The 47394-nt window shown below is 67.1% G+C and carries 40 protein-coding genes; 34 read left to right on the top strand and 6 right to left on the bottom strand.

The window, feature by feature from the left end; genetic code table 11:
• Nucleotides 1-244: 244 nt before the first annotated feature.
• Nucleotides 245-691: an NUDIX hydrolase gene (locus tag CXY79_RS02295; RefSeq protein ID WP_104099545.1), complete on the top strand. Its 447-nt coding sequence runs from the start codon at nucleotides 245-247 to the stop codon at nucleotides 689-691.
• 13 nt (nucleotides 692-704) lie between these two features.
• On the opposite strand, the gene CXY79_RS02290 is transcribed toward CXY79_RS02295, so the two are convergent.
• Nucleotides 705-3203: an ATP-dependent DNA ligase gene (locus CXY79_RS02290; RefSeq protein WP_104099544.1), complete on the bottom strand. Its 2499-nt coding sequence runs from the start codon at nucleotides 3201-3203 to the stop codon at nucleotides 705-707.
• A 68-nt stretch (nucleotides 3204-3271) separates the two neighbouring features.
• Between CXY79_RS02290 and CXY79_RS02285 the strand changes: the two genes are divergently transcribed.
• The 5 genes from CXY79_RS02285 to CXY79_RS02265 all read left to right on the top strand — a co-directional run bounded on the left by CXY79_RS02285 (nucleotide 3272) and on the right by CXY79_RS02265 (nucleotide 6664).
• Nucleotides 3272-4135, top strand: a complete 864-nt coding sequence (locus tag CXY79_RS02285) for a Ku protein (protein WP_104099543.1) — start codon at nucleotides 3272-3274, stop codon at nucleotides 4133-4135.
• A 47-nt stretch (nucleotides 4136-4182) separates the two neighbouring features.
• Nucleotides 4183-4836: a CDP-alcohol phosphatidyltransferase family protein gene (locus CXY79_RS02280; protein ID WP_255409007.1), complete on the top strand. Its 654-nt coding sequence runs from the start codon at nucleotides 4183-4185 to the stop codon at nucleotides 4834-4836.
• A gap of 49 nt (nucleotides 4837-4885) precedes the next feature.
• Nucleotides 4886-5299 carry an FHA domain-containing protein gene (locus tag CXY79_RS02275; protein WP_104099541.1) on the top strand — a complete coding sequence of 138 codons (414 nt, stop codon included), beginning with the start codon at nucleotides 4886-4888 and terminating at the stop codon, nucleotides 5297-5299.
• Nucleotides 5299-5997: a MerR family transcriptional regulator gene (locus tag CXY79_RS02270; protein WP_104099540.1), complete on the top strand. Its 699-nt coding sequence runs from the start codon at nucleotides 5299-5301 to the stop codon at nucleotides 5995-5997. Before CXY79_RS02275 ends, CXY79_RS02270 begins: the two co-directional genes overlap by 1 nt.
• A 115-nt stretch (nucleotides 5998-6112) precedes the next feature.
• Nucleotides 6113-6664 (top strand): MerR family transcriptional regulator, encoded by a 552-nt coding sequence (locus tag CXY79_RS02265; RefSeq protein ID WP_104099539.1) that lies wholly within the window; start codon nucleotides 6113-6115, stop codon nucleotides 6662-6664.
• A gap of 100 nt (nucleotides 6665-6764) precedes the next feature.
• On the opposite strand, the gene CXY79_RS02260 is transcribed toward CXY79_RS02265, so the two are convergent.
• Complete coding sequence (locus CXY79_RS02260) at nucleotides 6765-7571, bottom strand: ParA family protein (protein ID WP_104099538.1); 807 nt, start codon at nucleotides 7569-7571, stop codon at nucleotides 6765-6767.
• A 77-nt stretch (nucleotides 7572-7648) separates the two neighbouring features.
• Between CXY79_RS02260 and CXY79_RS02255 the strand changes: the two genes are divergently transcribed.
• Genes CXY79_RS02255 through def form a run of 3 tightly spaced genes read left to right on the top strand, consistent with a single transcriptional unit; the run spans nucleotide 7649 to nucleotide 12883 of the window.
• Nucleotides 7649-11053, top strand: a complete 3405-nt coding sequence (locus CXY79_RS02255) for a pyruvate carboxylase (protein ID WP_104099537.1) — start codon at nucleotides 7649-7651, stop codon at nucleotides 11051-11053.
• A 36-nt stretch (nucleotides 11054-11089) separates the two neighbouring features.
• Nucleotides 11090-12343 carry an AAA family ATPase gene (locus tag CXY79_RS02250; protein WP_233191152.1) on the top strand — a complete coding sequence of 418 codons (1254 nt, stop codon included), beginning with the start codon at nucleotides 11090-11092 and terminating at the stop codon, nucleotides 12341-12343.
• Between the two features lie 48 nt (nucleotides 12344-12391).
• Nucleotides 12392-12883 (top strand): peptide deformylase, encoded by a 492-nt coding sequence (gene def, locus CXY79_RS02245; protein ID WP_104099536.1) that lies wholly within the window; start codon nucleotides 12392-12394, stop codon nucleotides 12881-12883.
• 253 nt (nucleotides 12884-13136) lie between these two features.
• Here def and CXY79_RS02240 read toward each other — a convergent pair whose 3' ends face one another.
• Nucleotides 13137-14969 carry a long-chain fatty acid--CoA ligase gene (locus tag CXY79_RS02240; protein WP_104099535.1) on the bottom strand — a complete coding sequence of 611 codons (1833 nt, stop codon included), beginning with the start codon at nucleotides 14967-14969 and terminating at the stop codon, nucleotides 13137-13139.
• 175 nt (nucleotides 14970-15144) lie between these two features.
• Between CXY79_RS02240 and CXY79_RS02235 the strand changes: the two genes are divergently transcribed.
• From CXY79_RS02235 to CXY79_RS02225, 3 genes are all read left to right on the top strand, one after another.
• On the top strand, nucleotides 15145-16092 hold the full coding sequence (locus tag CXY79_RS02235; RefSeq protein WP_104099534.1) for an ROK family glucokinase: 948 nt from the start codon (nucleotides 15145-15147) through the stop codon (nucleotides 16090-16092).
• A 27-nt stretch (nucleotides 16093-16119) separates the two neighbouring features.
• Nucleotides 16120-16809: a 1-acyl-sn-glycerol-3-phosphate acyltransferase gene (locus CXY79_RS02230; protein ID WP_104099533.1), complete on the top strand. Its 690-nt coding sequence runs from the start codon at nucleotides 16120-16122 to the stop codon at nucleotides 16807-16809.
• A 94-nt stretch (nucleotides 16810-16903) separates the two neighbouring features.
• Nucleotides 16904-18274 carry a class II 3-deoxy-7-phosphoheptulonate synthase gene (locus CXY79_RS02225; RefSeq protein ID WP_369827920.1) on the top strand — a complete coding sequence of 457 codons (1371 nt, stop codon included), beginning with the start codon at nucleotides 16904-16906 and terminating at the stop codon, nucleotides 18272-18274.
• Nucleotides 18275-18341: 67 nt separating this feature from the next.
• Here CXY79_RS02225 and pknB read toward each other — a convergent pair whose 3' ends face one another.
• The gene (gene pknB, locus CXY79_RS02220; RefSeq protein ID WP_104099532.1) at nucleotides 18342-20291 is read right to left on the bottom strand and encodes a Stk1 family PASTA domain-containing Ser/Thr kinase; all 1950 of its coding nucleotides are present in this window, start codon (nucleotides 20289-20291) and stop codon (nucleotides 18342-18344) included.
• An 89-nt stretch (nucleotides 20292-20380) separates the two neighbouring features.
• Nucleotides 20381-21697: a LysM peptidoglycan-binding domain-containing protein gene (locus tag CXY79_RS02215; RefSeq protein ID WP_104099548.1), complete on the bottom strand. Its 1317-nt coding sequence runs from the start codon at nucleotides 21695-21697 to the stop codon at nucleotides 20381-20383.
• Nucleotides 21698-21839: 142 nt separating this feature from the next.
• Between CXY79_RS02215 and CXY79_RS02210 the strand changes: the two genes are divergently transcribed.
• Nucleotides 21840-22184 (top strand): Rv2175c family DNA-binding protein, encoded by a 345-nt coding sequence (locus tag CXY79_RS02210; RefSeq protein WP_104099531.1) that lies wholly within the window; start codon nucleotides 21840-21842, stop codon nucleotides 22182-22184.
• A gap of 13 nt (nucleotides 22185-22197) precedes the next feature.
• Here the strand turns inward: CXY79_RS02210 and CXY79_RS02205 are convergent, their stop codons facing one another.
• Nucleotides 22198-23319, bottom strand: coding sequence for a polyprenyl synthetase family protein (locus tag CXY79_RS02205; protein WP_104099530.1), 1122 nt, complete (start codon nucleotides 23317-23319; stop codon nucleotides 22198-22200).
• Here CXY79_RS02205 and CXY79_RS02200 point away from each other — a divergent pair.
• The 21 genes from CXY79_RS02200 to dnaE all read left to right on the top strand — a co-directional run bounded on the left by CXY79_RS02200 (nucleotide 23284) and on the right by dnaE (nucleotide 47205).
• On the top strand, nucleotides 23284-23775 hold the full coding sequence (locus CXY79_RS02200; RefSeq protein WP_338145468.1) for a DUF3040 domain-containing protein: 492 nt from the start codon (nucleotides 23284-23286) through the stop codon (nucleotides 23773-23775). The two genes, CXY79_RS02205 and CXY79_RS02200, sit on opposite strands and share 36 nt — an antisense overlap.
• Nucleotides 23776-24037: 262 nt before the next feature.
• Entirely contained in the window at nucleotides 24038-24469 is a 432-nt protein-coding gene (gene mraZ, locus CXY79_RS02195) for a division/cell wall cluster transcriptional repressor MraZ (RefSeq protein ID WP_104099528.1), read from the top strand.
• 96 nt (nucleotides 24470-24565) lie between these two features.
• Nucleotides 24566-25519 carry a 16S rRNA (cytosine(1402)-N(4))-methyltransferase RsmH gene (gene rsmH, locus CXY79_RS02190; RefSeq protein ID WP_104099527.1) on the top strand — a complete coding sequence of 318 codons (954 nt, stop codon included), beginning with the start codon at nucleotides 24566-24568 and terminating at the stop codon, nucleotides 25517-25519.
• Nucleotides 25516-26118 carry a hypothetical protein gene (locus CXY79_RS02185; RefSeq protein ID WP_104099526.1) on the top strand — a complete coding sequence of 201 codons (603 nt, stop codon included), beginning with the start codon at nucleotides 25516-25518 and terminating at the stop codon, nucleotides 26116-26118. The genes rsmH and CXY79_RS02185 overlap by 4 nt, the downstream gene beginning before the upstream one ends.
• A gap of 107 nt (nucleotides 26119-26225) precedes the next feature.
• Nucleotides 26226-28004 carry a penicillin-binding protein 2 gene (locus CXY79_RS02180; RefSeq protein ID WP_233191150.1) on the top strand — a complete coding sequence of 593 codons (1779 nt, stop codon included), beginning with the start codon at nucleotides 26226-26228 and terminating at the stop codon, nucleotides 28002-28004.
• A 13-nt stretch (nucleotides 28005-28017) separates the two neighbouring features.
• On the top strand, nucleotides 28018-29562 hold the full coding sequence (locus tag CXY79_RS02175; RefSeq protein ID WP_104099525.1) for a Mur ligase family protein: 1545 nt from the start codon (nucleotides 28018-28020) through the stop codon (nucleotides 29560-29562).
• Nucleotides 29563-30975 (top strand): UDP-N-acetylmuramoyl-tripeptide--D-alanyl-D-alanine ligase, encoded by a 1413-nt coding sequence (murF, locus tag CXY79_RS02170; protein WP_104099524.1) that lies wholly within the window; start codon nucleotides 29563-29565, stop codon nucleotides 30973-30975.
• Nucleotides 30972-32066, top strand: coding sequence for a phospho-N-acetylmuramoyl-pentapeptide-transferase (gene mraY, locus CXY79_RS02165; RefSeq protein ID WP_104099523.1), 1095 nt, complete (start codon nucleotides 30972-30974; stop codon nucleotides 32064-32066). The genes murF and mraY overlap by 4 nt, the downstream gene beginning before the upstream one ends.
• Nucleotides 32048-33619: a UDP-N-acetylmuramoyl-L-alanine--D-glutamate ligase gene (murD, locus tag CXY79_RS02160; protein ID WP_104099522.1), complete on the top strand. Its 1572-nt coding sequence runs from the start codon at nucleotides 32048-32050 to the stop codon at nucleotides 33617-33619. Before mraY ends, murD begins: the two co-directional genes overlap by 19 nt.
• Nucleotides 33588-34829, top strand: a complete 1242-nt coding sequence (gene ftsW / locus CXY79_RS02155; RefSeq protein ID WP_104099521.1) for a putative lipid II flippase FtsW — start codon at nucleotides 33588-33590, stop codon at nucleotides 34827-34829. Before murD ends, ftsW begins: the two co-directional genes overlap by 32 nt.
• Nucleotides 34826-35896, top strand: coding sequence for a glycosyltransferase (locus CXY79_RS02150; RefSeq protein WP_104099520.1), 1071 nt, complete (start codon nucleotides 34826-34828; stop codon nucleotides 35894-35896). The genes ftsW and CXY79_RS02150 overlap by 4 nt, the downstream gene beginning before the upstream one ends.
• A gap of 87 nt (nucleotides 35897-35983) precedes the next feature.
• The gene (gene murC / locus CXY79_RS02145) at nucleotides 35984-37381 is read left to right on the top strand and encodes a UDP-N-acetylmuramate--L-alanine ligase (RefSeq protein WP_104099519.1); all 1398 of its coding nucleotides are present in this window, start codon (nucleotides 35984-35986) and stop codon (nucleotides 37379-37381) included.
• Nucleotides 37382-37394: 13 nt separating this feature from the next.
• Nucleotides 37395-38444, top strand: coding sequence for an FtsQ-type POTRA domain-containing protein (locus CXY79_RS02140; RefSeq protein ID WP_104099518.1), 1050 nt, complete (start codon nucleotides 37395-37397; stop codon nucleotides 38442-38444).
• A gap of 141 nt (nucleotides 38445-38585) precedes the next feature.
• On the top strand, nucleotides 38586-39770 hold the full coding sequence (gene ftsZ, locus CXY79_RS02135) for a cell division protein FtsZ (RefSeq protein ID WP_104099517.1): 1185 nt from the start codon (nucleotides 38586-38588) through the stop codon (nucleotides 39768-39770).
• A 34-nt stretch (nucleotides 39771-39804) separates the two neighbouring features.
• The gene (locus CXY79_RS02130; protein WP_104099516.1) at nucleotides 39805-40500 is read left to right on the top strand and encodes a YggS family pyridoxal phosphate-dependent enzyme; all 696 of its coding nucleotides are present in this window, start codon (nucleotides 39805-39807) and stop codon (nucleotides 40498-40500) included.
• A gap of 35 nt (nucleotides 40501-40535) precedes the next feature.
• A complete protein-coding gene (locus CXY79_RS02125) occupies nucleotides 40536-41102 on the top strand; it encodes a cell division protein SepF (protein WP_104099515.1) in 567 nt (188 codons plus the stop codon).
• A gap of 8 nt (nucleotides 41103-41110) precedes the next feature.
• On the top strand, nucleotides 41111-41407 hold the full coding sequence (locus CXY79_RS02120; RefSeq protein WP_104099514.1) for a YggT family protein: 297 nt from the start codon (nucleotides 41111-41113) through the stop codon (nucleotides 41405-41407).
• Nucleotides 41408-41551: 144 nt separating this feature from the next.
• Complete coding sequence (locus CXY79_RS02115; RefSeq protein WP_104099513.1) at nucleotides 41552-42154, top strand: DivIVA domain-containing protein; 603 nt, start codon at nucleotides 41552-41554, stop codon at nucleotides 42152-42154.
• On the top strand, nucleotides 42144-42701 hold the full coding sequence (lspA, locus tag CXY79_RS02110; protein ID WP_233191149.1) for a signal peptidase II: 558 nt from the start codon (nucleotides 42144-42146) through the stop codon (nucleotides 42699-42701). Before CXY79_RS02115 ends, lspA begins: the two co-directional genes overlap by 11 nt.
• Before the next feature lie 8 nt (nucleotides 42702-42709).
• Nucleotides 42710-43630 carry an RluA family pseudouridine synthase gene (locus tag CXY79_RS02105; protein ID WP_104099511.1) on the top strand — a complete coding sequence of 307 codons (921 nt, stop codon included), beginning with the start codon at nucleotides 42710-42712 and terminating at the stop codon, nucleotides 43628-43630.
• 107 nt (nucleotides 43631-43737) lie between these two features.
• On the top strand, nucleotides 43738-47205 hold the full coding sequence (gene dnaE, locus CXY79_RS02100) for a DNA polymerase III subunit alpha (protein WP_104099546.1): 3468 nt from the start codon (nucleotides 43738-43740) through the stop codon (nucleotides 47203-47205).
• Nucleotides 47206-47394: the final 189 nt, after the last annotated feature.

Raw genomic sequence — 47394 nt, 5'->3', positions numbered from 1 at the left:
GCTACAATCACCACAGACCCCATACCGGCATCGGCGGCAAATCACCCATCAACCGTGCTCACAACGTCAGTGGGAACAACAGCTAGCCCGCCCAGGTACCCACCCGGCGCGGCTCGCTCGTCGTGGCGCACCCTTCGAAAGCCGGCACACGTCCTACCGTGCGCCACCATCCAAAGCCTGCGCCGCGAGTCGAATGCAACTCAACACGGTGCGTATTCACGGGACCGTGGCGCATGCTTGAGCCATGAGCACAAACGGTGACGGGTGGGTGTACGGGCCCGACGGCCGCAAGTTTTGGGGTCTTTTCGGGGCGGCCGGCCTGCTCGTGCACCACGAGGAGCTGGGGGTGCTGCTGCAGCACCGCGCGCTTTGGAGCCACCAGGGTGACACCTGGGGGCTGCCCGGCGGGGCGCGCCACGAACACGAGAGTGCGCTCGAAGCGGCTCTGCGGGAGGCCCGCGAAGAGGCCGGCGTGCCCCCGGAGCTGGTCTCCGTGCAGTTCAGCTCCGTGCTCGACCTCGGTTTCTGGTCGTACACGACGGTCGTGGTGCGCGCCACGAAGCGCTTCGAACCCGTGATCAGCGACCAGGAGAGCATCGCGTTGCGCTGGGTACCGCGCCACGAGGTCGACGCGCTGCCGCTGCATCCGGGCTTCGCCACCAGCTGGCCGGCCCTACTCGCCCGCCTCTGAACCCGCACCGCCATTAAACCCGCACCACCTCGCCCGGTGACTTGTCCGGCCGCCAACCGCGCCAGACCGGGTGGCGCGCTCGCCCCGTGCTGGTCCATTCGGAGAATTCCACCTCGCCCACCAACACCGGGCGCACCCACCGCGCATCGCGGGCGCCGGCGGGCGGGATGCCGGTGAAGGGGTTGTCCACCGCAGCGATGGCATCCAGTCGCGCCCGCAGGTCCTCGAGGTCTGCGTCCCGGAACCCGGTGCCGACCCGGCCGATATAGGTCAGCGTGTCTCCGTTCGGAATCCCCAGGAGGAGGGAGCCCACGGTGTCGGCTCGGCGCCCGTTGCCCGGTCGCCACCCGCCGATCACCGCCTCCTGGGTGCGATGGTGCTTGATCTTGATCCACGATCGGGACCGCCGACCGGCCTCGTAGCGCCCGTCCCGGGTCTTGGCGACGATCCCCTCGAAGCCGAGCTCGCTGCTGGTCGCCACGGCCTGGGTGGAGTCGCCCGTGAAGACCGGCGGCACCTGCACCGCACCGGACCCGGTGACAATCTCCTCGAGCACGCGGCGCCGGGCCGTGTACGTCAGGTCGAGCAGCGGCTCCCCGTCACGTTCGAGCACGTCGAAAGCCAGAAACCGCACCGGGGTGGATGCCTCGGCCGCTTCGATCTGTCGGCGACCGGTCAGGCCCAGCCGCGTCTGCAGCAGCCCGAAGTTCGGCCGCCCGCCCGCGTCCATCGCGACGATCTCCCCGTCGAGCACCGCAAAGTCGGCCGAAACCGCTCCCGGCAACGCGCGCACCAGCTCGGGATACGCGTGCGTGATGTCGCTGCCGTTCCGGGTGAACAAGCGCACGTCCGGGCCTAGGCCGGCGGCTCCGAGATAGGCGAGCGCGCGGATGCCGTCCCACTTCATTTCGTAGGTCCACTCGTCGTCTTCGGACAGGTCGGCGATGGAACCGGGCGTGGCAAGCATGGGCCCGTATTGTGTGCGGCGTGCGGACCGGCCGCCCGTTTTGGCCGTCGCGCCCGCCTCGGTGCCCACGTCCCCGGCCCGCCGGGCCGGCCGTGTCTTCATCAGGTGGATCAGCCAGTTCCGGTCGGCCACGTCCGTGCCCTTCGTGCGGATCAGGGCAAAGCGCCGCGTGCCACCGAGCCTGCCGCCCGGTTCGCCGTGCAGCACGGCGATAACCTCGTCATCCCGCCACTTCTCCAGCTCGTAGCTGCCGTGGTCCCAGATGCTCATGGTGCCGGCCCCGTATTCGCCGGCCGGGATATCACCCTCGAACGTGGCGTATTCGAGCGGATGGTCCTCGGTGCGCACGGCGAGCCGATTCTTCGCCGGATCGGTCGGCACCCCGCGCGGCAACACCCACGACGTCAGCACCCCGTCGTGCTCGAGCCGAAAGTCGTAGTGCAGGTTGCGGGCGTGGTGCTCTTGAATGACGAATGACCGACCCCCGGATGCGTCCGGCGCACCGGTCGGCATCGGCTCCGAGGTGCGGGAAGCGTCTCGTTTGCCGAGGTAGACGGCCAGCGCACCGGCTCCCGCCCCGGCGCCTTTACCGGTCTCGTCACCGGCACCACCGGCATCCGTGGTGCCCCGGCCGGAATGTGCCTCGAGCAGCGCGGCCAGCGGGTCCCCGCTACGCTGCACCCGGTGCATCGCCTGCTTGTAGTCGATCTGTGCGAGCCCGGGGGAGGCCAGTTCCCGCCAGGTGCGCGGCATGGCCACCATCGGATGCAGCGTTCCGCGCAACGAATACGGGGTGATGGTCGTCTTGTGGGCGCTGTTCTGGCTCCAGTCCACGAACACCCGCCCCGGTCGATGAGCCTTCTTCATATCGCTGACGATGAGGTCCGGATGGTCGGCTTCGAGCGCGCGGGCCAGCTCGTGTGCGACCTGGGAGACCTGGTCCGAGGTGTGCGTGAGGTCCAGCGGTGCGTAGAGGTGGATGCCCTTCGACCCGCTGGTGACCGGCAGCGGGTCCAGGCCCATGTCCCGCAGGATGGCCCGGGCCAGACGGGCGACCTCCGCGCACTCGTCGAGGGTGACCCCGTCGCCGGGGTCCAGGTCGATCACCAGTCGGTCCGGGTTGCGCGGGCGTCCACCCCGGCCGAACTGCCACTGTGGAACGTGGATCTCCAGCGCCGAGATCTGGGCGAGCCAGGTCAGCGTCGCGAGGTCGTTGACCAGCGGGTACTCGCTCACGTGGTTCGAATGCTGGATCGGCCGGCGTTTCACCCAGCTCGGCGTCGCCTGGTCCAGGTTCTTCTGGAAGAACACGTGTCCGGGTGCGTCCCGGGTGCCCACACCGTGTACCCACCTCTTCCGGGTCGCCGGGCGGTTCGCGGTGTGCGGGATCATCACGTCGGCGATGAACGCGTAGTAGCCGAGAACGTCGGCCTTCGTGGTCCCCGACTCCGAGTAGAGCACCTTGTCGAGATGCGTGAGTGTGATCCGGTGTCCGCCGACGGTGACGACCTGGCGGGAGTCAGGGGAGGGCGGCCGCTCGTTCATAGCTCCAGCATGCTCTCGCGGCCACAGCGTGCCTAGCCCTCTCGGCGCACCGGGTGTGTACTGAAGTGATGAGATCGATCTGGAAGGGCGCGATCACCTTCGGGCTGGTCGGTGTGCCCGTCAAGGTCTACAGCGCCACCGAAGACCACGACGTCGCCCTGCACCAGGTGCACGACGCCGATGGCGGGCGCATCCGTTACCAGCGCCGGTGCGAGCGCTGCGGACGGGTCGTCGACTATGCGCACATCGACAAGGCCTGGGACAGCGGCGACAAGACGGTTGTCATCACCGACGAGGATCTGCGCACGCTGCCGGCCGGGAGAAGCCGCGAGATCGAGGTCGTCGAGTTCGTGCCGAGCGACCAGCTCGACCCGATCATGTTCGAGCGCAGCTATTTTCTCGAACCCTCCGGCTCACCCAAGGCCTACGTTCTACTGCGGCGTGCGCTCGACGCCACCGACCGCACCGCGATCGTGCGGTTCGCGCTGCGGCAGAAGACCCGACTCGGTGCCCTCCGGGTGCGCGGGGACGTGCTGCTGCTGCAGTCGCTGCTGTGGGGCGACGAGGTGCGGGCCGTTGAATTCCCGATGCTCCAGGAGTCGGTGCGCATCTCCGCCCAGGAGCTCGAGCTTTCGGCCGCACTGGTCGACTCCTTCGCCGCCGAGTTCTCGCCGCAGGATTTTCGGGACGACTACCAGGACCAGCTCCGCGAACTGCTCGAGGCGAAGCTCGCCGCGGGCGAAGCCCTCGACACCGAGCTCACCTTCGGCCGCGAACCCCGGGAAGGCGAGGAAGGCGGGGGAGAGGTGCTCGACCTGATGGAGGCCCTCCGCCGCAGCGTGGAGCGCAGCCGCGGCCAGGCGAAGCCGGGCGCGTCGGATAAATCCGAGAAACGCGCCGACAAGGGGCATAAACGGGTGTCGGGAAACTGACGAGGCCGCATTCCGGTTCGGCCGCCGCGTCGGTAGACTCGATGATTGTGACAGGGGCAGAGGGAACCGGCGTCAGCTCAAAGGTGATCACCCTGCCCAATCTGCTCAGCATGCTGCGCCTTGCGCTGGTGCCGGTCTTTCTGGTCGTGTTGGTGCGGGGAGAGGATGCCTGGGCGCTCCTGGTGCTGATGGTCGCCAGCCTCACCGATTTCCTCGACGGCTACCTGGCCCGGAGGTTCGGCCAGATCACGCGGCTCGGCCAGCTGCTCGACCCGGCCGCCGACCGGCTGTACATCTTCGCCGCCCTCCTCGGACTGGCCTGGCGCGACCTAATGCCCTGGTGGATCGTCCTGGTCATCGTGGGGCGGGACGTGTTCCTGCTCGGACTCGGCGTCATCCTCGCGAATTACGGATTCGGGCCTCTGCCCGTTCACCAGCTCGGCAAGGTCGCGACCTTCTGCCTCTTCTACGCCCTGCCGATGATCATGCTGGGAGAGGCCTTCCCCACGGTGTCCTGGTGGTCGCTCCCGGTGGGCTGGGCCTTTGGCATCTGGGGAGCGTTTCTTTACTGGTGGGCAGGCATAATCTACGCCGTCGAGACCGTCCGGGTGATTCGCATTCCGCGGGCAATTCAGCCCGTTCCATCCGATACGCTGGAGGACCAGGAGGTGTACGGTGAACGATTCCAAAAAGACGAATGAACCCCAGCGCAAGGCCGCGCCCGATAACTATTCCAATACCGACACGACGATGACGTTCGGGCAGGAATTCGCGGCCCAGCTGGCATCACTCGACGGTGACGTCACGGCCGAAGAACAGGAAGCCATCGCGGCTCTGCCCTCCGGCTCGGCGCTGCTCGTTGTCCGGCGCGGCCCGAACGCCGGCGCTCGTTTCCTGTTGGATGCGGACGTGACCACTGTGGGCCGTCACCCCAATGCGGACATCTTCCTCGACGACGTCACGGTATCTCGTCGGCACGCGGAGTTCCTGCGCCACGAATCCAAGTTCGAGGTGAAAGACCTGGTGTCCCTCAACGGCACGTATTTCGACGGGGTCCGCATCGACACCGCGCTGTTGCACGACGGCGCCGAAGTCCAGGTCGGTAAGTTCCGGCTGACGTTCTACGCCTCGCGGCACGACCTCAAGCTTCAGGCGAGCGAGTAGTGCCCGCGTCCGCAGCCCAGGCCAGAGCGCCGGGCGCGACGTCACTGCTCAGCATCGGACAGGTGCTTGCCCGGCTCACGCCGGAATTTCCGGAACTGACCCCGTCCAAACTTCGGTTTCTGGAGGAACAGAGACTGGTCGCGCCGGCGCGCACGGAGTCTGGCTACCGCAAATTCTGCGCCGGTGACCTGGACCGGCTGCGCCTGGTCCTCTCCATGCAGCGCGATCACTACCTCCCCCTCAAGGTCATCCGGGGCTACCTGGCCGACCTTGACGCGGGCCTCTCGCCGACCCTGCCCGGCGGGGTGACGCCGGGACCGTCGATGCTGTCGATCGCCCGCCGGCTGGACCGCGACGAACTGCTGCGCGAAGCAGGGGCCTCCGCGATGCTGCTGCACGACGCCGTTTCCGCATCGATCATCCTGCCAGCCGACTTCTACGGCGACGACGCGCTCAGCGTGCTGCGGGCCCTGGTCGAACTGCAGCGCAGCGGAATCGAGCCCCGCCACCTGCGCGGATTCCGTGGCGCGGCCGAACGCGAGCTCGGCCTGATCGAGAGTGCCCTCGTGCCGCTCTCCCGCCGTAAAGACGCATCGAGCCGGGCTAAGGCCGCCGAAATGGCGGTCGAGATCGCCGGCCAGCTCGAAGTGATCCGCGGCAGTCTGATCCGTTCTGCCCTGGGGCGCCTGACCAAGTAGTCGAGCCCGACACGCCAATTTACTCGACCGGATGTCGTTGATCAGGACGGTCCGCCTCGGTAGCGTAGATGCAGCGATCATCCGTATCGCAGACCTACCTCCGAGAGGCCATCGTATGAGCGAGCTGAATCAGCGTGACGATGCCTCGCGCTACGGACTCGGCCTTCTCTTCACCGACGGAATGCCCGAGCTCGACGACAACCTCGGCTACCGTGGCGCCGTGGCGGCCCGGGCCGCCGGAATCAGCTACCGTCAGCTCGACTACTGGGCCCGCACCGACCTGGTCCAGCCCACCGTGCGCGGTGCTGCCGGCTCGGGTTCCCAGCGTCTCTACGGCTTCCGGGACATCCTGGTTCTCAAACTGGTCAAGCGGCTCCTCGACACCGGCATCTCCCTGCAGCAGATCCGCACCGCGGTGAACCAACTGCGCGAGTCGGGGGTCAGCGACCTCGCCCAGACCACCTTGATGAGCGACGGCGCCAGCGTCTACCTGTGCACCTCCGACGATGAGGTCATCGACCTCGTCAGCCGCGGTCAGGGCGTGTTCGGCATCGCCGTGGGCAAGGTGCTACGCGAGGTCGAAACGAGCCTGGTCGAACTGGAGACCCTTCCGATCGACCCGTCGGACGAGCTGTCCCTTCGCCGGGGCAGCCGCAAGGTCTCTTAGCGGAGCGTTCACACGCAGTCGACACGATCGGCTGACGCTGTGCGGCTGACACTATCCGGTCAACCTATCCGGTCAACGTTGTCCGGCTGACGCTCCCTGGCTAGTGCTGTTCCGCGTACTCGCCGATGCGGGCCGTGCGCAGCACGCGTTCGAGCAACTGATCGAAGTAGCGCGCCATTTCCTGGGCGCTGTCGCCGGGCCAGGTGTGCAGCGGCTTCGCTGCGCCCTGCGCCTGCTGAAGCGAGGTGCGTTCCGGCAGTTGCGGGCTGAGTACGAGCGGGCCGAACATGTCGCGGAGTTCCTTGATCCGGAACTGGTGCTCGAGAGACGCCACGCGGGCACGGTTGACGATGATACCGAGCGGCTGCAGACGAGGGCTGAGTCCGCGGCGGATCTCTTCGATCGCGCGCAGCGCCCGGTCGGCCGCGGCCACGGAGAACAGGCCGGGTTCGGTGACCACGGCAACGCGGTCGCTGGCCGCCCACGCGGTGCGGGTAAGGGCGTTCAGCGACGGAGCACAGTCGATCAGAACCAGGTCGTAGTCCTTTTCGACCGTGGAGAGTGCCTCTTCGAGCTTCCAGATGTCGCGGATGCTCGGGTGCGGCCCGTCGAAATTAATGGCCGACGGGCTGCCGATCATCACGTCGATAGTGCCGGGGCGGCCGCGCGTCCAGCCGCTGGGAACGATGGCGGCGCGAACGATCTTCTCCTTGGGAGAGGCGAGCACATCGGCGATGTTGAGGTGGCCGGTGACCTCGATGTCCATTCCGGTTGACACATCCGACTGCGGATCAATGTCCACCACCAGGGTTCGCACGCCGCGCGCGAAGGCAGCGGACGCCAGACCCAGGGTTACCGTGGTCTTGCCTACTCCTCCCTTGAGGGAGCTAACGCTTAGTACGTGCACAAGTAGATACGTTACCTTCACTAGTCTTGGAGAACCTAACCGTCAGCTGAGCGCGACGTCACGCTTGAAAGGTCTGCATGTTTACGAAAATTCTTGTTGCCAACCGCGGGGAAATCGCGATCCGGGCTTTTCGGGCGGCTTATGAGCTGGGTGCCAAAACCGTGGCGGTGTTCCCTTTCGAGGACCGCAATTCGCTGCACCGCCTGAAGGCCGACGAGGCGTACCAGATCGGCGAACCGGGACACCCGGTGCGCGCCTATCTCACGGTGAGCGAGATCATCCGGGTGGCCAGGGAGAGCGGAGCCGACGCCATCTACCCCGGTTACGGCTTCCTTTCGGAGAACCCCGAGCTGGCCCTCGCGGCCCGCCAGGCCGGCATCACCTTCATCGGCCCGGGCGAGCACGTGCTCGAGATGGCCGGCAACAAGGTCACCGCGAAGGAGCATGCCATCGCGGCGGGCGTTCCGGTGCTGGGGTCCAGCGCGCCCTCACGCGACGTCGACGAGCTGATCGCCGCGGCCGACGATATCGGGTTCCCGATCTTCGCCAAGGCCGTCGCCGGCGGCGGCGGCCGCGGCATGCGCCGGGTGGCTCAGCTGAGCGATCTCCGCGGCTCCCTTGAGGAAGCCATGCGCGAGGCCAACAGCGCGTTCGGCGACGCGACCATGTTCCTCGAGCAGGCCGTACTGCGGCCGCGTCACATCGAGGTCCAGATCCTGGCCGATGCGTCCGGCGAGACCGTGCACCTGTTCGAACGCGACTGCTCCGTGCAGCGCCGCCATCAGAAAGTCATCGAGATCGCTCCGGCGCCGAACCTCTCTGACGAGATCCGCCAGCGTCTGTACGCCGATGCGGTCGCCTTCGCCCGCTCGATCGGCTACGTGAACGCGGGCACGGTCGAGTTCCTGCTCGACACGGTCGGCGAACGCGCCGGCCAGCACGTGTTCATCGAAATGAATCCGCGCATCCAGGTCGAGCACACCGTGACCGAAGAGGTGACGGATGTCGACCTCGTGCAGTCCCAGATCCGCATCGCCGCGGGCCAGACGCTCCGTGAGCTCGAACTCACGCAGGACAAGATCGTGTTGCGCGGGGCGGCCCTGCAGTGCCGCATCACCACCGAGGACCCGACCATGGGATTCCGCCCGGACACGGGCAAGATCACCACCTACCGCTCGCCCGGCGGCGCCGGCATCCGGCTCGACGGCGGCACAATCAACCCCGGTGCCCAGATCAGCCCGCACTTCGACTCGATGCTCGCCAAGCTCACCTGCCGGGGCCGGGACTTCCCGTCCGCCGTGACCCGATCCAAGCGCGCCCTGGCCGAGTTCCGTATCCGTGGCGTGTCCACGAACATCTCGTTCCTGCAGGCCGTGCTCGACGACCCGGACTTCGCGTCCGGCAACCTGAGCACCTCCTTCATCGATGAGCGCCCGGAGCTGCTGCGCGGCCGCGCCTCCAAGGACCGCGGCACGAAGATCTTGAATTGGCTCGCCGACGTGACCGTCAACAAGCCCAACGGGGTGCCGCTGACCCTGCTGAACCCGGCCGAGAAGCTGCCGAAGCTCGATCTGTCCGAACCGGCTCCGGCCGGCTCCCGCCAACGGCTCCAGCTGCTCGGCCCGGCCGGCTTCGCCGCGGACCTGCGTGCCCAGACCGCCCTGGCCGTGACGGACACCACTTTCCGCGACGCCCACCAATCACTGTTGGCAACCCGGGTGCGCACCCGCGACCTCGTCGCCGTGGCCCCGTATGTGGCCCGGATGACCCCGGAGTTGCTGTCGATCGAGGCCTGGGGCGGCGCCACCTATGACGTGGCGCTGCGCTTCCTCGGCGAAGACCCCTGGGAACGACTGGCGTCGCTGCGAGAGGCCCTGCCGAACATCAACGTGCAGATGCTGCTTCGCGGCCGCAACACGGTCGGCTACACTCCGTACCCGACCGAGGTGACCGATGCGTTCGTGCGCGAGGCCGCCAAAACAGGCGTCGACATCTTCCGCATCTTCGACGCCCTCAACGACGTCTCGCAGATGCGCCCGGCCATCGACGCCGTGCTGGCGACGGGCTCCTCCATCGCCGAGGTCGCGCTCTGCTACACGGGCGATTTGCTCGACCCGGCCGAGAAGCTTTACACCCTGGACTACTACCTCCGGCTCGCGGAGCAGATCGTGGAGTCCGGCGCGCACATCCTCGCGATCAAGGACATGGCCGGCCTGCTGCGCCCCGCCGCGGCCGAGAAGCTCGTCACCGCCCTGCGGTCGCGCTTCGACCTCCCGGTGCACGTGCACACGCACGATACTCCGGGCGGCCAGCTCGCCACGCTGCTCGCGGCCAGCCGCGCCGGCGCCGACGCGGTCGACGTGGCCAGCGCCCCGATGGCCGGCACCACCAGCCAGCCGTCGGCGTCGTCCCTCGTCGCCGCGCTCGTCCACACCGAACGCGACACCGGCATATCCTTACAGGCCGTCTGCGACCTCGAGCCGTACTGGGAAGATGTACGCCGGGTCTACCATCCCTTCGAATCCGGTCTGCGCGCGCCCACCGGCCGCGTCTACAAGCACGAGATCCCCGGTGGCCAGCTGTCCAACCTGCGTACGCAAGCGGTCGCGCTCGGCCTCGCCGACGACTTCGAACTGATCGAGGACATGTACGCCGCGGCCAACGACATCCTCGGCCGGGTACCGAAGGTGACGCCGTCCTCCAAGGTGGTCGGCGACCTCGCCCTCTACCTCGCCGCCGTGCGTGCCGACCCGGCCGACTTCGCTGAGAACCCGGGCAATTACGACGTGCCCGACTCCGTGATCGGCTTCATGGCGGGGGAGCTGGGCGACCTGCCCGGCGGCTGGCCCGAGCCCTTCCGCAGCAAGGTTCTCGCCGGGCGCAACGTCCGCGTCGGAATCACCGAGCTCACGCAGGAGGAACGCGCGGCCTTGGGCAGCGACGGCCTCACCTGCCGAATGATGCTGAACCAGCTGCTCTTCCCGGCGCCCACGCGGCAATTCGAGCAGATCCGGGAACTCTTCGGTGACCTGTCCGTGCTCGACACGGTGGACTACCTCAACGGTCTACAGCAGGGCATTGAGCACGCGGTCGAGATCGACAAGGGCGTGCGCCTCTACGTCGGGCTTGAGGCCATCGGCGAGGCCGATGACAAGGGCATGCGCACCGTCATGACCACGCTGAACGGACAGCTCCGACCCGTGTTCGTGCGGGACCGCAACATCACGGTCAGCATCAAGGTCGCCGAAAAAGCGGATGCCAACCGGCCGGGCCAGATCGCCGCGCCGTTCTCCGGGGTGGTCACCCTCCAGGTCGAGGAGGGCGACACCGTCGAGGCCGGGCAGGCCGTCGCCTCGATCGAGGCCATGAAAATGGAGGCCGCGATCACCTCACCCATTGCGGGAAACATCGAACGGGTGGCCGTGCCGCGAACCCAGCAGGTCGACGCGGGCGATCTGCTGGTGGTGGTGCGTCCACGCTAGGCTTGGTGCGATCTATCGACGAAGGGACTGATCTTTTTGTCAGATAAGCGCACAGGCGCCGAGGCGTCCGGTCCGGACGCCTCCATCGAGCCTCTCGCCGAGCCGGGAGACGAGTACCATAGCGAACTACCGCCGCACACGATCGTGAACCTGGCGGCGGCCCTGCCGGAGAACCTGAAACGCCCGGCTACGCACACGGTCGAGATCAGCACCCCGGCCGTGGCGCGCGCCGATCGGTTGTCCGCAGCCGTCGCGGGGGCGGTCCGCGCCCTCTCCGGTCCGGCCGTGAGCGACGCCGTTCCGCACACCCGCCGGGAGAGTCTGCGCCCGGCCGGCGGATCGGCCCCCGAGTCCGCCGCCATGCTCACGCCCGACCGGCTGCTGGCCGTCAACCGTCGCACCAAACCGCCGCCCCGCGGAGCCTGGAACAGTTTCGTCTACTCGGCGACCCTGCATCTGGTGAACCTCGGCGACTCGGCCACGGTGCGCGCCTCCAAACAACTCGACGCGCGCATCCGCAAGGATTTCGAGGGCGGCACCCGCTTCGTGCCGATCCTCACCCGCAAGGGCGGGGTCGGCAAGACGACCGTCACCGCACTGATCGGCATGGCCCTGGCCGATGCCCGCGAAGACCGCATCATCGCCGTCGACGCGAACCCCGACCGGGGCACCCTCTCCGAGCGGGTCACGAAACAGACCCGGTCCACCGTGCGCGACGTGGTCACGAAGGCCGCGTCCATCGGCGGCTATACCGATTTCTCGTCGCTGGTCTCCCGCGACGCGACCCGACTCGACATCCTCGCATCCGACACCGACCCGCTCCTCTCCGAGGCCTTCGACGAGAACGACTACAACGTCGTCGCCGACCTGGCGGCGCGGTACTACTCGATCATGCTCACGGACTGCGGCACCGGAATCGTGCACTCCGTCATGCGTGCCACGCTGCAGCGGGCCGATTCGATCGTCATCGTCTCCGGGGGCAGCATCGATGAGGCCCGGCTGGCGTCCGAAACGTTGACCTGGTTGGAAGCCAACGGCTACGGCGACCTGGTTCGCAACGCGGTCGTCGCGCTCAACACGGCGACACAGGGCACGAATCTGGTGAAGCTGGAAGAGATCGAATCGCATTTCCGCTCTCGGGTGCGGGAGATCGTGCGCATCCCCTGGGACCCGCAGCTCGCCGCGGGCAGCATCATCTCCTTCGACGATCTGAAGCCCATCACCCGGCTCGCGGCCCGCACCCTCGCGGCCGTCGTCGTGGAGGGTCTTCCGGCCGATCGCGGCGTCTAAACCGATCCGGTACCCCTGTACCCCCGCATCCATGACTTGGAGTCACCCTTGCCCGAGCGCCAGATCCGTCTCTTCGGAGACCCCGTCCTCAAAACCGTCTCCGACCCGATCGGCACGATCGACGCCCGGGTGCGGAGCCTGATCGAGGACTTGGTCGACAGTGTGCGACTGCCCGGCCGGGCCGGCGTCGCGGCCTCCCAGATCGGCGTGAATCTGCGCGCATTCAGTTTTAACGTCGATGGCGAGATCGGGTACATCCTCAACCCGGTCCTCGTGGAGGTCTCGGGGGAGCCCGAGCTCGTCGACGAGGGCTGCCTGTCGGTGCCGGGCCTCTGGTATCCCACGAAACGGTACCCGTTCGCCCGGGTGACCGGCATCGACCTCGACGGCACGGCGGTCGAACTCTCCGGGTCCGGGATCATGGCCCAGGCCCTGCAGCACGAGACCGACCACCTCGACGGTTTGCTCTACCTGGACCGCCTCGACAAGGAGAACCGGCGGGCCGCCATGAAAGAGGTCCGCGCGTCGAGCTGGTTCTGACCCCAGTCGTTCGGGTCCGAGGCCCTAAAGGGCCTCCGCCCCCCCCACGAATTCGACGGAGATTTTGCCGGAAACGTCCCCCAACGTGCAGAAACGGCAGTTCTACGGCAGAATCTCCGTCGAATTGGTTCGACGCTGGGCACGGCGCTGGGGCTCCCTTATCTACTGGTTCCGACCCAGGCGGCCGGACGACGCGAAACAGGTCCCGTCGCCACTGTGACGACGGGACCTGTTTTGGTCGTCGCGGGGAGTGCTAGCTGCTGACCGGGTTCGTCCCGGTCACCGGGGCGCCCAGGTACATCGCCTCGATCTGATCGGCGTAGTCCCGCAGGATGATGTCCCGTTTGATGCTCAGCTTCGGGGTCAGGTACCCGGCGGCTTCGGTCAGCTCGGTCGTCAGCACCGTGAACTTGCGGATCGACTCCGCCCGCGATACGTGGTCGTTGGCGTGGTCGATGGCGCGCTGCACCTCGGCGAGAACCTTCGCGTTGACGGATGCCTCGGCCAGCGTCATTCCCGCGTCCTCGCCGTTGTTGTTCAACCAGACCGCGAGCATGTCGGGGTCGAGCGTGACCAGGGCGGCGATGAACGGCTTGCGATCGCCGACGACGACCACCTGGCCGATCAGCGGGTTGGACCGGATCGGGTCTTCCAGCGCCGCCGGGGCGACGTTCTTGCCGCCGGCCGTGACGATGATCTCCTTCTTGCGCCCGGTGATGGTGAGGAAGCCGTCGCTGTCCATGGCGCCGATGTCACCGGTGCGGAGCCATCCGTCGTGGAAGGTGGCCGCGGTGGCCACGGGATTCTTCCAGTACTCCGTGAAGACGTTGACGCCTTTGACCTCGATTTCGCCGTCGTCCAGGACGCGCACCGAGACGCCGGGAAGCGGTGGGCCTACGGTACCGATCTTGAACTTGGTGGCCAGACCCACGGTGGTCGGCGCGGTTGTCTCGGTAAGGCCGTAGCCCTCCAGGATCTTGATGCCGAGGCTGTGGTAGAAGTGACCCAGGTGCATGCCGAGTGGAGCCGAACCGGAGACGGCGTACTTCACGTTGCCACCCATGGCCGCGCGCAGCTTGCTGTAGACCAGACGGTCGAAGAGCGTGAACTTGAGCTTGAGCATCAGCGGAACGCTCTTGCCCTGATCGACCAGCATCGAGTGGTCGACGGCAACCTGGGCGGCCGTCTCGAAGATCTTGCCTCGGCCGGCGGCCAGCGCCTTCTGCTCGGCGGAGTTGTAGACCTTCTCGAACACCCGCGGCACTGCGAGCAGGAAAGTGGGTTTGAAGGTGCCGAGCGATTCGAGCAGCTTCCGGGTATCGGGCTGGTGACCGACGCGCACACCGGCGTGCACGCAGAGAACCGAGATGAATCGGGCGAAAACGTGCGCGGTGGTGATGAACAGCAGCGTGGAAGCGCCGTTCGCGTCGGTGAGCACCTCTTTCAGCGCCACCGCCGAGTTGCGCGACGTCTCGACGAAGTTGGAGTGGGTAAGCACGCAGCCCTTGGGACGGCCGGTGGAACCCGAGGTGTAGATCAGGGTGGCGATGTCCGAACCCACGGCCAGCGAGCGACGCCGCTCGATTTCGGCATCCGGCACGTCGACCCCGGAGGCCGCGAGCTTGTCGAGGTCACCGAGGTCGATCTGCCAGACCTTCTGCACGCTGCCGAGCTCGGGGTGCACCTCGTCGAAGCGGGAAAAGTGCTCGGCGGTCTCGACGATCACCGCCGCGGCGTCGGAGTCACCCAGGATCCACTGGATCTGGATGGGGGAGCTGGTCTCGTAAACGGGGACCAGCACGGCACCGGCGAACCAGGTGGCGAAGTCGATCAGCGTCCACTCATACCGGGTCTTGCACATCAAGCCGATTTTGTCTCCGGGCTGGATTCCTGCCGTGACGAGCCCCTTGGCCAGCGCGACGACCTGGGCATGAAACTCCGTGGTGGTGACGGGGGACCAAGCTCCGTTTCTCGGCAGTGAGAACAACACGGAGTCGGGCGTCGCCTTGAGGCGTTCGACCAGGAGATCGGTGACATTGGCTTGTGGGTCTGCGGGAACGATGGCGGGCAGATCGTACTGTTTCACGGTAGCTCCTCTGGTACCGGGCGGGCGATTTGCTTCACTCTATCCACGTCACTTCGTGGAAGCAGCCGTTTCGCCTGGCCGTGTCTTGGTTCACTACACTCTAGGGGGACGCACCGGCTTCGTTGTCTCGCCCCGCAGAGTGCCCCACTTTATCCATCGACGAAAGAAGTCCTCTGTGCACGCCATTGGTATCGACATCGGCGGCACCAAAATCGCCGCGGCCCTGGTCGACGAATCCGGAACGATCATCCGCTCGGATCGACGCCCGACCACCGCGAGCGATCCTCGCGGGATCGAAGACGCCGTCGTCGACATGATCACGGAGCTCTCGGAGGGCGAGGAGGTCGTCGCCGCCGGGATCGCCGCGGCCGGCTTCATCGACGCCGCCCAGTCCACCGTTTACTACGGGCCCAACGTCAACTGGCGCCACGAGCCACTTCGGGCCACTCTCGAGGCGCGGCTCGACCTGCCCATCCTGATCGAGAACGACGCGAACGCCGCGGGCTGGGCGGAATTCACCTTCGGCGCCGGCCGGGGCTACACCGACATGGTCACCCTCACCATCGGCACCGGAGTGGGCGGAGCTATCGTCGCCGACAACCGTCTCTTCCGCGGTGGCTTCGGCTGTGCCGCCGAGCTCGGGCATCTGCGCGTGGTGCCCGGCGGTCGCCTCTGCGGCTGCGGCGCCCACGGCTGCATCGAACAGTACGGTTCGGGTCGCGCCCTGCTTCGAATTGCCACCGAGCTGGCGGATGCCGGCGGAATCGGCCTCGGCCTCGCGGCCGCCCGTGAGCGCAAGGGCAAGCTGACCGGCAAAGAGGTCGGCCGGCTGATCCAGGACGGTGACAACGGCGCCTTGGCCGCCCTGAGGCAGTTGGGCGGCTCGCTCGGGCAGGCCTGCGCAAGCCTGGCGGCCGTACTTGACCCGCAGATCTTCGTCTTCGGCGGGGGCGTCGCCGCTGCCGGTGAACTGCTGCTCGAGCCCATCCGCGCCGCGTACCTCGAAAATCTGCCGGCCAGGGGCTTCCACCCGGAGGCCGAATTCGCCATCGCGCAGCTCGTCAACGACGCCGGTGTCGTCGGTGCGGCCGACCTGGCGCGGAAACACGTTTTCGCGCAGTAGGCTTTCCGGGTTACCGAGGGAGCAACGATGTTCTACTGGCTCATGAAAAACATTGTCATCGGCCCTCTGCTGCTGGCTATCTTCCGGCCCTGGGTGGTCGGGCTCGAGAACATCCCCAAAGAGGGCGGTGTGATCCTCGCGAGCAATCACCTGTCGTTCATCGACTCGGTGTTCCTGCCGCTGGTCGTTCCGCGTCGCGTCGTCTTCCTCGCAAAGAGTGAGTACTTCACGGGCAAGGGGCTCAAGGGCTGGGCGACACGCCAGTTCTTCAAGGCCACCGGCCAGCTGCCGATCGACCGGTCGGGTGGCAAGGCATCCGAGGATTCCCTCAACACCGGCCTGCGCGTCCTGGGTGCCGGCGGCGTGCTCGGCATCTACCCTGAGGGCACCCGCAGTCCCGACGCGAAGATGTACCGGGGCCGCACCGGCGTGGCGCGGATGGTGCTCGAGGCCGAGGTCCCGGTCATCCCTGTGGCCATGATCGACACTGAGAAGGCCATGCCGACGGGCACCCGCATCCCGAAGGTGCGCCGGATCGGCATCGTGATCGGCGAACCCCTCGACTTCAGCCGCTTCGACGGCATGGAGGGCGACCGGTTCGTGCTCCGGTCCGTGACCGACGAGCTGATGTACGAGCTGCAAGCCCTCAGCCGGCAGGAGTATGTGGACGTCTACGCGACCAGCGTGAAAGAAAAGCGGGCCAGCCTGACCCGATAGAATCAGACGGTTGCCCAGGGGCCGACAGACCCCGACCCGATAGCCCGGCCCGCAATATTTTTCTTGCCGGACCAGACAAAAAAGGAATAGTCCCGTGGTAGACCCCACCGAACCAGTCGTGCTCGCAGATCGATCTGTGGTTGCCGGCCTGGACTATTGGCGCACCCTCCCGATCAAGCAGCAGCCGACCTGGCCCGACGCGGATGCGGTTGCCGCGGCATCTGCCGAACTCTCCACGCAGCCGCCGCTCGTCTTCGCCGGCGAGGTCGACATCCTACGGAACCGGCTCGCCGAGGCCGCCGGCGGCCATGCCTTCCTGCTGCAGGGCGGGGACTGCGCCGAGACGTTCAGCGGCGCCACCGCGGAGCAGATCCGCAACCGGGTCAAGACCGTGCTGCAGATGGCCGTCGTGTTGACGTACGGCGCGTCGATGCCCGTGATCAAGATGGGCCGGATGGCCGGCCAGTTCGCCAAGCCACGCTCCAGCGATTTCGAGACCCGGGGTGGCGTCACCCTGCCGGCTTACCGCGGCGATATCGTCAACGGTTACGATTTCACACCCGAATCGCGCGAGGCCGACCCGGCCCGCCTGGTCAAGGGCTACCACACCGCCGCCTCCACCCTCAACCTGATCCGTGCCTTCACGCAGGGCGGTTTCGCCGACCTGCGCCAGGTGCACAGCTGGAACCAGGGCTTCGCCGCCAACCCGGCCAACCAGCGCTACGAGAAGGTGGCCAAGGAGATCGACCGCGCGATCAAGTTCATGATCGCGTGCGGCGCCGACTTTGAAGCCATGCGTCGGACGGAGTTCTACACCAGCCACGAGGGTCTGCTGATGGACTACGAGCGTCCGATGACCCGGATCGATTCCCGCACGGGCACGCCGTACAACACCTCCGCGCACTTCATCTGGATCGGGGAGCGCACCCGTGACCTTGACGGTGCGCACGTCGACTTCCTCTCCCGGGTGCGCAACCCGATCGGGGTCAAGCTCGGCCCGAGCACGTCAACCGACGACATGCTGCGCCTGGTCGACAAGCTCGACCCGAACCGCGAACCCGGTCGTCTCACGTTCATCACCCGGATGGGTGCGGGCAAGGTGCGCAGCGCCCTGCCGCCGCTGCTGGAGGCGATCAAGGCCAGTGAGGCCAAGCCGCTCTGGGTCACCGACCCGATGCACGGCAACGGTGTGACCACGCCCACCGGGTACAAGACCCGTCGTTTCGACGACGTCGTCGACGAGGTGCGCGGCTTCTTCGAGGCGCACCGCAGCGTCGGCACACACCCGGGCGGCGTTCACGTCGAACTTACCGGCGACGACGTCACGGAGTGCCTGGGTGGTTCCGAGCACATCGACGAGGCCGCGCTGGCGACCCGCTATGAGTCGCTCTGCGACCCGCGCCTGAATCACATGCAGTCGCTCGAGCTCGCCTTCCTGGTTGCCGAGGAGCTTGCCGCTCGCTAACCCGGCCCCGGGTGCCCGCTCCGGCATGGGAACCGCCGGGTACGGCCGGCCCGGCCGGGACGGCTGTCTAGCCGAACGGGTTCGTCGGCTTGAGGGTGATGGTGCTGTTCTTGGGCGCGGCGGTGCCGGCTTCGGGATTCGTCGATGCGACGCTCAGGAGCGGTGCGATGGCATCCGCGCCGAGATTGTAGCTCAGCTTGAATCCCAGGTCGGTGAGCACCTGCTTGCCCTCGTTCCACGGGAGGCCGACGATGTTGGGCACCGTGACGGGTGCCGGGCCGAGGGAAGTAGTGAGTGCATACGTGTCGCCGGTGCGCACGGGACCTTCGTTCACGGGGGCCGCGCTCACGACGTCTCCCTCGGCGATCGACTCACTGTAGATCTCGTCGCCGGGGGTGACGAGCAGCCCCTTCTCCGCCAGGATCGCGGTGGCGTCCTTGACGGATTCGCCGGACACGTCCGGTACGGGGCCGAGTGAGAGAACCAGATTGACTTTCATGCCCACGAAGTAGTCCCCACCCTGGGAGACGTCCCCGGCGTCGGATTCGCGGCTCGCGGAGATGACCAGGCCCGATTCCACGGTGTCGTCGAAGAGGGAATCGGTCGCCCCGATGCCTGCCTTCAGCTCCGTGACGGCGGAGGTCGCAGCATCGGCCGTCAATCCCGCCAGCACGGGCAGAACGATCGGCTGCGGGCCCTGGGATACACGCAGCGTCACCGTGCTGCCCTTCGCCACGCGGGTGCCCGAATCCGGGTTGGTGCTGGAGACGAGGCCGGCGGGGATGGTGCCGCTGAACTCGGTGCCGAGCGCCGCCTCCAGCCCGAGCCCGGTGAGCTGGGCGGTCGCGTCGTCGGGGGACACCGAGACGAGGGCGGGAATCGGGACCTCTGAGCCGGGGCCGTTGCCGAAGAACCAGCCGGTTCCGCCGGCAAGGGCTGCCAGCATGAGCACCAGCGCGAAGAGCCAGAAGCCGCGGAACTTGCGTGTGCGGGCCTTGTCGGCCAGGAGAATGGTGGTGGCGGGTGCCGAGGCAGAAGCCGCCGTGGCCACGCCGGCCACCGCCGGGGCGAGCGGGGCACCGCCGAGGATCTGGGTGTCCGCGTCGGCCACCGCTGCGGTCACGCCGCCGGGCAGCACCATGGTCGCGGATTGTCCGGTCGCCGGGGAGGTCGGGCGCACGAGCTTGTCGAGGTCGAGCAGTTGATCGAGCATGACACGTGCGTCCCGGGGGCGCTGCTCCGGGTCGCGGGCGGTGGCCCAGAGCACCAGTTCGTCGAGCTCGTGCGGAATCGCGGGTATCCGCGCGCTAGGCATGGGCACGTTGTCGTTCGCGTGCTGGTAGGCGATCTGCATGGGCGCTTCGCCGACATAGGGCTGCTCGCCGGTAAGCATCTCGTAGGTCATGATGCCGAGCGCGTAGATGTCGCTGCGGGCATCCGCGATGCCCCGCGTGACGAGTTCGGGGGAGAGGTAGGCGATCGTGCCGAGCAGGGCCTGCCCGGTGGCCGTGTTGTTGTTGACGGCCCGGGCGAGTCCGAAGTCGCCGATCTTGATGCGGCCGTCGTCGGCCAGGAGAACGTTCTCCGGCTTGAGATCGCGATGCACGATTCCTGCTTTGTGCGCGGCGGCGAGGCCCGAGAGCACCGCCTCGAGGATGTCCATCGTCTGCTCACTGGTGAGCCGGCCGTAGTCCTTGAGCAGGTCGCGCAGAGTGATGCCGGGCAGGTATTCCATGACCAGATAGGCCATATCGGCATCCTGGCCCTGGTCGTAGACGTTGACCACGTTCGGGTGCGCGAGCCGGGCGGCCGAGCGGGCCTCCTGCACGAACCGGGCCTTGAACGTGTTGTCGTCGGCGAGGTGCCCGTGCATGATCTTGATGGCGACCCGGCGTTCGAGGCGCAGGTCGGTCGCGAGGTACACGGTGGCCATGCCACCGCGGGCGATCCGTGAGCGCACCTGATAGCGGCCGTCTATCAGACGACCGACCATGGGATCGGCAGAGGTATCGCTCACTAGTCGAGTCTAGGGATTGCGAAGCCGTTCCCTGTGCCGGAACACTCGCAAGTCAGGGTTTTCAAGCCTGAGCGGATGCGAGCTGCAGGTCAGCCGAGATCGGCCAGCCAGGCCCGGGCCGATGTTTCCCACTTCGCGTAGTGGTTCGGGTGAGCCGAGATCTGCACGGTCTGCGCGGCCTCGGTCACGGTCATCGACTCCCAGCCGGGGATGTCGAGCAGTCCGCGCGTGATGCCGGGGTTGGGGTTCACGGGGCCGCCGAAGAAGGCGAGGCTGGCCCGCTCCGGGTCGAGCACCTGCTCGGGGGTTCCCCAGCCGAAACTGGGGCGTTGCTGGAAGAGGCCGAGGGAGTCGCGGTCGCCGTACTGCACGTTGCGCAGCCCGGATTCCTGGGCCGCGGCGGCCAGGGCGATCACGATTGCGGAGTCGCCGGCACCCGCGCGGCGACCGCTCGCGATAATGATTTCGGCGTACCGGCGCATGTCCTCGCTGAGCGGCGTGACCTCGCCGGGCGCTGCAGACGGCGCAGGGGCGGCCTCCTCGATGAGGATCGCCGATTCCATCGCCGGCGCCGCGGGAACGGAGCCGGACGGGATCGACAGGACCTGGCCGGGGTAGATGATGCTGGACCAGCCGAGGCCGTTGGCGTCGAGAACGGATTGCACCGAGACGCCCGCCGCGGCCGCGAGGGCTCCGATGGTCTCGCCGGCGGCGATCGTGTGCGTGCCGGAAGCATTCAGCGGGGCGAAGGCTGCGGCCGGCGCGGCCGAGACCAGCGCGGCACCGTCGCCCGGCGGCAGCACGACGGCCTGCCCGGGGAAGATGATGCTGCCCGCGTCGAGCCCGTTCACGCGGAGCAGGGCCTCGAGGGAGAGCCCGTGCGCGACGGCAACGCCGGAAAGCGTGTCCCCGCTCTGGATCAGGTACCGCGAGATCTCGGCGGCGACGGGCGCCGGAGCCGGAGCGGACGGCTGCGCCAGACCGGCCAGGGTCAGCATCTGGCCCGGGAAGATCACCGCGGACCAGCCAAGGCCGTTGAGGGCGAGCACGGATGCGGTGGAGAGACCGAATCGTCCGGCCACGCTGCTCACGGTGTCGCCTTCGACGACCTGGTACTGGGTCGGCGCCGCGACGGCGGCGATACTCTGCCGACCTGCGCCGGCGGGCACCGCGGTCGGCAGGATGCTCTTGCTCTTGAGCGGCTTCTTCGCGATGGTGGCGGCATCCGCCGGCGACGCCAGGTTCAGGCTGATCGCGATCGTGCTGATCACCACGAGCGGGACGGTGACCAGGATGCCCAGACCCCGTCGTTCGGTGGCGTGCCGGTGGTGGCCCGCACCGGGCGTCGAAGAATTCGCGTCGCTGGTGCTGCTGGCTGGACTGTTCCTGCTGGCTGGTGCCGACATTCCGCTCCCGTCGATTGCGTGCGACAGCGGTGCTGGCACAGCATTGCCCAGTCAATCAGGTTGGCCCCCATTCTGGGCATCAACACGCGCGTTTGCGCCATGAGAGTTTGTCCGCCCCGTCGAATCATGGGAGGCTTGATGAGTGACCGAATCGTTCTCAGATCAAGAGTGGCTGTCCATCGCCGACCTCGTCCGGGTGCTCGGCGTCAGCCAGAGCCGCGTGCGTCAGCTGATCGACGACAAGCAGCTGCTCGCCATGCGCCGTGACAACGGCCCCTTGCAGATTCCCGCCGCGTTCATCAGGGACGGCGCCCCGCTGCCCGAGCTGCGCGGCACGCTGATCGTGCTCTCCGACGACGGCTTCAGTGACGAGCAGGCGATGCGCTGGCTCCTTGAGGTCGACGGCAGCCTCGGCGTTCCCCCGGTCCAGGCACTGCTTGCCGGCCGTAAGGCCGAAGTGCGCCGGGTCGCCCAGGCGCTCGCCTGACTTTTCCGCGCTCCTAGAACGCCCGGCGGGTCACCGTCTCGGCCAGCTCCATCAGCCGCGTCGTGACCGCGCCGCTGATCGGTGATCCCTTGAGAGCTGCGAGGGCCTCGGCGACGTTCGAGTCGATGAGCGCCTCGATCCGCTCGACGGCGCCGCTGTCGACGATGGCGCGCTGCAACATCCCGATCTGTGCTTCCGTCAGCAGCGGGTCGCCGAGGAGCGCGTCCAGGTTCTCGCGGGCCGTGTCCGTCAGGTTCTCGCGCGCCAGAGCGACCAGTACAGTGCGTTTGCCCTCGCGGAGGTCGTCACCGCTCGGTTTGCCGGTGACGGAGGCGTCGCCGAACACCCCGAGCAGGTCGTCCCGAAGTTGGAATGCGATGCCTAGCGGCAGTCCGAAGGCACGCAGGGCGTCGAGGTGGTCCGGGCCGGCGCCGGCCAGGGCTGCGCCGATCACGAGCGGCGCCTGCACGCTGTACTTGGCCGACTTGAAGACGATGACCCGCAGCGCCCGGTCGAAGAGTTCTGTTTCGGGCTGGGAGAACCAGGCGCGTTCTTCGAAGATGTCGAGGTACTGGCCCACAGTGACCTCGGTGCGCATCCGGTTGAATTCTATCCGTGCCCGGGCCGCGGCCGACGCGTCGGTGGCTGCCGCGAGCCCCTCGTCGAGCAGCTCATCGCTCCAGCCCAGCAAGAGGTCGCCGAGAAGGATTCCGGCGGCCCGGCCGAACGCGACCTGGCTGCCTGCCCATCCGCTTTGGCCGTGCATGCCCTCGAAGAGTTTGTGGGCGGAGGCCGCGCCGCGTCGGGTATCCGAATTATCGATGATGTCGTCGTGGACGAGTGCTGCCGCATGGAAGATTTCCAGGGCCGCCGCCGCGGAGATGACCGGCACCAGCGCGGTCAGGGCGTGGTCGGAATCCCCGTTCGCACCAGTGGATCCGCCTGTGCCGACGCTCTGCCAGCCCCAGTAGCAGAACAGCGCCCGGAAGCGTTTGCCACCGCTGAGAAACTGCCGTGAGAACTCCACCAGCGGCGTGAGATCGGAGCTGATGGTAGTCACAATTGGTAAACGGGTTTCGAGGAATTCGTCGATGCGAGAATGAACCAGATCGATCAGATGATTGCTTTGCGCCACTTGCCTAGCCTAGCCATCACGGCGGGGTTAGAATCGGTGAAGCACAGCGCGATCCCAAACAGGAGGAATGAGATGCCGCTTTCGGAACAAGAGCAGCGACTCCTCGAAGAAATGGAGCGCGGCCTTTACCACAATGACGCCGATTTTGTGGCGACCGTCGGTGGCAGCAGCCTCCGGCCCGACTACCGCTCGATTTCCATCGGGGTTCTGGCCGCGGTTGCCGGCATCGGTGCTCTCATCGCCGGCGTGGCCATCCAGCAGCTCTGGCTCGGTGTCCTCGGCTTCATCATCATGTTCGCCGGGGTGTTGTTCGCGACCACGCCCAGCAAGTCCGCCCGGCGGATGTCCGCATCCGCTCCGCGCTCCCGTCCGAACCAGCAGCAGCGGTCGTCTCAGCGCGGTTTCATGGATCGCATGAACGAACGCTGGGATCGTCGCCAGGACGGCCAGCAGTAACCTTCTCACCACCGCTCGACTGCACTTCCGCTCCACCGCACCTCGCAGATAGGGCCGATCATCCGATCGGCCCTTTTTTGTGCCCGAAAACGGTGCGAAATGAATCCCGGCCTTGAATTTCCCTCCACTCTGCTTTCCCCCGTGTTCATGCGGATCAGTAGGGTAAATTTCTCCAATATTTGCGCGTTTATTCTGTTTGGTGGATCAAAGTGGAGTAAAGTGGAGCAAGATCTGGACCGTGACCGGATGAGAGGGGGGATGAATGTTCTTTGGCACGTACGCCCCCAAGCTCGACGAAAAAGGCCGCATCATCCTTCCCGCAAAATTCCGGGACGAGCTGTCTCCCGGGATCGTTATGACCCGAGGCCAGGAGAACTGCCTCTACGTGTTCACGACCCGGGAGTTCGAGGCGTACTACGCGAAGATCTCCCAGGCGCCGCTCACGGACCAGAGCGGGCGCTCCTTCAGTCGCATGATGTTCTCCGGCGCGAGCGCAGAGCAGCCCGACAAGCAGAACCGGGTGACCATCCCCGCGAACCTGCGCGCCTGGGCCGGGCTCGACCGGGACCTCACCGTGATCGGCGCCGGCAACCGGGTAGAGATCTGGGACACCGCCGCCTGGGACGCGTACCTCTCCGAACAGGAAGAACCATTCGCGAACATCACGGAGGAGGTGATTCCGGGACTCATCTAGCTCCTGACGCCTGACTCCCAGCCGTTCTGCCTGACACACTTCCCCGGTGGCAGAGACGAATGGATGGGGATCAGGAATCAGGAACCACCCGGGACTATGGCCATCAACGATATCCACACCCCAGTTCTGCTCGACCGCTGCGTCGAGCTGCTCGCACCGGCACTGGAACGACCCGGCGCCGTGCTCGTCGACGCCACTCTCGGCATGGGCGGGCACGCCGAGGCGTTCCTGCAGCGGTTCCCCGGGCTCGTCCTGGTCGGACTCGACCGGGATCTCGACGCCCTCGCGATCGCCGAGGAGCGGCTGAAGCCGTTCCGCGACCGGGTTCACCTCGTGCACACCGTCTACGACGGTATTCAGGACGCGCTGGCCGGCCTCGGCATCCGCGAGGTGTCCGGCGTGCTCTTCGACCTCGGCGTGTCCTCGCTCCAGCTCGACCGGGTCGAGCGTGGTTTCTCCTACTCCAAGGACGCGCCGCTGGACATGCGCATGGACAACACCAGCGACCTGACGGCCGAGCGCATCGTGGCCACGTACAGCGAGCAGGAGCTGCGCCGGATCTTCCACGAGTACGGCGAGGAGAAGCTGGCGGCACGCTACGCCAAGGCCATCGTCGAGGCCAGGGAGACCACCCCGTTCGTGCGGTCGGCCCAGCTGGTCTCCGTGATCACCGCCGTCACACCGGTTGTTGTTCAGCGCGCCGGACACCCCGCGAAGCGGGTCTTCCAGGCGCTGCGCATCGAGGTCAACCAGGAACTCGCCGTGCTCGAGCGCGCCATTCCCTCAGCGCTCGATTCGGTCGCGGTCGGTGGGCGCATCGTCGTCATGGCCTACCAGTCCCTCGAGGACCGGATCGTGAAGAAGTCCCTGGCAAAGGCATCCGGCTCCACCGCCCCTGCCGGATTGCCGATCGAACTTCCCGAACACAAACCACTGTTCAAGCTTGTGATCCGAGGGGCCGAATTGGCCTCGGACGAAGAAAAGGCGAGAAACCCGCGCGCAACGCCGGTTCGCCTTCGCGCCGCCGAGCGACTGAGGAGAGCCGCATGAGTGACAACCTCGCACGCGCACCACGACCCAACTGGGAGAGCACCCCCGACACCGCTTCGGTGCCGGAGCCTCGCCACATCGAGATCGTCTCGCCGCGCAGCCAGCGTCACGCGCGTCCGAAGATCGTCTACGCACTCTCGGCCGTCACCGGCGTGGCTGCCATCGTGCTCGCTCAGCTGCTGCTGAGCGTCGGGATCTCCCAGTCCGCCTACGAGGTGTCCCGGCTGCAGGCCAGCCAGGTCGAACTCGGGCGCACGGCGGAGAGCGTCACCGAGGACCTCGTGCGGGTCTCGTCCCCGCAGAGCCTGGCCGCGAACGCGGAAGCACTCGGCATGGTCAGCAACTCCAACCCGGTGTACCTCCGCTTGTCCGACGCCGCCGTTCTCGGAGCGCCCGCCTCCGCCAGCGGAAGCTCGGCCGGTACGGCGAGCCTGGTGCCCAACTCGCTCCTCGTCGGCGTACCTTTGGTCACGGAACTGCCGCAGACCACCGGTCAGGGAGCCAGCCTCGGCGGTTCACAGGCCGAGGTCCCCGCGGCGGTCGCCCCGGTTGCCCCGGCAGCCGAACCCAACGCTCTGCCGACGCCCACGACCCGCTAGCCCGCCCCGGTTCGCCCGTCTCGCGAGGGACGTCCCGCCCGCCTCCCGTTAGTTTCGTTCCCAGAACGCGCCCAACCCGCGGCCCCGGCCGCAGTAAGGAATCGCAGGTGGCGAGCAGCTCCCGGTCCAGCAGGCGGCGCAGTGCCGCGACGATCCTGATCCTGCTCGTGTTCGTGGCCGTATTCGTGGTCAGGCTCGTCGATATCCAGGTCGTGCGCGCCGAGACGCTCAGCGCCGACTCGCTGGGCAACCGGTCGGTCGAGCAGCCCGTCTACGGAGCCCGCGGAGACATCGTCGACACGAACGGGGTTGTCCTGGCCGGCACGGTCATGCGGTACGACATCACCCTGTCTCCGCGGAACGCCGCGGAATTCGACCGCACCACCGACGATGGGGACGTGACCGTGACGGTCGCGCAGGCGGCCGCGGAGGTGGGCGCCCTCACCGGGCAGACCGGCGACGAGATCCTCCAGATCATCTCCGGCTCCCTGGCCGCCGACAAGGACTCCGACTACGCCGTCGTCGTGCGGGCCGTGGACGTCTCGGTGTTCCGGGCCATCGACAAGCTCGACATCCCGTGGATGTACGCCGAGAAGAACCCGGGCCGGGTCTACCCGGATGGCGCCGTGGCCGGCAACCTGGTCGGATTCGTCTCCTCCGGGGGAGAGGCTCAGGCCGGCATCGAGCTCGGGCAGGACGCCTGCCTCGCGAGCACCAACGGCACGGAGACCTATGAGAAGGGAGCGGATGGCGTGCGCCTGCCCCAGAGCACCGTCACCACGGTCCGGGCCAAGGACGGCGGCGACGTCGTCACGACCATCGACTCCGACCTGCAGTGGTTCGTGCAGCAGGTGCTGGCCGAACAGGCCGTCGCCACAGGCGCGGCCTGGGGCAACGTGGTGGTGCAGGAGGTGAAGACCGGGAAGCTCGTCGCGGTCGCCGACTACCCGTCGGTCGACCCCAACAACGTCAACGGCACCCCCGACGCTGAGGACCGCGGCTCCCGGGCCTTCACCGCCCCCTTCGAGCCCGGTTCTACGTACAAGGCGCTGACCACGGCATCCGTTCTCGACGCGGGGGCCGCCACCCCGCTGAGCCGGGTCGTCGCGCCCTACCGGTACCTGCCGCCCAACGGTGCCAACGTGAACGATAGCTCAAACCACGCCGACCTGAACCTCACCCTCACGGGCGTGATGATCGAGTCTTCGAACACGGGCATGTCGAAGTTCGGCGAGTTGATCAGTGACCAGCAGCGCTACGACTATATGAGTAAGTTCGGTGTGGGCTCGGCCTCGGAGTCCGGTTTCCTCGCCGAGGAATCCGGCACCCTGCGCCCCTTCGAAGATTGGGACAACCAGACCAAGTACGCGACCATGTTCGGTCAGGGGCTCACCACCACGGCCATCCAGGTCTCCAGTATCTACCAGACCCTGGCCAACAACGGCGTGCGGATGCCCGTGCAACTGGTCGCAGGCTGCCGCCACGCTGACGGCAGCATGACCGACGTGCCCGAAGCGGTCGGTACCCCGGTCGTGTCGGCCGCCGCCGCCCGGGAGACCGCAGACATCCTCGAGATGGTCTACCAGAAGGCCTGGCTGGCCAAGACGTGGGAGATTCCGGGCTACCGGGTGGGCGCGAAGACCGGGACGGCGCAGATGCCCGATGGTCGGGGTGGGTACACCAAGGGGTACCTGGTGTCGGTCTCCGGCTTCGCTCCGGGCGACGATCCGCAGTATGTCGTTTCGGTCAGCCTCGCCGACCCTGTTAAACTGAACTCTTCCGCGGCATCTGCTCCGATCTTTCAAGAGGTCATGAGTCAGGTGCTGAAGAAGTACCGGGCAGTCCCCTCGGGCGCCACCGCGCCTGCCCTTCCCGGTACCTGGTAAGAAAGCGAGCCCCGTGACCGAATTGGCACCCTCGGCTCTCCGTCCTCAGCATCCGGTCCCCAGATCGTTGTCGGGACTGGTCGATGAATTCGAACTGTATGTGCACGGCGATGTCGATGGCCTCGAGGTCACCGGCGTGAGCCTGAGCTCCCGAACCGTTCAGCCCGGAGACCTCTATGTCGGCGTTCCCGGGCGCGCGAGTCATGGCGCGTCCTACGCCGCCGGCGCCCGCGAGTCCGGTGCGGTCGCGATTTTGACCGATGAGGCCGGGGCGGTGCTGGCCGCCGACAGCGGCCTGCCGATCCTGGTGACCCCGGACGCGCGCGCCGCGCTCGGTGCCGTCGCCGCCTGGATCTACCGCACCGACGCCAATCCGGCCACGCTCTTCTCCGTCACCGGCACCAACGGCAAGACCAGCGTGGTCTATCTCCTCTTCGCCCTGCTCAACCAACTGGGCGTCGTGGCCGGCCTCACTTCGACGGCCGAGCGCCGCATCGGCGACCTCGCCGTGGTGAGCTCGCTGACGACCCCGGAGGCAACCGAGCTGCACGCCCTCCTCTCCCGCATGCGAGAGGCCGAGGTGCGCGCCGTTGCGATCGAGGTGTCCGCCCAGGCGCTGACCCGCCACCGCGTGGACGGGCTCGTCTTCGACGTCGCCGGGTTCACGAATCTGAGTCACGACCACCTCGACGACTACGCGGGCCTCGACGAGTACTTCCAGGCCAAACTCGAGCTGTTCCAGCCCGACCGCTCCCGGCGGGGCGTCATCACGGTCGACTCCGACTGGGGCCGCCGGATCGTCGACGAGTGCCGCATCCCCGTCACCACCCTGAGCAGCAACCCGGACGTCGCCGCCGACTGGCACATGTCCATCGTCTCCGAGAGCGCGCTGTACACCGAGTTCCTGCTCGAGGGCCCCGAAGGGCGCCGCCTGCAGACCCGGGTTCCCCTGGTCGGCTGGTTCATGGCCGCCAACGCCGCCCTGGCCATCCTGATGCTGGTCGAATCCGGCTACGACCTCGAGGCGATCGCCCATTCCCTCGATCGTGACGGCGGAATCGACGTCTACATCCCCGGGCGCGCTGAGCGCATCTCCGGGGACACGGGACCGCTCGTCTACATCGACTACGGGCACAGCCCGGACGCGTTCCTGAACACCCTCGCCGCCATCCGTAAGTTCACTCCCGGCCGACTGATCATGGTCTTCGGCGCCGACGGCGACCGCGACACCACGAAACGGGCGGACATGGGGGCGATCGCTGCCCGCGGGGCGGATGTCGTCGTGATCACCGACTTCCACCCTCGGTTCGAGGACCCCGCGGCCATTCGTGCCACTCTGCTCGCTGCCGCACGGGAGGCCGTGCCCGGCGGAGAGTTCCATGAGGTGCCCGACCCCCGGACGGCGTTCCGGACGGCGCTGTCCCTAGCGAAAGAAGGCGACGCGATCTTGTATGCGGGACCCGGCCATGAAAATTACCACGAGGTTGCCGGCGTGAAGATTCCGTACTCCGCCCGGGACGATTCCCGCCAGGCGCTGCGCGATGCGGGGTGGCTGTAGATGATCGCCCTGACCCTGGGCCAGATCGCCTTGGCCGTCGACGGCACGCTCCACCTGGACGGAACCTCTCGGAGCATCGACTCCGTGACCGACGGAATGGTGCACACCGACTCGCGCGACACCGTTCCCGGCTCCATCTTCGTGGCCAAGCCCGGTGCGGTGACTGACGGCCACCTCTTCGCCCCGGCCGCCGTCGAACGCGGCGCCACCCTGCTGATCGTCGAACGACACCTTGATCTCCCCGTGGCGCAGATCGTCGTGCCGGACGCCGTGCTCGCCCTCGGCGCCCTCGCCACCGACGTCGTGGCCCGCGTGCGGGAAGCCGGCAACCTCAAGATCGTCGCCGTCACCGGATCCAACGGCAAGACCACGACGAAGAACCTGCTCCGCGCCGTGCTCGAGCGCGTCGGCCCGACCGTCGCGGCCCGCGCATCTTTCAACAACGAGGTCGGCGCGCCGCTGACCATGCTCGAACTGACCCGCGACACCCGTTTCCTGGTGGCGGAGATGGGTGCGAGCGGCGTCGGAGAGATCGCCCGGCTCATCCGGATGGCCCGTCCCGACATCGGGATCGTGCTCAAGGTCGGCCTCGCCCATGCCGGCGAATTCGGAGGCATCGAAGCCACGGTCCGCGCGAAGACCGAAATGGTCACCGAGCTGCTGGCGACGGATGTCGCCGTGCTGAATACCGACGACCCGCGCGTCGCCGGTATGGCCGCCTCCACCCGGGCCCGGATCGTCTGGTTCGGCCAGTACGGCGACGAGGGAGTGCGCGCGACCGCGGTGCACGCCTCCGCGTCCGGAACGACGTTCACGCTGCACCTGGCCTCGGGCCAGTCCCGCCCGGTGGCGTTCCAGGTGCTCGGCGAACACCATGTCATGAACGCTCTGGCCGCCGCCGCCGCCGCCGAGATCCTGGGGGTCGCGATCGACGACATCGTCTCCGCCCTCGAATCCGTGCAGACCGCCGAACGTTGGCGCATGCAGGTCATGGGCGGCCGGGACGGGGTGACCGTCATCAACGACGCCTACAACGCCAGCCCGGACTCCATGACGGCGGCGCTCAAGACCCTCGCTCAGATCGGTGTTCCCGGCCGGCGCACCATCGCGGTTCTCGGCGAGATGAGCGAGCTGGGCGAACTGGCTAGTGAGGAGCACGACCGCGTCGGGCTGCTCGCCGTGCGCCTCAACATCTCCCAGCTCATCGTGGTCGGGCGCGGCGCGCGGCGCATGCACATCAGCACCATCAACGAGGGATCCTGGGACGGGGAGTCGGCCTTCGTCGAGAATGCCGACGAGGCCTTCGACCTGCTCTGCGCCACAGTGCAACCGGGGGACACCGTGCTGGTGAAATCCTCCAATTCCGCCGGTTTGAGATTTCTGGGTGACCGTCTGGGAGAGTGGTTCGCATGAGAGCCCTTCTGATGGCGGGAGCCTTCTCCCTCGTCTTCACCCTGTCGCTGACGCCGTTGTTCATCCGGCTGTTCAAGAAACTCGGCTGGGGACAGTTCATTCGCGACGACGGCCCGCAAAGCCACCACGCCAAGCGCGGTACGGCCACCATGGGTGGCATCATCATCATCCTCGGTGCCGTGGTCAGTTATTTCTCGGCGATGTTGCTGACCGGCTCCCCGATCACGGCGTCACCGCTTCTGGTGCTGTTCATGATGGTCGGCCTCGGCATGGTCGGCTTCGTCGACGACTTCCTGAAGACGCGCAACCAGCGCAGCCTCGGTCTCGGGGGTTGGGCCAAGATCACCGGGCAGGTTCTCGTGGCCGGCACGTTCGCCATCCTCGCCATCCAGTTTCCGAACGCCAATGGCGTCACGCCGGCGTCCACCCAGATTTCCTTCCTGCGTGACCTGCCACTGGACTTCATGGCGCTGGGCAGCATCATCGGCATTTCCCTCTTCGTGCTGTGGATCTGCCTGATCGTGGCGGCCACGTCCAACGGTGTCAACGTCACGGACGGCCTCGACGGGCTCGCCACCGGGTCGTCCATCCTCTCGATCGGCGCGTTCATCGTGATCGGCTTCTGGCAGTCGAACCAGGCCCGCTTCGGGGGAGCGGATATCTCCGACCTCTACCGCGCCTACGACGTTCGGGACCCGCTCGACCTGGCCATCGTCTCTGCGGCCATCGTCGGCGGTCTGATCGGTTTCCTCTGGTGGAACACCTCGCCGGCGAAGATCTTCCTGGGTGACACCGGTTCTCTGGGTATCGGCGGTGCCCTTGCCGCCCTGGCCATCCTCAGTCGCACCGAACTGCTGCTTGTGCTGATCGGCGGCCTGTTCGTGATCGAGGCCGGATCCGTCATCGTGCAGCGCGCCTACTTCAAGGTGACCCGCGGCAAACGCATCTTCCTGATGAGCCCGATCCACCACCACTTCGAGCTGAAGGGCTGGGCCGAAGTCACCGTCGTGGTGCGTTTCTGGATCATCGGCGGCCTGCTCGTGGCGGCCGGCGTCGGAACCTTCTACCTCGAATGGCTGACCGCCGAGTGACCGGTCGACACTCGGACGACGCCGAGCCCACTGCAGCGGATGCCGCACGCCTTGACGCCCTGACGAGCTGGCACGCCGACTGGTCCGGCCTGCGCGTGGCCGTGCTCGGTCTGGGCGTCACGGGTTTCGCGGCCGCCGATACCCTCGCCGAGCTGGGAGCCGATGTGCTCGTTGTGGCCAGCGATGCTCCAGCCGATACCATCCGCCTGCTCGACGTGATCGGGGCGCAACTGGTGCAGGCCGCGCCCGGCGTCGTTCCGCATGAACTGACCCGGCACCGGCCGGAGGTTCTGATTGCCTCGCCCGGCTACCACCCCGACCACGCCCTGCTGCTCTGGGCCGCGCAGGCCGAGGTTCCGGTCTGGGGTGACATCGAACTGGCCTGGCGCCTGCGGGACAAGGTTGGTCCGGCGGCCGAGTGGATCCTCGTCACCGGCACCAACGGCAAGACCACGACCGTGCAGCTGACGGCGACCATGCTCGCCGCCGCCGGGTTGCGAGTCGCTCCCTGCGGCAACATCGGCGTGCCCGTGCTCGACGCCGTGCGAGACCCGCAGGGCTGGGACGTGCTCGTGGTCGAGCTCTCCAGCTACCAGCTGCACCACCTGCCCCGCACCGGCCCCGGCGCTTTGGTGCCGTACTCCAGCGTCTGCCTCAACATCGCCGATGACCACCTCGACTGGCACGGTTCGGCCGAGGCCTATCGCGATGCGAAGGCCACCGTCTACGCCAATACCCAGGTGGCCTGTGTCTACAACAAGGCGGATGTCGCAACCATGCGCATGGTCGAGGACGCCGACGTGCAGGAGGGAGCCCGTGCGATCGGCTTCGGCCTCGGCGCGCCGGGACCCAGCGACTTCGGCATCGTCGAGGGCATCCTCTGTGACCGCGCGTTCCACGAGGACCGGTTTGAGACCGCGATCGAGATCACCACCGCGACGGAGCTCCGGGCGCGCGGTCTGAGTGCACCGCACCTGGTGGCCGATATCCTCGCCGCCAGCGCCCTTGCCCGGTCGTTCGGCGTCGCACCCGGCGTCATCCACGACGCGCTCGAGGGGTTCCAACTCGACGCCCATCGCATCGAGATCGTGGCCGAGTCCGCGGGGATTCGCTGGATCGACGACTCGAAGGCCACCAATCCCCATGCGGCGGATGCCTCCCTCACGGCATTCGAGACCGTTGTCTGGCTGGTCGGCGGACTGCTCAAGGGCGTGGACGTCGACGATTTGGTGGCCCGGCACGTCAGCCACCTGCGCGGGGCCGTGATCATCGGAGCCGACCGCTCCGTGTTACGGGACGCATTCGCGCGACACGCGCCGGAGCTGCCGGTGTTCGAGATCGACGCCGACGACACTGGTCAGGTGATGCCCGGGGCGGTCCGCCTCGCGGCCGGTCTCGCAGAAACCGGCGACGTCGTGCTGCTGGCCCCGGCCGCGGCGTCTATGGACCAGTTCACCGACTACGCCCAGCGGGGCCGGTTGTTCGCAGAAGCCGTACGGGACCACCTGGGAGGTGAGGCGGATGAAGACTCCGCCTCGAACCCCGGCGCCTAGGCAGGCCGCGCCCGTCGCCTCCACCCGAATTCATTTCGGCCGGGTGTTCAAGGCCGAGTCCGCGAGCTATTTCCTGCTGCTCGGCACGACCCTGTTCCTCGTCGTGTTCGGCCTGGTCATGGTGCTGTCGTCTTCCTCGGTCGACTCCTACCTGGAGAACACCGGCTTCTTCGGCACCGTCCTGCGCCAGGGGGGATTCGCGCTGATCGGCGTTCCGGTGATGCTGATGATCAGCCACCTGCCGCTGAAGTTCTGGCGGCGTGTGGCGTGGCCGTTGCTCATCGTCGCCTGTCTCCTGCAATGCCTGGTCGTGTTCACGCCGCTGGGCGTCGAGGTGGCCGGCAACACCAACTGGCTGTCGGTCGGCGGAGTCCAGTTCCAGCCCTCCGAGGCGATCAAACTCGCCCTCGTCGTCTGGCTGGGCATGATCCTGTCGCAGAAGGAGAAACGGCTCGACGACTGGCGCCACGTGTACATTCCGGTTTTCGGCGTGGGCGGCGGCGCCGTGCTGCTCGTGCTCATCGGCGGTGACCTCGGAACCGTCCTGATCATGGCCGGTATCCTCTTCGGAGCCCTGTTCTTCGCCGGCGTTCGACTGCGCCTCCTGGCAGTGCCTCTCGGCGCCGGGGTCGTGCTCGCGGTTCTGATGGCATTGACGAGCACGAACCGGATGACGCGCATCCTGAGCTTCATGGGAGCCGGCTGCGAAGAGCTCGACGGCCCCATCTCGGCACCCTGCTGGCAGCCGCTGCACGGCACCTGGGCACTCGCTAACGGCGGGATCTTCGGCGTCGGGCTCGGCAACTCCAAAGCGAAGTGGTCCTGGCTGCCCGCGGCCGACAACGACTACATCTTCGCCATCGTCGGCGAAGAACTCGGACTGATCGGGGCCATCGTCGTCCTATTCATGTTCATCCTGCTGGCCTTCGCGTTCCTGCGCATCATGCGCACCAGCACGAGCCTGCAGGCCCGCGTGTCGACGGCCGCCGTGCTCGTCTGGCTGATCGGCCAGGCCTTCGTCAACATCGGCGTGGTCCTGGGCGTGTTCCCGGTGCTGGGTGTTCCGCTCCCGTTGGTGTCCGCCGGCGGCACCGCCCTGCTCACGACCCTCGGTGCGATCGGCATCGTGCTCTCATTCACCCGGGGCGACCACGCGGAGCCGCCACGACGCACCGCCATGTCGACCGACACGTCAGGAGCCCGAGAGTGACCACCTATCTGCTGGCCGGGGGCGGAACCGCCGGCCACGTGAACCCGTTGCTGGCCGTCGCCGACACCATCATGAGCCGGGAACCGGATGCGACAGTCATCGTTCTCGGCACCAGGGAGGGCCTCGAGGCCCGCCTGGTGCCGGCCCGCGGCTACGAGCTCGTCTTCGTTCCCCGACTGCCTTTCCCACGCCGGCCGAACCGACAGGCCCTCTCCTTTTTGCCACGGCTGAACCGTGCCATTGGCGACGTGGCCGATCTGATCCGGTTCCGCACGGTCGACGTCGTCGTCGGGTTCGGCGGCTACGTCTCGACCCCGGCCTACTTCGCGGCACGCCGGGCGGGGGTGCCGATCGTCATCCACGAGGCCAATTTCCGGGCCGGGCTGGCCAACCGGCTCGGCGCCTGGTTCACCCGCCATGTCGCGGTGGCCTTTCTCGGCACCCGGATCCGCCACCCGACCGTCGTCGGGATGCCGCTGCGACCCGAGATTGCCGAGCTTGACCGGGCTCAGGCGCGCCCGGAGGCCTTGGCGTTCTTCGGCCTCGACGCCGACCGCCCCACCCTGCTGGTCACCGGCGGATCCCTGGGCGCTCGGCGCCTGAACAACACCATCGCTTCCTCGGCTCCCGGTCTGATCAGGGCCGGCTGGCAGGTGCTGCACATCACCGGTGAGAAGTCGGAGGTGACAGACCCAGGTCTGCACCACTACCGCCTGATCTCCTACTGCGACCGGATGGACCTGGCGCTGTCCGCGGCGGACTTCGCGGTGTCCCGGGCCGGCGCCGGAACCGTGTGCGAACTCAGCGCCCTCGGCATCCCGGCCGTCTACGTGCCGTACCCCGTCGGCAACGGCGAGCAGCGCTTCAACGCGGCGGACGTCGTGCGCGCCGGCGGCGGGATCCTCGTCGACGATGCGGACTTCGTGCCGAACTGGGTGCAGCACGAGCTCGTTCCCGTGCTCACCGACCGGGAGCGCGTGCGCCGGATGGGCGTCGCGGCGGCATCCGTCGGGGGACTCGACGGCTCGGTGCGAATGACCGACTTCATCCACGCCGCCCTCGCCTGATCACAGCGGCTAACGTTGTTCCAGCACCAGAACACCAGCACCGAACGCACACCAGCATTCGTCTCCGACTGAGAAGAGCCAGCAACCGTGATCAAGCCCGACCTGAACCTCACCATTCCCCGTGACCTCGGCACGGTGCATTTCGTGGGCATCGGCGGCTCCGGGATGAGTGGGATCGCACGGCTGTTCCTCGCCGCCGGGCATACCGTGACCGGCTCGGATGTGCGCGAGTCCGACAACGTGCTCGCCCTGCGCGAGCTGGGAGCCCACATCGCGATCGGCCACGCCGCTGAGAATGTCGGCGAAGCCGACAGCCTCGTCGTCACGGGGGCACTCTGGCAGGACAACCCGGAATACGTGCTGGCGAACGAACGCGGCCTCCCCGTGCTGCACCGCTCCCAGGCGCTTGCCTGGCTGATCGAGAAGCACCGCCTCGTCGCCGTCGCGGGCGCCCACGGCAAGACCACCTCGACCGGCATGATCGTGACCGGCCTGCTCGGCCTGGGAACGCATCCCAGCTTCGTCAATGGCGGTGTGATCGAATCGCTCGGCGTGTCGGCCGGCGCGGGCACCGACGACCTCTTCGTGGTCGAAGCCGACGAGTCGGACGGCTCGTTCCTGCTCTACAACACGGCCGTCGCCCTGGTCACCAACGTCGACCCTGACCACCTCGACCACTACGGTTCGCTCGAGGCCTTCGAGGCCGCGTTCGTCGAATTCGCACAGAACGCGACCGAGTTCGTGGTCATCTCCTCCGACGACGCCGGCGCGGTCAGCGTGACGGGCAAGCTCGCCGGCAAACGGGTCATCACCTTCGGCGAGGACGCCGCGGCCGACGTGCGCGTGCACTCGGTCGTCACCGACGGACCGGTACGTTTCGGCGTGGCCTGGGCCGGAAGCGATTACTTCGCCACCCTCCGAATCCCAGGTCGGCACAACGCCATCAACGCCGCCGGCGCCTTCGCGGTGCTCGTCGGCCTCGGTTTCGCCCCGGAGGCGTCCCTGGCCGCCATCTCGGGTTTTGGCGGCACCGAGCGCCGCTTCGAATTGCACGGCACCGTGGGTGGGGTCAGCGTCTACGACGACTACGCCCACCACCCCACCGAGGTGGCCGCGGCGTTGTCCGCCGCCCGCACGGTGGTCGGCCGCGGCCGGATCATCGCCGTGCATCAGCCGCACCTCTACAGCCGCACTCGGCTGTTCGCCCAGGAATTCGCCCAGACGCTTGAGGAGAAGGCGGACCAGACCGTCGTCCTCGGCGTGTACGGCGCCCGAGAAGACCCGGAGCCCGGCGTGACCGGCGCCCTCGTTTCCGAACGGTTCACGGATGCCGGCAAGGTCGTCTACGTGCCCGACTGGCAGGAGGCCGCCGACTACGTCGCCTCGATCGCCCGGGACGGCGACTTCGTCGTCACCCTCGGCTGCGGCGACGTCTACCGGATCGTTCCCCAGCTGCTCGCCTCGCTCACGCAGGCGCGCGGATGACCCGCCGACGATCATGAAGCGGCCCGAGGGCTACGACCGCCCGCCGGCAGGCGCTGAGCGGACCGGCGGGCCGAAGACGACCGCCGCGAAGAGCGCCGGGGCGAAGCCAGCCGCAGCGAAGACAGCCCGTCCCAAGCCGGGAGGACGCCAGTCGAGCGGTCACAGCGACCACACGAATACCGAGCCGATCACGCTTCCCGCCGCCGACACGATCGCACCCGTGTCCCGGCTGCGGGCGCCGGACTCTTCCCCTTCGTCCGCGTTCGCACCCACGGAGCCCCGCGACTCTGCGCTGACTCCGGCCGGGGCCAGACGCAAGCTCCGGGCCGCCCGTCGTGCCCGCAAACTCTATGAACGGGAGGAGGTGCGCCGCTTCACCTGGCGCTCCCGTCGGCGGCGCAACGTCTGGCTGGCGGCGCTCGGCACCCTGGCCGCGCTCGTCGCCTTCGTGCTCGTCGGCACCTTCTCGCCCCTGATGGCGCTTCGCACCATTGAGGTCGTCGGGGCGAACCGGGTACCCTCCGAGAAGATCCGATCGGCCCTCGACGACCAGCTGGGCACGCCGTTGCCGCTCGTGGACTTCGACGCGGTGCAAAAGGAGCTGTCCGCCTTCACCCTGATCCAGAGCTACGTCACCGAGAGCCGTCCGCCGAACACCCTCGTCGTGCGCGTCGTCGAGAGGGAGCCCGTCGGCGCCCTCGTGACCGAGTCCGGGTTCGACCTGGTCGACGCGGCCGGGGTAGTGATCCAGAGCAGCGCGGAGCGCCCCGCCGGGTACGCCACGATCGATGCGCGGGCCGGGGTCGGCAGTGCCGGCTTCCGGGCGGCGGCTGCCGTGATCGCGGCCCTGCCGGCAGACATCCGTTCCACCCTCGACACCGTCACCGCCGCCACCACGGACGACGTCACCCTCACGCTCGTGGGCGGCGCGCGCGTTGTGTGGGGGAGTGCGGAGAAGTCGGACTTCAAGGCGGTCGTGCTCGCGGCCCTGATCGTGAGCCACCCGGTCGGCAGCGTCGGCGAGTACGACGTGTCTTCCCCGGATAGCGCCGTTCTCCGCTGAGATCTTGGTTGGATCTTCGCGACACGCGGGCGCGCCTCCCCGAGCCTGTTCGGCTGGCGCATAACTTTCTAAGCAGGAATTGCATACTCAGCATAACTTTAAACTTCGACAAGAGGTTTAGGGTTCCACCGGAGGCCGGACGTGTCAACAACAAATCAGAACTACCTCGCAGTCATCAAGGTTGTTGGAATCGGTGGCGGCGGTGTCAACGCCGTCAACCGCATGATCGAGCTCGGCCTCCGCGGAGTCGAGTTCATCGCCATCAACACGGATGCCCAGGCGCTGTTGATGAGCGACGCCGACGTCAAACTCGACGTGGGCCGCGATCTCACCCGCGGCCTGGGCGCCGGCGCCGACCCTGAGGTCGGCCGCCGCGCCGCCGAGGATCACGCCGAAGAAATCGAAGAGGCTCTGGCCGGCGCGGACATGGTCTTCGTCACGGCCGGCGAGGGTGGTGGAACGGGCACCGGCGGTGCGCCGGTCGTCGCCCGCATCGCCAAGTCCATCGGCGCGCTCACCATCGGTGTCGTCACCAAACCCTTCGGCTTCGAGGGCAAGCGCCGCCAGGCTCAGGCCGAGGCCGGCGTCGCCTCCCTCAAGAACGAGGTCGACACCCTCATCGTCGTGCCGAACGACCGCCTGCTGGAGATCAGCGACCGCGGAATCAGCATGCTCGAGGCCTTCGCCACGGCTGACCAGGTGCTCCTGGCCGGCGTGCAGGGCATCACCGACCTGATCACCACCCCCGGTCTGATCAACCTCGACTTCGCCGACGTCAAGTCGGTCATGCAGGGTGCCGGCTCCGCGCTGATGGGTATCGGCTCGTCCCGCGGCGCGGACCGAGCCATCAAGGCGGCCGAACTCGCCGTTGCGTCCCCGCTGCTCGAGGCCTCGATCGACGGCGCCCATGGCGTGCTGCTCTCGATCCAGGGTGGCTCCAACCTCGGAATTTTCGAGATCAACGACGCCGCTCGCCTCGTGCAGGAAGCCGTGCACCCGGAAGCCAACATCATCTTCGGTGCCGTCATCGACGACACCCTGGGTGACGAGGTGCGGGTTACCGTCATCGCTGCCGGATTCGACGGCGGTGAGCCCGGTGCCAAGGCGGTCGAGGTGCGCCGCGCAGACCTGGTCGCCGCCGGTGTCGCGGTCGGCGCGGGCGTGGGCACGGCGGGTGCTGCGGCGGTCGGCGCGACCGACTCGGCTCCCTACACGGATGCCGCGGCCTCGTCGGTCTGGTCCGGCGTCGAGCCCGGTGCGGCAGTGGCCGACCCGGCCTTCGAGGAAGACCCGGACGACCTGGACATCCCGGACTTCCTCAAGTAGTGCCGCAGGCAGCGAGAATGCCGATGGCAACCAGATGAGTGAGTCGGTCAGGCCCGGGGCCGGTGGCCTCGCGGAACGGTTGACCGCCGTTCAGGGTGGGATCGTCGCCGCGGCTGCCGCCGCCGGGCGCGACCCGGCGGAGCTCACCACGATCGTCGTGACCAAGTTCCAGCCCGTCTCGCTCCTCCAGGAACTTGCCGCCCTCGGCGTGCGCAACTTCGGGGAAAGCCGCCACCAGGAAGCCCAGGCCAAGGCCGCCGAGCTCCTCCAGCTCGACCTCACCTGGCATTTCGTGGGCCAGGTGCAGGGGAAGAAGGCCCGGCAGGTGCGGGCCTACGCCGACGTCATCCACTCCGTGGATCGAGCATCACTGGTCGATGCATTGGCGTCGGAGGATTCGGTCGTCGACTGCTTCGTGCAGGTGAACCTCACGGATGACCCGTCTCGCGGCGGAGTCGCTCCGGGGGAGCTGCCCAAGCTCGTCGAGCACGTGCTCTCCACGGCCGGACTGCGGCTGATCGGGCTGATGGCGGTGGCCCCGCTCGGTGCCGAACCGCGCCCATCCTTCGCCCGGGTTCGCGAACTGAGCGAGCAGATTCAGCAGTTCGCGCCGAACGCGAAATCCTTGTCCATGGGCATGTCCCAGGACTACGCGGAGGCGATCATCGAAGGGGCGACACACCTTCGAATTGGCACAGCAATCACCGGGAATCGCCCGGTATCCGGTTAATCTGGACAAGAAGAATCACCAACACGGAGGTCGAGATGTCCAACCCGCTCAAGAAAACCATGGTTTACCTGGGTCTGGCAGACGAGGAACTCGAGTACGAGGCGCCCACTGCTGCGCCCGCATCGACGGCCACTCACTCGACGGCGACCGGCGCTGCGGCATCGAAGTCCGCTGCTCCCCACTCCGCCCCGAATTCCTCGCACGCCGCGTCGTCCGCGTCGTCGTCACACACCGCCGGCGCACCCGCCTCGGCCGGTCGCGCATCGGTGACACCGCTGCGCAAGACCTCCGCTCCGAAGAATGTGGCTGCCTCAGACATGAATGAAATCCTCACCGTCCACCCGCGTCAGTATAAGGACGCTCAGGTGATCGCGGAGTCCTTCCGCGATGGAATCCCGGTCATCATCAACCTGTCTCAGATGAGCGACGCCGATGCGCGCCGCCTGATCGACTTCGCCAGCGGTCTGTCCCAGGGTCTGTACGGGAAGATCGAGCGCGTCACGGCGAAGGTCTTCCTGCTTTCCCCGTCCCACGTTGTCGTGTCCGGCGACAATGCCGCGGAGGACTCCGATGCCGAGGCGTCCTTCTTCGCGCAGTCGTAGTTACCGCCGTGTTTGCCGTCAGCCTGATCGGTGCGATCGCCTACTACGCCCTCCTGCTCTACTTCTTCGTGATGTGGGGTCGGTTCATCATCGACCTCGTACGCAGTGTCAACCGGTCTTGGCGGCCGCAGGGCCCCCTGCTCGTCGTGATCGAGTTGGCCTATTCCCTGACCGACCCGCCGATCAAGTTCTTCCGCCGGCTCCTGCCGCCGCTTCGAGTCGGCCCGATCGCCTTCGACTTCGGCTGGAGCATCACCATGCTCTGCGTCATCGTCGGCATGTCGATCACCGGGCTCATGCGCTGACCGATACCTCGCGCCCCGGACTGGGCATGTATTCTTGTCCGACGGCGTGCCGGGCTGACGCGGTCTGACTACGCGTCGGACCTTGATAGCGTTAGTTGAACGCAAACACAATGTTCGCAACTCGAGTTTTAAGGGTGGAAAGCCATGGCGCTAACTCCGGAAGATGTAGTCAACAAGCGGTTCCAGTCGACTAAGTTCCGCGAAGGATACGATCAGGACGAGGTCGATGACTTCCTCGACGAGGTCGTCGTTGAACTTCGCCGACTGACTGCGGAAAACGAGGAGCTCAAGGCTCGCGTCAGCTCTGGCGGCGCAGCGGAGGTCGCACCGGCGCCCGAGGCCGTCGCGGAGCCCGTCGTGGCTCCCGCCGTCGTGGCCGCACCGGTTGTCGCCGGGCCCATCGACGAGACCGCCGGCACGACTAACCTTCTCCAGCTGGCTCGTCGCCTGCACGAGGAGCATGTCAAGGAGGGTGCCGAGAAGCGCGATGCACTTATCGCCGAAGGCCACGCCACCGCAGCCCGTCTCGTCGCCGAGGCCGAAGCCAAGCAGCGCGCGCAACTCAGCATTCTCGACCAGGAGCGCTCCGTCCTCGAGACCAAGATCGACGATCTGCGCACCTTCGAGCGCGAGTACCGCCAGAAGCTGAAGAGCTACATCGAGACCCAGCTGCGCGACCTCGACGCCACGTCGCCGGTCGAGTCGAGCAACGCTTCGAAGTCGAGCTTCCAGAGCTTTGGCGCCTAAGGTTCGAACGAAGAAGCGCCCCGGTGCGTTGATCCTCCTGGCCGTCGTGGCCCTGGGGATTTACGCTCTGGATCAAATCAGTAAGTACCTCATCGTCAGCAGACTGACCGAGGGTGACATCGTCCGGGTTCTGGGAGACGTGCTGCAAATGCACTTCGTCCGGAACCCGGGCGCTGCCTTTTCCCTGGCAGCCGGCATGACGTGGATCTTCTCGATCATCGCCGTGGCCGTGGTGGTGCTCATCGTCTGGTTCGCCGGGCGCATCCGCTCTTTGGCCTGGTCTGTCGTCTTCGGGCTCCTGCTCGGCGGCGTGCTCGGCAACCTGACCGACCGGCTGCTGAGGGAGCCGTCCTTCGGCCTCGGTCACGTGATCGACTTCATTTCCACGCCCTGGCTGATCCCCGCCATCTACAACGTGGCGGACATGGCGATCGTGTCGAGCATGATCATCTTCATGTATCTGACCATTCGCGGAATCGGCCTTGACGGTCGCCGCACCGACGCCTCGGACCCGTCCGAATCCACCCCCACCCAGATAGCATCCTGATTCTCGCCATGGAAACACGCTCCCTTCCTCTTCCGGACGGACTCGCCGGAGTCCGCGTCGACGCCGGCATCGCCAAGCTCTTCGGCTTCTCGCGCAGCTTCGCGGCCGAAGTCTGCGAGGCCGGCGGAGTCACGTTGGACGGGGTCGTGGCCGGTAAATCCGACCGGTTGCACGGCGGTGCGTGGCTGGAGGTGTCCTGGCAGCCCAAGGAGGCCCTGGCGATCGTGCCCATCCCAGTGCCGGATCTCACGATCGTGCACGACGACGAGAGCATCGTGGTCATCAACAAGCCGTCCGGGGTGGCCGCGCATCCGAGTGTGGGCTGGACCGGTCCCACCGTGGTCGGCGCGCTCTCCGCGGCCGGCTACCGCATCGCCACCTCCGGGGCCAGCGAGCGGGCCGGGATCGTGCACCGCCTCGACGTGGGTACCAGCGGTCTGATGGTCGTCGCCAAGTCGGAGACCGCGTACACGGCGCTCAAGCGCGCCTTCCACGACCGCGAGGTCGAGAAGATCTACCACTCCGTCGTTCAGGGTCACCCCGATCCGAGCACGGGCACGATCGACGCGCCGATCGGGCGCCACCCGCGGTCGGACTGGAAGTTCGCGGTCATCGCCGGCGGCAAGGATTCCGTCACGCACTACGAGACGCTCGAGGCCTTCCCCTCGGCGTCACTGGTGGAGGTGCACCTGGAGACAGGGCGCACACATCAGATCCGGGTGCACATGGCCGCCCAGCGACATCCGTGCGTGGGTGACGCCATGTACGGCGCGGATCCCTCGATCACGGCGCGCCTCGGCCTGACCCGCCAGTGGCTGCACGCCAAGCAGCTGGCGTTCCACCACCCGGACACTCGGGAGTGGGTCACCTTTACCACCGACTACCCGGCCGACCTCGCGCACGCCCTCGACGTGCTGCGCGACGCCTGACGCGTAGCGCCTAATTACAACACCTCGGAGCCGTTTTGTCCTCTCAGAATAAGTCGGGTGGATCGACAGATTCCTTCGTGCACCTGCACGTGCATAGCGAGTACTCGATGCTCGACGGCGCGGCGCGGGTCAAACCGCTGATCAACGCGGCCATCGAGCAGGGGATGCCGGCGGTCGCCATCACCGACCACGGCAACGTGTTCGGTGCGTTCGATTTCTGGCGAACCGCGACGGAGGCCGGCATCAAGCCGATCATCGGCACCGAGGCGTACATCACCCCCGGAACCAACCGGCGAGACAAGACCCGGGTGCGCTGGGGAACCAGCGGTCAGAACCGTGACGACGTCGGTGGCGCCGGTTCGTACACGCACATGACGCTGCTCTCGGAGACTACGGCCGGTATGCACAACCTGTTCCGGCTGTCGTCCAAGGCCAGCCTGGAGGGGTACTACTTCAAGCCCCGGATGGACCGGGAACTGCTCGCCGAGTTCTCGGGCGGGTTGATCGGCACGACCGGGTGCGTGGGCGGCGAAGTGCAGACCCGCCTGCGCCTCGGCCAGTACGACGAGGCGAAGAAGGCGGCCGGGGAATTCCAGGACATCTTCGGCAAGGAGAACTTCTTCTGCGAGATCATGGACCACGGCATCGACATCGAGCGCCGCACCATGACCGACCTGCTCAAACTCGCCGGCGAACTCAAACTGCCGCTCGTGGCCAGCAACGATCTGCACTACACCCACGCCCACGACGCGACCGCCCATGCGGCCCTGCTCTGCGTGCAGTCGGCCTCGACCCTCGACGACCCGAACCGCTTCAAGTTCGACTCGAACGAGTTCTACCTGAAGACCGCAGCGCAGATGCGGCATCTCTTCCGCGAGCACCCGGAATCCTGCGACAACACGCTGCTGATCGCCGAACGCTGCCAGGTGGAGTTCAACACCAAGGCCAACTACATGCCCCGGTTCCCCTGCCCGGAGGGGGAGAACGAGGAGAGCTGGTTCGTCAAGGAGAACGAGATCGGGCTGGCCAAGCGCTACCCGAACGGCATCCCGGACGATGTGCGCAAACGAGCCGACTATGAGATCGGCATCATCATCCAGATGGGCTTCCCCGGCTACTTCCTCGTCGTGGCCGACTTCATTATGTGGGCCAGACAGCAGGGCATCCGGGTAGGTCCCGGCCGTGGGTCGGGCGCCGGTTCGATGGTCGCCTACGCCATGGGCATCACCGACCTGGACCCGCTCGTGCACGGGCTGATCTTCGAGCGGTTCCTGAACCCTGACCGCGTCTCCATGCCCGACTTCGACGTGGACTTCGACGAGCGTCGCCGCGGCGAGGTCATCCACTACGTGACCGAGAAGTACGGCGAGGAGCGCGTCGCCCAGATCGTCACCTACGGCACGATCAAGGCCAAGCAGGCCCTCAAGGATGCGTCCCGGGTGCTCGGCTTCCCCTTCGGTATGGGGGACAAGCTCACCAAGGCCATGCCGCCGGCGATCATGGGCAAGGACGTGCCCCTGACCGGCATGTTCGACAAGGACCACGCGCGCTACCGCGAGGCCGCCGATTTCCGCGCCGTGATCGAGTCCGACCCCGAGGCCCGCACCGTCTTCGACACCGCCCTCGGCCTGGAGAACCTCAAGCGTCAGTGGGGCGTGCACGCCGCCGGGGTGATCATGAGCTCCGACCCGCTGATCGACATCATCCCGATCATGAAGCGTGAAGCGGATGGCCAGGTCGTCACCCAATTCGACTACCCGGCCTCTGAGGCCCTCGGCCTGATCAAGATGGACTTCCTGGGATTGCGCAACCTCACCATCATCGACGACACCCTCGACAACATCGCCGTGAACCGCGGGCACCGGCCCGTACTCGAAGAGTTGGGGCTCGAAGACCCGGCCGCCTACGAACTGCTCGCCCGTGGCGATACCCTCGGGGTGTTCCAACTCGACGGCGGGCCCATGCGATCGCTGCTTCGCCTGATGAAACCCGACAATTTCGAAGACATCTCGGCCGTCATCGCGCTGTACCGGCCCGGCCCCATGGGTGCCAACTCACACACCAACTACGCGCTGCGGAAGACCGGCCAGCAGGAGATCATCCCGATCCACCCGGAGCTCGAGGAGGCGCTGGCCGACGTCATCGGCACCACCTACGGCCTGATCGTGTACCAGGAGCAGGTCATGTCGATCGCGCAGAAGCTGGCCGGGTTCTCTCTCGGCCAGGCCGATCTGCTGCGCCGCGCGATGGGCAAGAAGAAGAAGTCGGAGCTGGACAAGCAGTTCGAGGGCTTCTCCGGCGGCATGGTCGCCAACGGCTACTCCATGGAGGCGGTGAAAACCGTCTGGGACATTTTGCTGCCGTTCTCCGACTACGCCTTCAACAAGGCGCACTCGGCTGCCTACGGGGTGCTCTCGTACTGGACCGCGTACCTCAAGGCGAAGTACCCGGCCGAGTACATGGCCGCGCTGCTGACCAGCGTCGGCGACTCCCGCGACAAGCTCGCGCTGTACCTGAACGAGTGCCGCCGGATGGGCATCCAGGTTCTGCCGCCCGACGTGAATGAATCGATCGGGTACTTCGCGGCCGTGGGCACGGACATCCGTTTCGGGCTCGGCGCGGTGCGCAACGTGGGATTCAACGTGGTCGACGCGATCCGCGCCGCCCGCACCGAGAAGGGCGCGTTCGAGTCGTTCCACGACTTCCTGCGCAAGGTGCCGATCCCGGTGGCGAACAAGCGCACGGTCGAGTCCTTGATCAAGGCCGGCGCATTCGACTCGCTCGGCGCGACCCGCCGGGCCATGTTCGAGATCCACGAAGCCGCGGTCGAATCCGCCGTCAAGATCAAGCGCGACGAGCAGCACGGCATGGTCGGCTTCGACTTCGACAGCCTCTTCGACGACCCGCAAGAGAGCGAGCAGGTTCCCGACCGTCCCGAATGGAGCAAGAAGGAGAAGCTCGCGCTCGAACGCGACATGCTCGGGCTCTACGTCTCCGACCATCCGCTGGCCGGGCTAGAGCTCCCGCTGGCCAAGCACGCCAGCACGACCATCGTGGACCTGGTGGGATCGGAGCAGACGCAGGATGCCGACACCGTCACCATCGCCGGGCTGATCACCAGCGTGCAGCACCGGATCGCGAAGAAGTCGGGCAACCAATACGGCATCATCCAGGTCGAGGATTTCGGTGGGGAGATCGCCGTGATGTTCATGGGCAAGGCCTATCAGGAGTTCTCGTCCGACCTGGTCAGCGACTCGGTCGTGGTCGTGCGGGGCCGGGTGAGCCTGCGCGACGATGGCATGAACCTGCACGCGTACAGCATTTTCGCGCCCGAACTCGGCTTGGCCTCGGACACCGGCACGCTGACCGTCACGCTGGCAGAATCCCGGGCCACGACCGACACTGTGACGGCGCTGGGCGAAGTCATCACCCGCCACATCGGCAGCTCCGAGGTGCGGATCAAGCTGGTGAAGGGCCATACGGCGCGAGTGTTCGAGCTGCCCCATCATGTGAAGATCAGCGCCGACCTGTTCGGGGAGCTCAAGAGCCTGCTCGGGCCGAACTGCCTGACCTAAAGGAGCGAGTCCTGGCCGACCGCTGGTGTCGCCCTCGGCAAGTCAGAGCTGACGGCACGCCGTGGACGCTGTTCCTCACCCGTGACGCGAAGTGCCCGGTGTCGAACCAATTCGACGGAGATTCTGGCTCTCCTGCTGCTTCCGTGGGTTAATCCCGGCCGGGGAGCACTGGTTTGTGGCCGCCGAGGC

The sequence above is a fragment of the Cryobacterium sp. M96 genome (assembly GCF_002929845.1).
GTDB classification, from domain to species: Bacteria; Actinomycetota; Actinomycetes; order Actinomycetales; family Microbacteriaceae; genus Cryobacterium; species Cryobacterium sandaracinum.
This window is presented reverse-complemented; position numbering and strand designations above follow the sequence as displayed.

Coding starts and splice junctions, on each gene's coding strand:
- CXY79_RS02295 (WP_104099545.1), top strand. CDS start 245: ATGAGCACAAACGGTGACGGGTGGGTGTACGGGCCCGACGGCCGCAAG.
- CXY79_RS02290 (WP_104099544.1), bottom strand. CDS start 3,203: ATGAACGAGCGGCCGCCCTCCCCTGACTCCCGCCAGGTCGTCACCGTC.
- CXY79_RS02285 (WP_104099543.1), top strand. CDS start 3,272: ATGAGATCGATCTGGAAGGGCGCGATCACCTTCGGGCTGGTCGGTGTG.
- CXY79_RS02275 (WP_104099541.1), top strand. CDS start 4,886: ATGACGTTCGGGCAGGAATTCGCGGCCCAGCTGGCATCACTCGACGGT.
- CXY79_RS02265 (WP_104099539.1), top strand. CDS start 6,113: ATGAGCGAGCTGAATCAGCGTGACGATGCCTCGCGCTACGGACTCGGC.
- CXY79_RS02255 (WP_104099537.1), top strand. CDS start 7,649: ATGTTTACGAAAATTCTTGTTGCCAACCGCGGGGAAATCGCGATCCGG.
- CXY79_RS02230 (WP_104099533.1), top strand. CDS start 16,120: ATGTTCTACTGGCTCATGAAAAACATTGTCATCGGCCCTCTGCTGCTG.
- CXY79_RS02215 (WP_104099548.1), bottom strand. CDS start 21,697: ATGTCGGCACCAGCCAGCAGGAACAGTCCAGCCAGCAGCACCAGCGAC.
- CXY79_RS02200 (WP_338145468.1), top strand. CDS start 23,284: ATGAACCAGATCGATCAGATGATTGCTTTGCGCCACTTGCCTAGCCTA.
- mraZ (WP_104099528.1), top strand. CDS start 24,038: ATGTTCTTTGGCACGTACGCCCCCAAGCTCGACGAAAAAGGCCGCATC.
- rsmH (WP_104099527.1), top strand. CDS start 24,566: ATGGCCATCAACGATATCCACACCCCAGTTCTGCTCGACCGCTGCGTC.
- CXY79_RS02185 (WP_104099526.1), top strand. CDS start 25,516: ATGAGTGACAACCTCGCACGCGCACCACGACCCAACTGGGAGAGCACC.
- murF (WP_104099524.1), top strand. CDS start 29,563: ATGATCGCCCTGACCCTGGGCCAGATCGCCTTGGCCGTCGACGGCACG.
- mraY (WP_104099523.1), top strand. CDS start 30,972: ATGAGAGCCCTTCTGATGGCGGGAGCCTTCTCCCTCGTCTTCACCCTG.
- murD (WP_104099522.1), top strand. CDS start 32,048: ATGGCTGACCGCCGAGTGACCGGTCGACACTCGGACGACGCCGAGCCC.
- ftsW (WP_104099521.1), top strand. CDS start 33,588: ATGAAGACTCCGCCTCGAACCCCGGCGCCTAGGCAGGCCGCGCCCGTC.
- CXY79_RS02140 (WP_104099518.1), top strand. CDS start 37,395: ATGAAGCGGCCCGAGGGCTACGACCGCCCGCCGGCAGGCGCTGAGCGG.
- CXY79_RS02130 (WP_104099516.1), top strand. CDS start 39,805: ATGAGTGAGTCGGTCAGGCCCGGGGCCGGTGGCCTCGCGGAACGGTTG.
- CXY79_RS02125 (WP_104099515.1), top strand. CDS start 40,536: ATGTCCAACCCGCTCAAGAAAACCATGGTTTACCTGGGTCTGGCAGAC.
- CXY79_RS02115 (WP_104099513.1), top strand. CDS start 41,552: ATGGCGCTAACTCCGGAAGATGTAGTCAACAAGCGGTTCCAGTCGACT.
- CXY79_RS02105 (WP_104099511.1), top strand. CDS start 42,710: ATGGAAACACGCTCCCTTCCTCTTCCGGACGGACTCGCCGGAGTCCGC.
- dnaE (WP_104099546.1), top strand. CDS start 43,738: ATGCTCGACGGCGCGGCGCGGGTCAAACCGCTGATCAACGCGGCCATC.